This is a genomic window from Chryseobacterium endalhagicum, assembly GCF_016745235.1.
Classification (GTDB): Bacteria; Bacteroidota; Bacteroidia; order Flavobacteriales; family Weeksellaceae; genus Chryseobacterium; species Chryseobacterium endalhagicum.
On the sequence record NZ_JAELVM010000001.1, the window covers coordinates 2,263,043 to 2,320,713 of the forward strand.

At 38.5% G+C, this 57,671-nt stretch carries 47 protein-coding genes; 25 read left to right on the forward strand and 22 right to left on the reverse strand.

The window, feature by feature from the left end; genetic code table 11:
- Window positions 1-445: 445 nt before the first annotated feature.
- From JET18_RS10060 to JET18_RS10120, 13 genes are all read right to left on the reverse strand, one after another.
- Window positions 446-1,861 carry an efflux transporter outer membrane subunit gene (locus JET18_RS10060; protein ID WP_202090581.1) on the reverse strand — a complete coding sequence of 472 codons (1,416 nt, stop codon included), beginning with the start codon at window positions 1,859-1,861 and terminating at the stop codon, window positions 446-448.
- A gap of 95 nt (window positions 1,862-1,956) precedes the next feature.
- Complete coding sequence (locus tag JET18_RS10065; RefSeq protein ID WP_202090584.1) at window positions 1,957-5,103, reverse strand: efflux RND transporter permease subunit; 3,147 nt, start codon at window positions 5,101-5,103, stop codon at window positions 1,957-1,959.
- A gap of 3 nt (window positions 5,104-5,106) precedes the next feature.
- Window positions 5,107-6,294, reverse strand: a complete 1,188-nt coding sequence (locus JET18_RS10070) for an efflux RND transporter periplasmic adaptor subunit (protein ID WP_202090586.1) — start codon at window positions 6,292-6,294, stop codon at window positions 5,107-5,109.
- A gap of 1 nt (window position 6,295) precedes the next feature.
- Window positions 6,296-6,754 (reverse strand): transcriptional regulator, encoded by a 459-nt coding sequence (locus JET18_RS10075; RefSeq protein WP_228728513.1) that lies wholly within the window; start codon window positions 6,752-6,754, stop codon window positions 6,296-6,298.
- A 114-nt stretch (window positions 6,755-6,868) separates the two neighbouring features.
- Entirely contained in the window at window positions 6,869-7,381 is a 513-nt protein-coding gene (locus JET18_RS10080) for a GNAT family N-acetyltransferase (protein ID WP_202090588.1), read from the reverse strand.
- Window positions 7,382-7,814: 433 nt separating this feature from the next.
- Complete coding sequence (locus tag JET18_RS10085) at window positions 7,815-8,045, reverse strand: DUF2007 domain-containing protein (protein WP_202090590.1); 231 nt, start codon at window positions 8,043-8,045, stop codon at window positions 7,815-7,817.
- Window positions 8,046-8,107: 62 nt separating this feature from the next.
- Window positions 8,108-9,433, reverse strand: a complete 1,326-nt coding sequence (gene lat / locus JET18_RS10090; RefSeq protein WP_202090592.1) for an L-lysine 6-transaminase — start codon at window positions 9,431-9,433, stop codon at window positions 8,108-8,110.
- Window positions 9,434-9,538: 105 nt separating this feature from the next.
- Window positions 9,539-11,089 carry an L-piperidine-6-carboxylate dehydrogenase gene (amaB, locus tag JET18_RS10095; protein ID WP_202090594.1) on the reverse strand — a complete coding sequence of 517 codons (1,551 nt, stop codon included), beginning with the start codon at window positions 11,087-11,089 and terminating at the stop codon, window positions 9,539-9,541.
- A gap of 402 nt (window positions 11,090-11,491) precedes the next feature.
- Window positions 11,492-11,686 (reverse strand): Arc family DNA binding domain-containing protein, encoded by a 195-nt coding sequence (locus tag JET18_RS10100; RefSeq protein ID WP_202090596.1) that lies wholly within the window; start codon window positions 11,684-11,686, stop codon window positions 11,492-11,494.
- 301 nt (window positions 11,687-11,987) lie between these two features.
- Entirely contained in the window at window positions 11,988-12,854 is an 867-nt protein-coding gene (locus JET18_RS10105; RefSeq protein WP_202090598.1) for an SPFH domain-containing protein, read from the reverse strand.
- A 485-nt stretch (window positions 12,855-13,339) separates the two neighbouring features.
- Window positions 13,340-16,609 carry a cytochrome c biogenesis protein CcsA gene (ccsA, locus tag JET18_RS10110; RefSeq protein ID WP_202090606.1) on the reverse strand — a complete coding sequence of 1,090 codons (3,270 nt, stop codon included), beginning with the start codon at window positions 16,607-16,609 and terminating at the stop codon, window positions 13,340-13,342.
- A 236-nt stretch (window positions 16,610-16,845) separates the two neighbouring features.
- A complete protein-coding gene (locus JET18_RS10115) occupies window positions 16,846-17,436 on the reverse strand; it encodes a Crp/Fnr family transcriptional regulator (protein ID WP_202090608.1) in 591 nt (196 codons plus the stop codon).
- A 72-nt stretch (window positions 17,437-17,508) separates the two neighbouring features.
- Complete coding sequence (locus JET18_RS10120; protein WP_202090610.1) at window positions 17,509-18,153, reverse strand: cysteine hydrolase family protein; 645 nt, start codon at window positions 18,151-18,153, stop codon at window positions 17,509-17,511.
- Window positions 18,154-18,373: 220 nt separating this feature from the next.
- Here JET18_RS10120 and JET18_RS10125 point away from each other — a divergent pair, with 220 nt between their 5' ends.
- From JET18_RS10125 to JET18_RS10140, 4 genes are all read left to right on the forward strand, one after another.
- Window positions 18,374-20,917: an FtsK/SpoIIIE family DNA translocase gene (locus JET18_RS10125; RefSeq protein ID WP_202090612.1), complete on the forward strand. Its 2,544-nt coding sequence runs from the start codon at window positions 18,374-18,376 to the stop codon at window positions 20,915-20,917.
- A gap of 66 nt (window positions 20,918-20,983) precedes the next feature.
- Entirely contained in the window at window positions 20,984-21,631 is a 648-nt protein-coding gene (locus tag JET18_RS10130) for a LolA family protein (protein ID WP_202090614.1), read from the forward strand.
- Window positions 21,632-21,698: 67 nt separating this feature from the next.
- Window positions 21,699-23,153, forward strand: a complete 1,455-nt coding sequence (locus JET18_RS10135; RefSeq protein WP_202090615.1) for an LptF/LptG family permease — start codon at window positions 21,699-21,701, stop codon at window positions 23,151-23,153.
- A 179-nt stretch (window positions 23,154-23,332) separates the two neighbouring features.
- A complete protein-coding gene (locus JET18_RS10140; RefSeq protein WP_202090616.1) occupies window positions 23,333-23,977 on the forward strand; it encodes a hypothetical protein in 645 nt (214 codons plus the stop codon).
- A gap of 53 nt (window positions 23,978-24,030) precedes the next feature.
- Here JET18_RS10140 and frr read toward each other — a convergent pair whose 3' ends face one another.
- The 3 genes from frr to pyrH all read right to left on the reverse strand — a co-directional run bounded on the left by frr (window position 24,031) and on the right by pyrH (window position 26,942).
- A complete protein-coding gene (gene frr / locus JET18_RS10145) occupies window positions 24,031-24,585 on the reverse strand; it encodes a ribosome recycling factor (RefSeq protein WP_202090617.1) in 555 nt (184 codons plus the stop codon).
- Between the two features lie 262 nt (window positions 24,586-24,847).
- Complete coding sequence (locus tag JET18_RS10150; protein WP_202090618.1) at window positions 24,848-25,567, reverse strand: SGNH/GDSL hydrolase family protein; 720 nt, start codon at window positions 25,565-25,567, stop codon at window positions 24,848-24,850.
- Window positions 25,568-26,234: 667 nt separating this feature from the next.
- On the reverse strand, window positions 26,235-26,942 hold the full coding sequence (gene pyrH, locus JET18_RS10155) for a UMP kinase (RefSeq protein ID WP_027375133.1): 708 nt from the start codon (window positions 26,940-26,942) through the stop codon (window positions 26,235-26,237).
- A 165-nt stretch (window positions 26,943-27,107) separates the two neighbouring features.
- Here pyrH and porQ point away from each other — a divergent pair, with 165 nt between their 5' ends.
- The 5 genes from porQ to JET18_RS10180 all read left to right on the forward strand — a co-directional run bounded on the left by porQ (window position 27,108) and on the right by JET18_RS10180 (window position 30,193).
- Window positions 27,108-28,100 (forward strand): type IX secretion system protein PorQ, encoded by a 993-nt coding sequence (gene porQ / locus JET18_RS10160; RefSeq protein ID WP_202090620.1) that lies wholly within the window; start codon window positions 27,108-27,110, stop codon window positions 28,098-28,100.
- Between the two features lie 82 nt (window positions 28,101-28,182).
- Window positions 28,183-28,857 carry a (d)CMP kinase gene (gene cmk, locus JET18_RS10165; RefSeq protein WP_202090623.1) on the forward strand — a complete coding sequence of 225 codons (675 nt, stop codon included), beginning with the start codon at window positions 28,183-28,185 and terminating at the stop codon, window positions 28,855-28,857.
- 97 nt (window positions 28,858-28,954) lie between these two features.
- Entirely contained in the window at window positions 28,955-29,305 is a 351-nt protein-coding gene (locus JET18_RS10170) for a YtxH domain-containing protein (RefSeq protein WP_202090625.1), read from the forward strand.
- Between the two features lie 78 nt (window positions 29,306-29,383).
- A complete protein-coding gene (locus tag JET18_RS10175; protein WP_080779058.1) occupies window positions 29,384-29,692 on the forward strand; it encodes a phage holin family protein in 309 nt (102 codons plus the stop codon).
- Between the two features lie 3 nt (window positions 29,693-29,695).
- The gene (locus tag JET18_RS10180; protein WP_202090626.1) at window positions 29,696-30,193 is read left to right on the forward strand and encodes a phosphoribosyl-ATP pyrophosphatase; all 498 of its coding nucleotides are present in this window, start codon (window positions 29,696-29,698) and stop codon (window positions 30,191-30,193) included.
- A 148-nt stretch (window positions 30,194-30,341) separates the two neighbouring features.
- Here JET18_RS10180 and JET18_RS10185 read toward each other — a convergent pair whose 3' ends face one another.
- Complete coding sequence (locus JET18_RS10185) at window positions 30,342-31,067, reverse strand: TrmH family RNA methyltransferase (RefSeq protein WP_202090627.1); 726 nt, start codon at window positions 31,065-31,067, stop codon at window positions 30,342-30,344.
- Between JET18_RS10185 and tamL the strand changes: the two genes are divergently transcribed.
- Window positions 31,053-33,662: a translocation and assembly module lipoprotein TamL gene (tamL, locus tag JET18_RS10190; RefSeq protein ID WP_202090628.1), complete on the forward strand. Its 2,610-nt coding sequence runs from the start codon at window positions 31,053-31,055 to the stop codon at window positions 33,660-33,662. The two genes, JET18_RS10185 and tamL, sit on opposite strands and share 15 nt — an antisense overlap.
- Here the strand turns inward: tamL and JET18_RS10195 are convergent.
- Together JET18_RS10195 and JET18_RS10200 are read right to left on the reverse strand one after the other, a co-directional pair.
- Window positions 33,659-34,249 carry a SanA/YdcF family protein gene (locus JET18_RS10195; RefSeq protein WP_394369517.1) on the reverse strand — a complete coding sequence of 197 codons (591 nt, stop codon included), beginning with the start codon at window positions 34,247-34,249 and terminating at the stop codon, window positions 33,659-33,661. The genes tamL and JET18_RS10195 overlap by 4 nt on opposite strands.
- 23 nt (window positions 34,250-34,272) lie before the next feature.
- Complete coding sequence (locus JET18_RS10200) at window positions 34,273-35,397, reverse strand: ferredoxin--NADP reductase (protein WP_202090630.1); 1,125 nt, start codon at window positions 35,395-35,397, stop codon at window positions 34,273-34,275.
- A 32-nt stretch (window positions 35,398-35,429) separates the two neighbouring features.
- On the opposite strand from JET18_RS10200, the gene JET18_RS10205 reads away from it, so the two are divergent.
- The 12 genes from JET18_RS10205 (at window position 35,430) to JET18_RS10260 (ending at window position 46,651) form a co-directional block, all read left to right on the forward strand.
- The gene (locus JET18_RS10205; RefSeq protein WP_202090631.1) at window positions 35,430-35,990 is read left to right on the forward strand and encodes a TlpA family protein disulfide reductase; all 561 of its coding nucleotides are present in this window, start codon (window positions 35,430-35,432) and stop codon (window positions 35,988-35,990) included.
- A gap of 22 nt (window positions 35,991-36,012) precedes the next feature.
- On the forward strand, window positions 36,013-36,984 hold the full coding sequence (locus JET18_RS10210) for an iron ABC transporter permease (RefSeq protein WP_202090633.1): 972 nt from the start codon (window positions 36,013-36,015) through the stop codon (window positions 36,982-36,984).
- 482 nt (window positions 36,985-37,466) lie between these two features.
- Complete coding sequence (locus JET18_RS10215; protein WP_202090634.1) at window positions 37,467-38,396, forward strand: ABC transporter ATP-binding protein; 930 nt, start codon at window positions 37,467-37,469, stop codon at window positions 38,394-38,396.
- A gap of 159 nt (window positions 38,397-38,555) precedes the next feature.
- A complete protein-coding gene (locus JET18_RS10220; RefSeq protein WP_202090777.1) occupies window positions 38,556-39,008 on the forward strand; it encodes a MarR family winged helix-turn-helix transcriptional regulator in 453 nt (150 codons plus the stop codon).
- Window positions 39,009-39,063: 55 nt separating this feature from the next.
- The gene (locus tag JET18_RS10225; RefSeq protein WP_202090635.1) at window positions 39,064-41,457 is read left to right on the forward strand and encodes a 3-hydroxyacyl-CoA dehydrogenase/enoyl-CoA hydratase family protein; all 2,394 of its coding nucleotides are present in this window, start codon (window positions 39,064-39,066) and stop codon (window positions 41,455-41,457) included.
- 29 nt (window positions 41,458-41,486) lie between these two features.
- Window positions 41,487-41,849: a four helix bundle protein gene (locus tag JET18_RS10230; RefSeq protein WP_202090636.1), complete on the forward strand. Its 363-nt coding sequence runs from the start codon at window positions 41,487-41,489 to the stop codon at window positions 41,847-41,849.
- Window positions 41,850-41,887: 38 nt separating this feature from the next.
- Window positions 41,888-43,066, forward strand: a complete 1,179-nt coding sequence (locus JET18_RS10235) for a thiolase family protein (protein WP_202090637.1) — start codon at window positions 41,888-41,890, stop codon at window positions 43,064-43,066.
- Window positions 43,067-43,108: 42 nt separating this feature from the next.
- On the forward strand, window positions 43,109-43,465 hold the full coding sequence (locus tag JET18_RS10240; protein WP_202090638.1) for a four helix bundle protein: 357 nt from the start codon (window positions 43,109-43,111) through the stop codon (window positions 43,463-43,465).
- Window positions 43,466-43,516: 51 nt separating this feature from the next.
- Window positions 43,517-45,283 carry an acyl-CoA dehydrogenase family protein gene (locus tag JET18_RS10245; protein WP_202090639.1) on the forward strand — a complete coding sequence of 589 codons (1,767 nt, stop codon included), beginning with the start codon at window positions 43,517-43,519 and terminating at the stop codon, window positions 45,281-45,283.
- Window positions 45,284-45,440: 157 nt separating this feature from the next.
- Window positions 45,441-45,752, forward strand: coding sequence for a hypothetical protein (locus tag JET18_RS10250; RefSeq protein WP_202090641.1), 312 nt, complete (start codon window positions 45,441-45,443; stop codon window positions 45,750-45,752).
- A 37-nt stretch (window positions 45,753-45,789) separates the two neighbouring features.
- Complete coding sequence (locus tag JET18_RS10255) at window positions 45,790-46,125, forward strand: YegP family protein (RefSeq protein ID WP_202090642.1); 336 nt, start codon at window positions 45,790-45,792, stop codon at window positions 46,123-46,125.
- A gap of 79 nt (window positions 46,126-46,204) precedes the next feature.
- Window positions 46,205-46,651, forward strand: a complete 447-nt coding sequence (locus JET18_RS10260) for a phosphohydrolase (protein ID WP_202090643.1) — start codon at window positions 46,205-46,207, stop codon at window positions 46,649-46,651.
- On the opposite strand, the gene JET18_RS10265 is transcribed toward JET18_RS10260, so the two are convergent.
- Both JET18_RS10265 and JET18_RS10270 read right to left on the reverse strand, forming a co-directional pair.
- A complete protein-coding gene (locus tag JET18_RS10265) occupies window positions 46,648-47,364 on the reverse strand; it encodes a DUF2490 domain-containing protein (protein ID WP_202090644.1) in 717 nt (238 codons plus the stop codon). The genes JET18_RS10260 and JET18_RS10265 overlap by 4 nt on opposite strands.
- Window positions 47,365-47,435: 71 nt before the next feature.
- The gene (locus tag JET18_RS10270; protein ID WP_202090645.1) at window positions 47,436-49,247 is read right to left on the reverse strand and encodes a TonB-dependent receptor plug domain-containing protein; all 1,812 of its coding nucleotides are present in this window, start codon (window positions 49,245-49,247) and stop codon (window positions 47,436-47,438) included.
- 481 nt (window positions 49,248-49,728) lie between these two features.
- Here JET18_RS10270 and JET18_RS10275 point away from each other — a divergent pair, with 481 nt between their 5' ends.
- The 3 genes from JET18_RS10275 (at window position 49,729) to JET18_RS10285 (ending at window position 54,734) form a co-directional block, all read left to right on the forward strand.
- Window positions 49,729-50,769 (forward strand): hypothetical protein, encoded by a 1,041-nt coding sequence (locus tag JET18_RS10275; protein ID WP_202090646.1) that lies wholly within the window; start codon window positions 49,729-49,731, stop codon window positions 50,767-50,769.
- 5 nt (window positions 50,770-50,774) lie between these two features.
- On the forward strand, window positions 50,775-53,567 hold the full coding sequence (gene uvrA, locus JET18_RS10280) for an excinuclease ABC subunit UvrA (protein ID WP_202090647.1): 2,793 nt from the start codon (window positions 50,775-50,777) through the stop codon (window positions 53,565-53,567).
- A gap of 393 nt (window positions 53,568-53,960) precedes the next feature.
- Window positions 53,961-54,734, forward strand: coding sequence for an alpha/beta hydrolase family protein (locus JET18_RS10285; protein WP_202090648.1), 774 nt, complete (start codon window positions 53,961-53,963; stop codon window positions 54,732-54,734).
- Window positions 54,735-56,941: 2,207 nt separating this feature from the next.
- On the opposite strand, the gene JET18_RS10290 is transcribed toward JET18_RS10285, so the two are convergent.
- Window positions 56,942-57,670, reverse strand: coding sequence for a hypothetical protein (locus JET18_RS10290; RefSeq protein WP_202090650.1), 729 nt, complete (start codon window positions 57,668-57,670; stop codon window positions 56,942-56,944).
- Window position 57,671 lies beyond the last annotated feature (1 nt).

Consider the following 57,671-nt stretch of genomic DNA (forward strand, 5'->3'; position numbering starts at 1 on the left):
TCATTATACAAACCTTATAGGTCTTGGAAACCTATAAGGTTTTTCATTGTTAAAATGTTTCGAAAACGACCGGCTATCAAAAGGGATGGAATATAAAAAATCTGTGTAATCTGCAAAATCTGTGGGAGTATTAAACCTACTTTTTTGTTGGAAAACGCAATGGCGCAAAGGAATTTTTATTGCGGATATTTTTTAAGGCGCGAGAAAATCAAAGATTTTCAGCAAAGATAATGGTAATGATGATGAGATTGCTTCGTCGCTTCGCTCCTCGCAATGACTGTGGTAATCAATTTTATCGGAGATAAAATCTTAGCGCCTTAAAACATTCGGATTGGAAAAAATTGCGTCTTTGCGAAAAACCAACAAAAGAATTACAAATTCAATACAAATAAAAAACGTATGCCGGAATGACATACGTTTTATACTGTTTAAAGGTTGAAAACAATTATTTCCATCCCCCGCCAAGAGCCTGATAAAGCTCTACAGCAGCTTTCATTTTATTGTATTCTGCATTAGAAATATTCAGTTCTGCATTCAGTGAATTCACACTTGCATTCAATACTTCAAGGTAGTTGGCCATACCATAATTAACCAGTTCCTGAGAATAATCAACCGATTTTTTGTAGGCATCCAGTTCTTTCTGCTTCAATTCAATAAAGGAATCCTGTACAGAAAATACCCTGATTGCATCCGAAACTTCTTTTCCGGCTGTCAAAACTGTTTTTCTAAAATTCAGATAAGCCGTTTCCTGATTGGCAAGACTTACGTCATAGTTGGTCTTGATCTGTCTTTTATTTAAAATCGGTTGTGCAAGACCTGCCACCACGTTCGCGAACAGTGAATTTACACTGAAAAGATGATCCAGATCCACCGATTGCAATCCACCGCTGCCGGTTAATTTTAAAGTAGGATAAAACTGAGCCTTTGCTGCATTGGTCAATTCAAAAGCATTCATTAGATTATACTCCGCTCTCATCACATCCGGACGGTTGGATAATAGTTGGGCAGGATACCCCAATTTCAGATCAATTGGAAGATTTTGGCTTTCCAGAGTAGATCTTTCGATGGAGTGAGAAGATTCTCCCATCAGAAGACTCATGGTGTTCTCAAGCAGCTGGATCTGTGTATCAATATCAATCAGCAGGGATTTGGCATTGAAAACAAGGGCTTCACTCTGCTGTACGGCTACTTCCGTAAGGTTTCCGGAAGCTTTTAATGCTTTTGTGGTTTCCAGGTTTCTTTCTCTTACCGCGATGGTTTCACTGATGATCCTTTTTTGGGAATCAAAAGTAAGAAGCTGATAATATGCTGATGCAATAGAACCTATCAGGTCACTTTTAACCGCTTTATGAGCTGCAACAGTTCCTAAATAAGTCGCCAGCTGTGCCTTTTCCTGAGATTTCAGTTTTCCCCAAAGATCGGCCTCCCATCCGATACTTGCCGTAATATCAAACTGGTTGACATATCTTCTTTCCCCAATGATCTGCCCAAACTGGGTATTGATAGACTGGGTCTGGAAAGTATAGTTCGGTCCTATGGAAAGCGTCGGCTGATAGGCAGCTTTGCTCTGTTTCAGATAAGCCTCAGCAGAACCAATGCTCTGCAATGCGATTCTGATATCAAGGTTGTTTTCTAAAGCCTTTGAAATATGTCCCTGCAATACCGGATCTGTAAAAATCTCTTTCCAGGAAACCGTTCCGATGCTTACACTGTCTGAGGGAAGCATATCGGTACGGAAAAGCTTTTCGTCCACAACATTTTTCGGTCTTTCATATTCTTTTCTGGCCATACAGGATGCAATGGCTCCCAATACGAAAGCTGAAAACGTGATTCCTTTTATGATGTTTATTAAACTCTTCATTATAAAAAATTAGAAATTAGATGTTAGAGGCTAGAAGCTAGACATGATCTTAGAACTAATTTCTAATATCTAGCTTCTAACTTCTCTAATTAATTTTATTCTGCTAAATTGATATCTTCTTTTTTGAGAGGTTTGATTTTTTCCTGCAGTGTTTCAAAGATCACATACAGGACAGGAATTACAAATAATCCTAAAATAGTTCCTATCAAAAGTCCGATTGCTGCACCGGTTGCAATGGATCTGTTACCTACCGCTCCAATTCCGCTTGCAAGAACCAACGGTAATAAACCGAAGATAAAGGCAAATGAAGTCATCAGGATTGGTCTTACCCTGGCTTTAGCCGCATTGATGGCTGACATGACAATCGTTTCACCATGATGTCTTCTCTGGACGGCAAATTCGACGATAAGGATGGCGTTTTTCGCCAATAGTCCCACAAGCATGATCAGGGCAATCTGGAAATAAATGTTATTCTCCAAGCCCATGATCTTCTGGCCAAAGTAAGCTCCCATTACCCCAAGAGGAAGGGAAATAACAACGATCAGCGGAAGGATATAACTTTCATACTGGGCAGAAAGGATAAAGTACACGAAAATCAAACTTAATCCAAAGATCAGAAGGGTCTGAGATCCTGAATTCAATTCTTCTCTGGTCAATCCGGTAAATTCTACCGCGTAATTCTGATTCAGGGTTTCGCTTGCCACCTGCTGTACAGCGGTAATGGCATCCCCGGAACTGTATCCGGCAGAGTTAGCTCCTGTCACTTTCACTGAAGTAAATAGGTTATAACGGCTTACCGATTGCGGCCCATATGCTTTTGTTAAGGTTACGAACTGTGAGATCGGAGACATAACGCCTGAACCTGTTCTTACATAAAGCTCATTCAGGTTTTCAATATTCTTTCTGTTTTCAGGAAGTGCCTGAACCATTACCCTGAATTGCTTCCCGTATTTGGTAAAGTCAGCGGTATACACTCCTCCGATATAGCCCTGCATGGTAGCAAGGATGTCACTTACAGATACCCCAAGCTGCTTAGTCAGAGGAACATTGATTTCCATCTGATACTGAGGATATTTTGTATTGAATGAAGTTTGTGCAAATTCAATTTCCGGTCTTTCCATCAGTTTTCCGATGAATTCATTGGTCTTATTATCGAGATCTGCATATTCTCCCCCTGATTTATCCAGCAATACCATTTCAAAACCGGCACTGTTACCAAATCCAGGTACACTCGGCGGCTGGAAGAATACTACTTTGGCATCCGGAACAGATCCTACAATTCCAAATAATTTTTTGGTGATATCTTCAGAAGTCTGGCCGTCTTTTTTTCTTTCATCGAATGGTTTAAGTTTAACGAAGGCAAGACCGTTATTACTTCCGTTTCCTGATAAGAATCCTCTCCCGGTGGAAATCGTTACGTTCTGTACGCCCGGAACCTTCATTGCTTTGGCCTGAAGTGTTTTCAGCGCGTTATAGGTTCTTTCCATAGAAGCTCCCGGAGGAAGCTGAACATCTGTAAAGATAATTCCTCTGTCTTCGGTAGGTACAAAACCTTTCTTCATGCTGCTGCTTGCCCAGAATAAGATACCTCCGGTAACCGCAAAAATAATAAGGGTAACCCATTTATGTCTTAAAAGAAATACGAATCCTCTTCCGTAACGCTCAGTTGTTGTTTTAAAAGCAATATTAAACTTATAGAAAAACTTCTGTAACAGATTTAAATTCTTATACTCTGCATGGTGTTCTGCGTGAGGTTTCAGGAATAATGAACATAAAACCGGACTCAGCGTTAATGCATTAATAGCAGAAATAATGATCGCAATAATCAATGTGATCCCAAACTGCTGATAGAAAACCCCTGTAGGTCCCGTGATGAACGTCACCGGAATAAATACGGCTGCCATTACCAAAGTAATAGAAATAATAGCACCTGTAATCTCATCCATGGCTTCTACCGTTGCCTTTTTAGCATCTGAAATCCCGTGTTCCATCTTCGCGTGAACGGCCTCGACGACGACAATCGCGTCATCCACCACAATACCGATCGCGAGTACCAAAGCAAAGAGGGTTAAGAGGTTTAATGAATATCCGAAGAGATTCAGGAAGAAGAATGCTCCCACAATAGATACCGGAACTGCAATAGCGGGAATCAGGGTGGATCTGAAATCCTGAAGGAAAATATACACCACGATAAATACAAGGATAAAGGCTTCAATCAGGGTATGAACTACCTTTTCAATGGAAGCTTCAAGGAACTCGTTTGTATCGAAGTTAAAGGTATATTTGATTCCTTTCGGAAAAGTACCTTCTGCAGATTTCAGGTATTCTTTGATATTTTTAATGATCTCCTGAGCATTGGATCCCGGAGTCTGGAAGATCCCCATACTGATGGAAGGATTGTTTCCGTTCTCCCCGACTCCACTGTAAGACTGGCCTGCAAGTTCTACTTTAGCCACATCTTTCAGCATCAGGTTTTGTCCTTCGCCCAGAGATTTAATGATGATATTATCGTATTGTTCTTTGTCGTTGAATTTACCAACATATTTGATGATATATTCAAAAGAACTTCCGCTGTTTTGTCCGATAGAACCCGCAGCAGCTTCTCTACTCTGCTCGTTGATGGCATTGGTAACATCTGTAGGTGTCACGCTGTATGCCGCCATTTTAGCAGGATCAAGCCAGATTCTCATGGAATAGTTTTTACCACCGAAAACGTTGGCATCCCCTACACCATTGATCCTTTTAAGGTTTGGAATAATATTGATATTCAAAAAGTTCTGAAGGTATACATCATCCAGATCCTTGTTTTCGGAGTAGAAAGACATATACATCAGGGCACTGGTCTGCTGTTTCTGCGTTACAACCCCTGAACGTGTAACTTCGGAAGGCAGAAGCGGTGTAGCTCTTGCCACACGGTTCTGTACGTTTACTGAAGCGATATCCGGATCTATTCCCTGTTTGAAGAAAACCTGGATTTGAGCAGAACCGTCGTTTCCGGCACTGGAAGTAATGTAGTCCATTCCTTCCACCCCGTTGATCTGTTCTTCCAGAGGTACTACTACACTTTTCATCACCGTCTCAGCATTGGCTCCCGTATAGTTGGCAGAGACACTTACCGTGGGTGGCGCAATATCCGGATACTGCGTAACCGGCAGCGAGATAAGTCCTAAAACACCGAGAATAACAATTAAAATTGATATTACGGTGGATAAAACCGGTCTGTTAATAAAATTTTTAATCATTTTTTAGAATTTCGGTTTTATTGATTGAACAAGGCTATCCATTTTAATAGGTTTCTTCTTAATGGCAGTTCCTGGTTTTAATCCTCCAATACCTGCTGCAACAATGACTTCTCCTTTGTTTACCCCAGATTTTATAAGCGCAAGATTATCTATTCTGTCGATCACATTGACTACGACATTTCTTGCTGTATCTCCTTTGTCTACTTTATAAACGTAAACGATTCCCTGCTGCTCGTAAGTTGCACTTTCCGGTACAACAAGAACATTGTCATACTGCTGCGGGAATCTTATGGTTCCGCTGTTTCCGTTGCTCAATAATTTTTGGGCATTGGTAAAGGCTACTCTGAACTGGATGGTTCCAGTTGTAGGATCAATCTGGCCGGTAATGGCTTCAATTCTTCCTTTTTCAGGATAAAGGCTTCCGTTGGCTAACTGAAGGTCTACCATAGGAAGATTCTTGATCTTTTCAGGCATGGATGAGCCCGGAGATTTTTCAAGGAAATCAAAATATTCTTTTTCATTCATTGAGAAGTACGCGAAAATTTCAGAGGTGTCTGAAATGGTCGTTAACGGAGTCTGATCGGTAGGTCCTACCAAACTTCCCACTTTCAACGGAAGTCTTCCGATTACTCCGGAAATAGGCGCACGGATAACAGAATATTCAATATTAGCTTCTACTCCTTTGTAATTGGCCACAGCCTGTTTTTTGGCTGCATGAGCTTGCTGTAACTGAGCCTGAGCCTGAGCTAAATTAGCCTGAGCCGTCTGAAGCTGCACATTGCTGATGATATTTTTCTGAACCAGAGGTTTCAGTTTATTCACTTCTACCTGTGCTGCATTTACAGAAGCCTGCGTTGCTGCGATAGTAGATTCTGCGGCACCGATTCCAGCTTTTGAGGCTGCGGCATTTTCAGAAAGGATATTGGTTTCGAGACGGAACAAAGGCTGTCCTTTGGTCACATACTGTCCTTCATCCACCAATAACTGAGTAATATATCCCTGTATTTTTGCGCGGACATCATTATTCACCCTTCCTTGTATGGTAGCCGGAAAGGTTTGATAGCCCACTATATTTTTCGACTCCACGGAAACCACAGGAAAAGGTTTTGGACCATCCTGTTTTGGAGCTTCTTTTTTGCAGGCTGTCAGTGAAAACGCTGCAATAGAAAGTATAACTAGCTTATTATTCATTTTATAGTTTATTAATAGATTCCTGAATATTTTGTATATTTTTATTTAAAATTGCCTTGTAAACTTCTAATCTTTCATTGTAATCATCTTCTTTATTTTTTTTAAAATTGTTTAAATCATCCAGCAGCTTTATTTCGTCCTGAAGTTTCTGGACAATTTTTTCGAGCCGGATTTTCTTGTATTCATCGTTGATAAAAAAATACCGTTTCCGCTCATCCATTTTGTTATGGTCTACAATAAGTTCTGCATTCAGCAATAGTGAAATACTTGTGGAAACAGAGCTTTTGCTCGCAGAAAGAACTTCCACAAATTCGTCAAAGGCAATTCCTACTTTCTCACAATCGAAAAGAAGGTAGGAATAAATTTTTGAGGCTAAAGGCGGTAGGTTGAAAACGGTGCCATAAAACTTTACGGCATCTTGAAAAATTTTTTCATCAATTTCTATACTTTTATGCATCATATAAAAATTTTGACAAAAGTAGAAATTAGTTCAGAACTAAACGAACAAAACACGATAGAGTTTATAAATACAACTTCTTTTAAAAATTCAATGGAAATTGATTTAACTTTTTGATCAAATTATAATCTTCTCATAGGCCTTTCGCATTCCGTCTGCCAAAAGTACTTCACCACAGTAGGAATAACCTTTGCTTTCAAGGATTTTCAGCATGGCAATATTATCGTAATTGGTATCTACTTTTATACTTTGAATTCCGTGGGATCTTGTAAAATCTTCAATATGGTCAAAAAGTTTTTTCACCATTCCCTGTCCTGCAAATTTCCCGTCTACGGCTACTCTGTGAACCACTACAAATTCTCCGTCACTCAACCATGCTCCTTCAATTGTGCTGTACGCCGGCTCGTCGTTTAAGATCAATGCTGCATATACGGCGATTTCTTTATCTACCGTTAGAACATACGCAAAGCCTTTTGCAATATCACTTTCCACGGTTCCTATGTTGGGATAGCCGTTCTGCCACTGGGTGCTTCCGTCCTGTTTTCTTCTTTCAATGGATTGCTGGATGATTTCCCAAATTACATCCCTGTCTTCAATTTCTGCTTTTCTTAGTTTGGTCTCTGAATTCATTGTTGATTGAGTTGATTGTTTATGTAGTGAGATTTAAAGATTTAAGAATTTAAAAGATTTAAAAATTTTGGATTCCGGTATTTTAGTATTTTAAATTTTGGCTGAAGCCAGTGACCTGTTTTTTATTTTCAGACGGGCTAAAGTCCGCCTCTATTGAATATTTTATCCCACAAAATATAAGGCTGTAATTTTTTAATTCTTTAACCTTGTATTTTAAATCCGGATCAAGGCGGCGGGCTAAAGCCCGCCTTTATTGAATATAATAGAGGTCCAAAAGACGACAGGTCTTCCTTTCCCTAATCATTAAATCTTTTAAATTCTTAAATCTTTAAATCTTTAAATTTAAATTATCATTATTTGAATCAAAAAACCGAAAACTAATTAAAATTAATTTTCGGTTCGAAGTAGTAAAATTTAAAATTATGAAATTGTTTTATTGATTTTCACTTTGCTGAAGATAAGCATCTATAATTGTAAATGCATTCTTCTCGTCTTCAAGATCTACCATTATTTTTAGCGATGTTGCAGTAGGCGTTGTCGTAAAGGTAAGGTAGCTGTTTTCGACGCTGTTTGTAATTTGTGCATCATCCAATTTAGACTTTATTAACTGGATTTCTGAAGGCTTATCACTTTCAAAAACCGATACTCTTGTACTTCTTTCCATATTCTATATCGTTTGAGTATCTAAATGTACAATGTTTTTTTGAAAATTACAAATCTTTGGTTTTAAATTTTATTAATATTGCTCTCGATTTTATCTAAAGCTAATTGAATTTCTTCCTGGGTAACATTCAGATGCGGTCTGAAACGAAGTGACTGATCTCCACATGGAAGAATGATCAATCCGTCCTTGAAAAGCTCGTTCATTAAATGGTTTCTCTGCTCTGCCGAAGGAAGATCAATAGCACACATAAGGCCTCTTCCTCTTGCATTTGAAATCTTTTCAGGATATTTCTGAGCAAGTTCTTTTAATCTTTCCAGTAAATAATCTCCTACCACTCTTGCGTTTTCTACAAGGTTTTCTTTCTCAATCACTTCCATTACCAACTGGAAACGAAGCATATCGATAAAGTTTCCTCCGAAAGTAGAATTGATTCTTGAGCTTTCTCTGAAAACGTTATTCGGGATTTCATCGAATTTTTCTCTGTTCGCTAAAACTCCGCAAACCTGTGCTTTTTTACCGAAAGAAATAATATCCGGCTTAGCTGTGAAATGCTGGAATGCCCACATTTTTCCTGTGATAGCGATACCTGTCTGCACTTCATCAAAAATTAGAAGGATCTCATTCTGATCACACAGTTTTCTTAAACCTAATAAAAATTCGTCTCTGAAGTGATTGTCACCACCTTCAGCCTGGATAGGCTCAATGATGATACAAGCCACTTTATCAGGGTTCATCAGGATGGCTTCTTCGATCTGTACCAAAGCTAATCTTTCGTTCTTGATGGTTTCCTCTAAATTCTCTTCCGTGATAGGGAAAGATAATTTAGGGTTTAAGATTCTTGGCCATTCGAACATTGGGAAATACTGATATTTTCTAGGATCTGAAGTATTGGTCAGGCTTAAAGTATAACCGCTTCTTCCGTGAAATGCCTGTCTGAAATGGATACAGATTCCGGCTTCCGTCTGAAGTCCTTTTTCGAAGTTTTTACGGGTTTTCCAGTCGAAGCAGGCTTTCATAGCATTTTCTACGCCTAAGCTTCCTCCTTCAATGAAGAATGCATACTGCAGTTCTTCAGGGATCACTACTCTTTCAAAAACTTCAAGGAAATGAGCATACTCTTCTGAATAAACGTCTGCCAAAGTAGGCTTATTAACAGCCATTCTTCCCAGCCATTCTGATCTTTCTAAAAGATAAGGGTGATTATATCCAATGGAAGCTGATGCAAACATAGAGAACATATCCAGATACTCTTTGTCTGTAAGCTTGTCATACAGCCATGATCCGTGGGATTTTTCAATATCCATCACGAAATCAAAACCGTCTGCCAAAACGTGTCTTCCTACTGTTTCTTTAACTTTATTTGCTTTTATATCAATTGTTTGTTCCATAATTAACTGTGTTTGATTTAAAAATTGAATGATTAAAAAGATTTAAACATTCCAGGTTATTAATTTTTAAATTTTTAAATCGTTAAATGATTTAAATTAGAATTTTTACAGGTCAAATTTAATTCCTTGTGCTAAAGGAAGTTGAGCTGTATAATTTATTGTATTGGTTTGTCTTCTCATATAGTATTTCCAAACGTCTGAACCGGATTCTCTTCCGCCTCCTGTTTCTTTTTCACCACCGAAAGCACCCCCGATTTCAGCACCTGAAGTTCCGATGTTTACGTTAGCAATACCACAGTCTGAACCTGCATGAGAAAGGAATAATTCTGCCTCTCTTAAATTCTGGGTCATGATAGCGGATGACAATCCCTGAGGAACATCGTTCTGGATGGCAATAGCCTCCTCCAATGTTTTGTATTTGATCAGATACAAGATCGGCGCGAAAGTCTCGTGCTGAACGATCTCATATGAATTTTTAACTTCTGCGATACACGGCTTCACATAGCATCCGGATTCGTAATCTTTTCCGCTTAAAACACCGCCTTCAACCGCGAATTTTCCACCTTCTTTTTTACATTTTTTGATGGCCTCTTCATATTGGTTTACTGCATCTACATCGATAAGCGGTCCTACATGGTTATTTTCATCCAATGGATTTCCGATTTTCAACTGGCCGTAAGCTTTTACCAATCTTGTTTTTACTTCATTGTAAACGCTTTCGTGGATGATCAGTCTTCTTGTAGACGTACATCTCTGACCAGCCGTTCCTACAGCTCCGAAAACTGCTCCGATGATGGACATATCGATATCTGCATCTTTAGAAATAATAATGGCGTTGTTTCCACCTAATTCAAGGATAGATTTCCCGAATCTTTCTGCCACTTTAGAAGAAACCATTCTTCCCACTCTTGTAGAACCTGTGAAAGAAACCAGGGAAACTCTTTTGTCATCAACCAGTTTCTGCCCGATCTCATGGTCAGCAACCAATACACTTGAAATACCTTCAGCAAGATTATTCTCTTTCAGTACTTCAGACATAATGTTCTGACATGCGATAGCACACAATGGTGTTTTTTCTGACGGCTTCCAGATGGTAACGTTCCCGCAGATCCATGCTAAAGCGGTATTCCAGGCCCATACGGCAACCGGAAAGTTGAAAGCGGTAATGATTCCTACCACGCCAAGCGGATGGTACTGCTCATACATTCTGTGACCAGGTCTTTCTGAATGCATGGTATAACCGTGAAGCTGCCTTGATACTCCCACTGCGAAATCACAGATATCAATCATTTCCTGAACTTCACCCAGACCTTCCTGAAGGGATTTACCCATTTCGTAAGAAACAAGTTTTCCAAGGTCATCTTTATATGCTCTTAATTTCTGGCCTAACTGCCTAACGATCTCACCTCTTTTAGGAGCAGGGATCGATCTGAATTCCTGAAACGCCTTCTGAGCCGTCTCAATTACTTTGTCATAATCACTTTCTCCGGAAGTCTTAATTTTAGCAATTAGTTTGCCGTCTACGGGTGAAAAACTTTCTATTGTTTTCCCCGAAGCAAAATATTTACCGCCCACTGAAGTCCCTTTGTTTTCTTCTTTAATACCAAGGTTTTTAAGTGTTTTTTCGATTCCGAAATCCTTTACTTTTTTAGACATAAAATGTTTACTTTTCGTTTCCTCTAAAGATAGAAATATTATGCGAACCTCAAAATTTTAATTTTTAAGGAGTTTTTTTATTTGGAATCATTATAAACATGCTTATCTTTGTAGGGTAATCTTTTGACAATCAGAAATGGAAAATTCATCAGAAAATAACAATTCAAAATTTAAGAAGTGGTTTAAGCGTGTAGGTTGGGCAGGATTTGCTTTTTTCACCATCAAAGGTTTGATTTGGCTCGTGATATTCTACTTTGGAGCAGACACTCTTCAGAGTTGTATTAAATAAAAAAGCAGAGAAAATTTCTCTGCTTTCTTTTTGTATAAGGTTATTTGAATGGTTGTCTTTTTAACGCAAAATTTATTCCGGATTGCTCCTCACTATTTCGCCGTTTTACCTTCTTACCCATCCTCTTTCTTTTTCCTTCCTGAATTGACCAGACTTTGGTGCAGCAGATACTCAATCTGCCCGTTTACGCTCCTGAATTCATCATTCGCCCACTTTTCCACAAGCTTGTAAGTAGACTCATCAATCCTTATGACAAATGATTTTTTGCCTTTGTTTTCGGAAGTTCCTGGAGTTTTTTCTGATTTCATTGTCTAGATTTTCAATAATTTATTTTAGTATAGAAGTCTGGAAATTCCACACAATAAATTTTCATTATTAATTACCCGGTGCAGATTTTAAATCCTTGTATTTCGGAAATAAGTGAAACGTCTTTGTTTATCTTAGTTAAAAAAAATTGAAATCAAGTCTTTGTCTTTCTTTGCGTTTAATAATCACAAAATCAAACAAAACTTCTTTAAATAAAACCAACGCTAATAAGATGAACAAGGACATTTCATTTAAAAAAGTAAAACAAAAATATGCAACCGGTTATTCATTACATTTCGGATCTTAATTGTACAATGTTCCTGCATTTAAGATAGGCTGGGCTGCTTTTTCACCGCACAACACAACCATTAAATTACTCACCATGGCTGCTTTTCTTTCGTCATCAAGCTCTACAATATTCTCTTCCGACAGTTTTTTCAAAGCTAAATCCACCATTCCCACAGCACCTTCCACAATCTTGGTTCTTGCTGCCACAATAGCGGTAGCCTGCTGTCTCTGAAGCATCGCACCTGCAATTTCTGAAGCATAAGCCAAATGCGAAATTCTAGCTTCCTGGATCACAATTCCTGCTTTTGCAAGACGATCCGTAAGTTCCTGCTCCAAAATAGAATTGATCTTATCGCCTCCTTCCCTTAACGTAATCGGAGCATGATCATCTTCTAAATTATCATACGGAAAGCTCATCGCCAAATGACGTACTGCTGCCTCACTCTGCATTCTTACGAAATCTGAGTAACGCTCAACATCAAAAGCCGCTTTATAGGTATCTCCTACTTTCCATACCATAACCACAGCAATTTCAATGGGATTACCCATTTTGTCATTCACTTTCAAAGTCTGCCCCTGAAGGTTTTCCGAACGCAGCGACATCTTCTGTGATGAATACAAAGGATTGATAAAAAACAATCCGTTATCCTTTACCGTTCCCACATACTTTCCGAAAAAATTCAGGACTCTTGAGTGATTCGGCTGAATGATCATCAGGCCTTTCAAAAAGAAACAGAAGAGTAAGAAACACAGCATAGAAATAATTACATACGTTATACTATGCTCAACTCCGGAAACGAAAAAATAAACAGCACCTGCAAATAAAATCAGACAGAATACTAATGCTAAATAACCCGACATGGGTTTTAATACTTTTTCCATGATTGCAATTTTTAATTTGATATTAATTTGATATCATAAAGATATGGATAAGTTTTGAATTATGAGTGATGGGTGGTGAGTTTTTTTGCGAGGTGCGGGTTTCGGGTTTCGGGATTCGGGTTTTGAGGTGCGTAATTTCGTGTTGGAGATATTACTGCTGGTGGCTTCGGGAGCCTCAGCCGCCAGGTATTTGTCGGTTTTTCAATAGGTCCGGATTTATACCTTCTTCATTTAAAGTTTAAAGTTTAAGGTTTAAGGTTTAAGGTTTAAGGTTTAAGGTTTAAGGTTTAAGGTTTAAGGTTTAAGGTTTAAGGTTTAAGGTTTAAGGTTTAAGGTTTAAGGTTTAAGGTTTAAGGTTTAAAGTATTTATCAAAGTTAAAAAACCAGCAACAGTAACCCGCAACTAAAAACCACGAAACTCGAACCACATCAAAAAAAATCCCGGAAAATAAATTCCAGGATTTCAAATGTTATATGCTAACGTCTTATTTTTTATTCAACGTTTTAAATTTAAAGTAAGAAACAGCTGATAAAAGAATCATTGTTCCCAATCCGATGTATACCCAGGCCGGAACCGGAACCGGATCTCCTGCTGCGTAAGAGTGAAGCCCGCTCAGGTAATAATTCACCCCGAAATAGGTCATTACCATGGAACAGAATGCAAACATCGTTGCTACGTGGAATGCCCATCTGCTTCTCAGTCCCGGAACCAATCTCATGTGAAGTACAAAAGCGTATACCATGATGGAGATGAAAGCCCAGGTTTCTTTTGGATCCCAGCTCCAGTATCTTCCCCATGATTCATTCGCCCAGATACCGCCTAAGAAGTTTCCGACAGTTAAAGCAAATAGTCCGATCGTCAGTGACATTTCAGAAACAATCGCCAGTTCTTTCAGGGTTGTATCGTGGTGAAGCTTGTACGTATCTTTATTCGCAATGATAAAGAATACTAAAGAAATTACCGCAATAATCATAGATAAGGCGAAGAAACCATAACTGGATGTAATAATTGCTACGTGAACAATCAGCCAATACGATTTCAATACCGGAACAAGCGGCGTGATCTGAGGATCAAGAGCTGAACCTCCGTGCGCAAATCCCATCATAATAACGGCTACCATAAATCCTGCTGCAGGAATCAGGGCATTTGCGTTTCTGTAAAGAACAAGCCCGGCGGTAATACCTACCCACGAGATAAAGATAATAGCTTCATATCCGTTACTCCAAGGCGCGTGTCCTGAAATATACCATCTTGCTACAAGACCTAAGAAGTGGCAGAAATAGCCAATTAAGCCTACAGCAATGATTATTTTGATTATTTTACTTAAAATTTTATTCGATTTGAATAGGTCTACAAATCCTAAGATCAATAGTAACCCACCTATTATCGTATAGAAAATCAATAATTTGAAGTTGATATTCACATCGTTCATGAAAACCTCAAGATCAACTTTGGATTTTGCAGGAACTACTGCTTTCCCCCATTTCTGCTGATATTCTGAAAGTTTTGCCAATTCAGCATCTGCTTTGCTCCAGTTTCCTGTTTTCTGAGCAGTAAGGGCTTCTGCAAAGTAAGGTCCCATCACCTGCTGCGATTCCATATCCGGTTCGAATTTCTGGTCAAGCCAGGAATGCCAAGTATGATTCGCATCATTTTTTACGGGAACAATTCTCATAAACTGACCGCTGAAGAATTCATTAAAGATCTGTACTCTTTCGTTGACAGAAATGACTTCTTTATCATAATTGGTCTGCTCAGAAGGTTTTTTACGGAATGCCGTGTTGTAATCATGCTCAAGAAGATAAGTCAGGTTACCGTTGGCATCTGCCGGGAAAAGGTTCATCAGTGAAGTATACCCTTCATCATCAGCCTTTGTTTTTTTCTTTAATTCATCACCTCCTTTTGTCCCGACTTTGATCATCGGAACCATGGTCCAGCTCGGGGTATCTGTATTGATAGACAGGAACCACTGGTTAGCCGTAAGGGATTTCCCGTCCGTTCCTTTGAATTCGTCTTTCTTGTATAATTTTCTTAAAACATCCAGTGCTTCCGTGTTGATAGGAACAATTCTACCGTCAAAATTCTGTACCAGAAGATATCCGAATTTGTCCGCATGCTCTTTGCTGATTCTGTTTCTCGCAATGATTTCATCGGGAGTGATAGATTTCATTCTGCTTAGAGGAGCCGCCAGTGAATTCTGTTTTGGAGCCGCACCATCAAGCGGTTGGGCCGTCGGAGCCGGAGCGTGGGAATGATCGTCTCCTTCCACATGAATATGTTCTCTGCTTCCGTCAGTCGTTCCGTGCGTTTCAATTTTCTGTGCGTTTAAACCTAAATTTAAAAACACTAATAGAACTGCAGCCGCTTTCTTTTTGTTCACATCGGTCAGCATTTTGTTCAGTTTCCAGAAATGAGTTCCTTTCCAGAAGAAGATCACAAACATTCCCAGGAATAAAAGTCCGTATCCTATGTAAGAAATAAGGGTTCCCCAGAAATCGTGGTTCACAGAAAGCACGGTTCCCATTCTGTCCGGATCAAAACTTGACTGGAAGAAACGGTATCCTTTATGGTTTAGAACGTGGTTCATATAAATTTTATAAGGGGTTTCTTTCCCTTCATCGATGATCTTTACGTGGCTTTCATAAGCACTTGGCGATGAACTTCCCGGATAGGTTTCCATCACGAAATCATCCAGTTTCAGGGCGAAAGGCGTGTTGTATACTTTGGGCCCGAAACCTACCATAATGTTCAGTCCGTCCATCGTTACCTGCTTGAAGGCATTCGGGTTTCCTTTTTCTACAGACAGGTCAACCATCTGTTTTGTTTTTGGACCCTGAAGCTCTATTCTAAGCACATCAGGTACCATGGCATCTTTCTTTTTATCCCCTTCGAAAGCCATCAGTCTTCCTTTTTTAAGACCTTCAGGAACAACCAGTTTCAATTCGTTGATCGTGTATAAACTTCTCAATACCAAAGGCTGAAATTCATCTTTCTTGGTACTTCCGGTAGCCTGTGTTGCCATGGTCATAAATGCCGCGTCAACTGGGGTTTTGATGAATAATTTCCCGTCTTCTTTTTTAAACTCTACAGCACCTTCAATCGCTCTGTTGAATGTTACCAGAGTTCCGTTAATGGATTTTGTTTCTCCCGGTTTGATGTAAATATTCTGTCTTCCGGTAGTTCCTGTAGAAACCAGATGCAGGTATTCCGCACCGTTCGGCTCAGCAATTAAGCTGTCTTTCTTTCTCTGGATATAATCTTTTGTAAAAACCTTCACTTCTTTTCCGTGGAAGTCATAGGTAGCTTTAAAATCTTTGTGCAAAGGAGACATCATATAAGGAACATCCTGATAATTAAGAACATCTCCCTTATCCTCAATCTGGATCTTAAAGAAGTTCTTATCCGTCACGATCTCGTTGGAGGTTTCCCCTTCCCTGATGTGCATGGTCCCTTCAAAACTGATGTATCTGGTAATGGCACCTCCTATAAAAATAAGGATAAAAGCAAGGTGAAATACCAGAACCGGCCATTTTTCTCTTTTCCACAGTCGGTATCTTGCGATATTTCCTACGAAGTTGAGAATGAGCAGAAACATGATTAATTCAAACCATTTTGCTTCATAAATTAGAGCCTTGGCTGTAGGAGTTCCGTAGTCGTTTTCTAAGAACGTTGCATACGCCATTGCAAATGCATACACCAGTAACAGCACAGCCATTGTTCTGGTTGAGATAAGAATATCTTGGAGCTTCTTCATGATTTATTTTACTTGACATGCAAAAATAAGGATGATAAACTATAAAGAGGCTAAAAAAAGCTGTTTTTTGTCATTTTGAGGCCTATTTCAGTTATTTTGAATCGTTCTTAATAACGGGAAATTCATTAAGGAAAATTCAATTTTTTAAATCATGAAATTCCGGATTCAATATACCTATTTCCGTGATTGAGATCTTCTATCTCAAAAATGCCATTTCAACAACAACATATTGATTATCAAAGACTATCGTTTTTCAAATGAATTTTCTTTCTGATCTTACTTAAAAACTCATGGGTAATTCCCAGATAGGAAGCGATCTGCTGCTGGTTCAGCCTCTGCTCAAGACCCGGATATTTCACTAAAAATTCAAGGTACCGCTTATCCGCAGTTTTCCCCGTTAATGAAAGAATTCTCCTCTGCAAAGCCACCGAAGACTGCTGATTCATGATCCGGAAAAGCTTTTCTGTCTGCGGCAGGTCTTTATAAAGGTCTTCTTTATCCTTTTTTGAGATCATCAGAACTTCGCTGTCTTCGAGAGCTTCTATATTCAGAATGCTGGGAACATTGTTGATCAGACTGTCGAGATCGGTAATCCACCACCCTTCCAGTGCAAAATACAGCGTCTGCTCATTGCCGTTTTCATTCAGATAGTAAACCTTGAAGCAGCCGCTTACCACAAATCCTTCAAAAAGGCAATATCCGCCTTCTGCAAGAACCACATCCTTTCTTTTAAATGCCATGAGGTTAAAAGGTGCAGCAAACCTTTCAAATTCATCGTTGGAAAGGTCAATATACCTGCTGATATTTTTACGAAGAAGGTCAAACATGATGAGATAAGATTATACAGCATAAAGATACCCAAATTACGGATATCCTTATAACTGTTGATGAGATGGAAACTATTGGCCGGCCAGAAAATCTGCAGTACGCACAGCTCCGGCATATAAATTTCCAAGTGCAGAAATGCCCGCCAGAAATGATCTCTGAATCTCCGATGCTTTTACAGTCTGTCCGTTCAGGTTCCTGTCTCTGGTAGCAGTGGCATCTCCAATGACCGTATTGCTGAATCCAAGATCAAAAGCAGCTCTTGTCGTTGCATCTACACAAACATCTGTCATCATTCCTGTGATAACAAGTTTTTTAATTCCCTTTTTCTGAAGATATTCCAGTAGATCAGTTTCCCGGAAGCTGTTGGGAAAATGTTTGATCACTACTTTTTCGCCGGCTTTTGGTGAAACCACTGCATTGATTTCAGAACCCGAGCTCTCAGGAAGGAAGAAATCTGCGCCTTCGTTTACTGCAATGTGTCTGACATGAACTACAGGAAGGCTGTTTTTTCTGAAATATTCCAGAATCTTTTGGGTATTGTTTGCGGCCTGTTCTGCACCGGATAATTCCATTCTTCCTCCGGGAAAATAATCATTCTGAACGTCGATAATTAATAATGCGGTGTTTTCCATGTTTCTTTTTTGTTGTGCATTGATTGTTGTTAATGAAAATAAAGCGAGGCATAAAGCCAGGGCATTTCTGAATAATTTTTCCATTTTTTTACATTTTTAAAATTTATGGAACAAAATTAGTGGAGCTCTCATTAGCAGCATTTGAACTAGTTCAAAAAACAAACATTATTGTTGCATTTTAGCGAAAAATTAATCTTAAAAAGACTGTGTAATTTTAAAAAATAACCCTAAATTACGCTATCTTTTGAATAAAAAAAGATTCTATTAATGTTGAAAAAACATTAAATTTGCCCACATTGATATTATGGATAAAAAGACACAGACAAAACCGACGGAATCGCCTGATAAAGGCAAAATCTTATCTAAGCCGCGTATATTTTTCGGGCTTACTTTTATACTGTTTTCTGTCGTTCTCGCATTTTCATTCGTCTCTTATTTGATGAACTGGAAGGCGGATCAGAGCCAGGCAGGCACTATGACCGACAAGACGATAAAATCTTCAAATATTTTCGGGAAGGTCGGCGACTGGCTTGGGAATATTTTTATATTCGAAAGTATAGGAATTGCTTCGTTTATTATTGCCTTCTTATTTTTGGTTGTGGGAACTCTTATCCTCAAAAAAAGAACTTTCAAGCCCTGGAAAACCATCGGGCATTCTTTGTTCTTCATCTGCTGGCTGCCTATTTTCATGGGTGCAGTAACGAAAGGACAGGGTGTTCTGGGAGGTGTTTACGGATATCAGATCATGGATTATCTGAATGCCATCATCGGACCCGTTGGGCTTTGGGTGGTACTGGCTTCGAGCATTCTTTTATATTTTATTCTGGAATTCAATCTTCGTCCGAGTTCTATTAAATCGAGACTGGACAAGATCAATGACAGCACAATTGGCAAGGTAAAATCGATGATGCCGAGTTCAGAGGAAAATTTTGAAGCAGATACGGAACTGGAAGAAGAGATTGATGAAACGCCTAATATTACAGTTACAGATCTGAATGATAAAGATAAGCCGAAAGAACAGGAGCCTATCAGTGTTCCAAAAGGATTTCCTGAAGTTCAGCCCGTAACCAGTTTAGAACCTATCGTTACACCTAACCAGACTTCTTTCGACGAGGAAGAAAAACCTGTCAGCTTAAATCTGAATACCAAACCATCCGTTCCCACTTCAACGCCTGAACAGGCTTTTGATATGGCACCTGTGAGCCCGGCCATCACTCCGGTTCCTCCGGCTGCGGCACCAGCTCAGGACAATATTAAATTCAATGTGGAAGTGGCACCGGTAGTTGATATTCTGGATGACTCGGACAGAAAGTCTCAGGAACTGGTAGAAAAACACGGGCTGTATGATCACAAGCTTGATCTGGCAGGTTTCCAGATGCCGACCGTAGAACTGCTGAAAGACTACGGAAGCGAAGAAATCTCCATCAATAAAGAAGAATTAGAAGAAAATAAAAATAAAATTGTAGGCCTTTTAAAGAATTTCAATGTTGGAATTTCTGAGATCAAGGCGACGATCGGGCCAACGGTTACTTTATATGAAATTGTACCTGAAGCGGGAATCAGAGTATCGGCTATTAAGAAACTACAGGATGACATTGCCCTGAATCTTTCCGCACTTGGAATCAGGATCATTGCGCCGATGCCTGGAAAAGGAACCATCGGAATTGAGGTTCCGAGAAAGAATCCTACCATGGTTTCCATGCGTTCTGTAATTGCATCTCACAAATTCCAGAATACGGATATGGATCTTCCGGTGGTTTTCGGAAAAACAATTTCCAACGAAGTCTTTATGGCTGACCTTGCAAAAATGCCTCACTTACTGATGGCGGGTGCTACAGGACAGGGTAAATCTGTCGGAATTAATGCAATCCTTACTTCCCTTCTTTATAAAAAACACCCGAGCGAACTGAAATTCGTTATGGTGGATCCTAAAAAAGTGGAACTTTCTTTATATTCAAAAATTGAAAGACATTATCTGGCTAAACTTCCGGATGCTGATGAAGCCATCATCACCGATACCAATAAAGTGATCAACACCCTGAATTCTCTTTGTGTGGAAATGGACACCCGTTATGATCTTCTTAAAAATGCATTCTGTAAAAACTTAAAGGAATACAATAAGAAATTTACTGAGAGAAAATTGAATCCTGAGAACGGCCACCGTTTTCTACCCTATATTGTATTGGTCGTAGATGAATTTGCAGACCTTATCATGACGGCCGGAAAAGAGGTTGAACTTCCGATCGCGAGACTGGCACAGCTTGCAAGAGCTGTAGGAATCCACCTGATTGTGGCAACCCAGAGACCTTCCGTGAATGTAATCACAGGTATGATTAAGGCTAACTTCCCGGCCAGAGCGGCGTTCAGAGTAATTTCCAGTGTGGATTCTAGAACAATCCTTGATTCTCCGGGTGCAGATCAGCTGATCGGTAAGGGAGATATGCTTTATTTCAACGGAAATGAAATTTTGAGGCTTCAGTGTGCATTCGTAGATACCCCTGAAGTGGAAAGACTTGCAGAATACATCGGCGAACAGAAAGGATATTCATCTGCATTCCTGCTTCCGGAATTCGTTTCTGAAGATTCTACCAGCACAGTAGGAGCTTTCGATCCGAATGAAAAGGATGCTCTATTTGAAGAGGCAGCAAGAATTATTGTTTCTACCCAGCAGGGTTCTACTTCCATGCTGCAAAGACAGCTGAAACTGGGTTACAACAGAGCAGGAAGAATCATGGACCAGCTTGAGGCAACCGGTATTGTAGGAGGATTTAACGGAGCCAAAGCCAGAGAGGTCATTATCAGTGATCTTCATTCTTTGGAACAGTTTTTGGAAGATCTGCGTAATTAAAGGGAAAATGCTTCATCAGTTTAAACCCTGAAGCATGGGAATGTATAAAGTTTATTAAATAAGAAAATGAAAAATATTATATCAAAAATCATAGTCGGAAGTTTTGTAGTAGGTGCAGTAGGATTTGCAGAGGCACAGAAAATTGATGCGAAAGCTAAAAAGATCCTTGACGATATCACAGCAAACTACAACTCTAAAAAGAATTCTTACTTTAAGTTTTCTTTCGGAACCGGCTTGAACGGGCAGGTGACTAAAACAGAACCGGGAATTTATTATTCTGCAGGAGATAAATACAAGCTGAAAATCATGGATACGGAACAGATCTTTGACGGAAGCAAAATTTACAACATCAATGCAGATGATATGGAGGTAACGGTTGCAAAACCTAACGGCAGCGGCAGCATGTTCTCCCCTATCAACTATCTTACGACCTACAGAAATGATTACAACGTAACCTATAACGGGAAAAAGAATGTAAACGGAGTGAATGCGGATTTCATAAAATTAACTCCAGTAAAGTCAAACGGAATAAAATATGTGTATCTTTTTGTAGATTCCGCGAAGAAACAAATGGTAAAGCTTGAGCAGCACGGGAACAATAAAGACGTCGCGGTAATTGCCATCAAAGAATACAAAGAAAACCAGGATCTGGACGCGAATATGTTTGTTTTTGACAAGAATAAGTTTAAAAACTACGTGATCACAGAATTGTAAATAAAAAGTAATAAAAAATTACAGGAGCCACAATTAAACTTTGTGGCTTTTTCATTAATTTTGGCGCATGTTAAAAATACTAGACCGATATATCATAAAAACCTTCTTTGGACCGTTTTTCTTTATATTCAGCGTTTTGTTTTTCATCTTTATTGTAAACATTATCTGGGTTCAGCTGGGGCAGTTCATGGGAAAAGGATTAAGCTACTGGCAGATCCTCAAACTTCTTTTTTACCTTGGGGTAAGTGTTGTCAGCCTGGTACTCCCGCTTACGATCCTTCTGGCGAGCATTATGTCTTTTGGAGAATTTGGGGAACGTTATGAGCTTGCTGCCATGAAAGCCGCCGGAATCTCCCTGACGAGAGTGATGGCACCTCTTATGGGAGTCGTCATCGTACTGGCAGTCATGCTGTTCTTTTTCTCCAACAATATCATTCCTGATTTTCAAAAGAAGGCGAAGAATATGCTGTTCAATATCGCGCAGACTAAACCGGCACTGAATTTTACACCGGGACAGTTCATTGACCAGATTCCGGGATACATGGTAAAATTTGATAAAATTTACGGGGAAAACCAGGAAACCCTTGAGGGAGTATTCGTACACAGAAAAGCCAGTACGTATGAAAACCAGCAGTCTATTGTAGCGGAAAAAGGAAAATTTGTTCCTGCAGCCAACAAGAACTTCCTGAAACTGGAGCTGTATAACGGGTACGTATTCGAAGATAATTTCGCTGGAAAAGGTGAAAATGTAAGACTTAAGCAACCGGATCAGGCCATCAAATTTGACACACTGGTTTCACACTTTGATATTGCTGAACTCATTAACAAAGCGATAGAAAAGGAACAGATTACCGATGATTACCGTTTCCAGACTTATGGCCAGCTTAACGAAACTGTCACTAAAAACAAAAAGGATAATAAAGTATTTTTCTCCAATATCAGTGATGATGTCCTGAGCCAGACCAATTCAGTAATCACGTACATGGACAAAAGCAAATCCAAAGCAGTACCCAAACAGCAGGTTAAGCTGGATACCGTGAAAGGAGAGAAAAAGCTGCAAATCCTGTTCAATTCATACAACAGACTTGAAAACCTGAAAACGACAAGTGAAGGAAAAAAAGCTGAATTCAGCTCCAATATCAAATACTTCAGCAAGGTGGTGATCTACCAGCAAAGAATTATTTCTTATTCTGTAACCTGTATTATTTTCTTCCTGATTGGGGCAAGTTTGGGATCTATCATCAGAAAAGGAGGAATGGGACTTCCGGTGATTATTGCCATCATTATTTTCATTGTGTTCTATGTAATGAATCTTGGTATTGAGAATATTGCATGGGGCGGTGGAATGAATCCTTATCTTGCCGCCTGGCTTCCCAACCTTATCCTGCTTCCTTTCGGAGTCTGGATGACGTATAAAGCCCTTACAGATTCTCAACTGTTTGATGCTGAAAAATACAAAGCATTACTTAAACCGATTACGAAAAGGTTTTCGAAGAGCAAAGAACATAAGAGATATCAATAGTTTCTTTTATTTAAAAATTGAAAGATTGAATTATTTAAAATTATACAGGCCCGGAAATTCCGGGTCTTTTTATTGGTGGCTTGTGCTACCTTAAAACCCCAGAAGGCTTTCCCACCGAACGCTTTTTTATGCCATTATTTTTTTTGTACTTTTATCAGACACCAAAACACAACTACCTTATGAAAACGATATTCTTTACTGCAATTCTGCTTTTGGCTGTTTCATGTAAAAATGACAAGGAGAAAACTGTTTCGGAAAAACTGGTTTTAACCGACAGCTCAACCGTAAAAAAAGATCCGGTACAGACGGAAAATTCATCAGATCCTATGGAAGAAATCAAAAAAGAATATGCCGCTCTTCAGACCCAGCTGAAAGCCCAAAAACTAAGTTCCAAAGGCTTTACTTATAACTGCAACGACGAAAGGTCAGGGAAAGTGACATTCTATTCCGATCAGAAGGGAATCAGAATTATTGAGCATTCTTATGATGAATACAGCCATTTTGGTTCAACGGAACAGTATTTCATCAAAGACGGAAATTTGTTCTTCATTTTTAAAAAAGACACAGGATGGAATTTCGATGGAGGTACCCCGGAAAAGCCCATCACAAAAGACGACATCACGGAAAGCCGCATCTATCTCCAAAATAATAAACCTATCAAATGCCTAGAGAAGCAGTATTCCATAAGATCGAATGCCACTGAGAAACCTTCTCCTGACAAAATTCCAGGTAAGGAAACCCAATGTAATACGGATGAGCTTATAAAAACCTATCAGGCTCTGCTAAAAAACAAAGATCAGAAAGGAGAAATAAAATGTCTGTAAAAACAAAAAGAGGCTTCATAAGAAACCTCTTTTTTATAGATCAAATCTGAACATTATACTTTCATAATTTCAGCTTCTTTCGTCTTAAGATGATCGTCACAAAGCTTAACGTATTTGTCGGTAAAGCCCTGGATTTCTTCTTCCACACCTTTTACAACATCTTCAGAAACTCCGTCCAGTTTTTTAAGTTCTTTCAATCCTTCCTGTCTTGCGTTTCTTACTGTTACTTTGGTCTGCTCGGCTTCTACTTTAGCCTGTTTTGCCAGTTCCCTTCTTCTTTCCTCCGTTAAAGGCGGAACATTCAGGATAATATTTTCCCCGTTATTAGAAGGTGCAAAGCCTAAATTTGAATTGATGATCGCTTTTTCAATAGCACCAATAGCTGTTCTGTCCCAAGGTTGAATAGAAATGGTCATGGCATCCGGCACAGAAACATTCGCAACCTGGTTAATAGGAGTCGGAGCTCCGTAATATTCCACCATTACATCCTGAACCATTGATGTAGAAGCACGTCCTGCTCTGATTCTTTGAAATGCATGATCCAAGTGCTTTACAGCTGCATCCATGTCTTGCTTTACAGATTCTAATATAAGATCTAATTCTTCCATTATATAGTTAAAATTTGATAAATTACACATTATTCAATACATGTTGAAAATCAATCAGTTAAGATTTGTAAAATCTATATTTTTGACTGTTTTCTTACTATTTTTTACTATCTAGTGTGCAAAAATAACATTTGTTTTTAATTATATAAAGATTTAGTAACTATATTTTTCACATAACAGGAATTTATTTTACACTGCAAGTCGACCAATCCTTACTTCCTTACAACCCGGCATTACAATTACACAAATTTCTAAATGCAGCTTAAAGAGCCTGCAGTATTAATTCTGAAATCTGTTCCATTCCTTTATCTCCTGGGTGAAGACCTATACCTTCAGACTTCCAGATAGAAGCGTTATTCTTGTTTGAAATATCATTTTTTGCTTTGCTGAGAGGATTATCTGAAACAGCATCCATATCTATAAATGTAGAATTTGTCTGTTTTGCAATCTTTTTCATATCAGCAAAATTAACCTTCGTTTTAAAGAATGGTGATAGTACAATCGTCTTTTTGGGTGCAATAACTTTCACGAGTTCCACAGATGTATTTTTGAATATCTCTGCATTCTCAGCACTGACGTTGTCTCCTAACTGATAAATTAATACGTCAGGCTCAAACATTTTTAAATCTTTAATTTTTTTCGCATTAAAATCTATTTGGTCTGGATTTCTTTCTATAAAAGAATAGTTTGCATACCGAAGAATGATATTCCCCTTTTGCTTGTTCAATTTATCAAATAAAAGATGTACATAATCATTCTCCAGTCTGGAAGCCGCCATACCGCTTTCATACTTCCAACCTATATCTTCAGCAATTGGATGGGTGGTAATGCTATTGCCAATTACCAGGACTTTATATGTTATGCTCCCTGTTGTTCTCGAAGTAATTTCTTTGTATTCCGGAAATGTTACATTGTTCATGTCCTCAAGTTTACCGTGTTTAGTACAGGAAACAAAAAGCAATGCAAAAAATACCTTTCTCATGATTAAATTTTTGCAAAAAAAAATAATAATCATAAGTCACGATTACGGGAATCCGTAAGTATCCTTTTTTGAATCATTATAAAACATAAAAAGGAAAATTTATTGCTTTTAGATCTGCTTTGAATACAAGCCTTTTAGCCAAATATTATAAATTGGGAGAACTTTATTGAAGTAACTAAAAGTCTTTGTTTGTTTTATAGGTCTTAACAGAATATAAGGCCTTGTTTATTAATGAAGATATGTCTGAGATGAGATTGGATTCCTTTTAAGAACCTAAACATTAGATTGAGAATAGTAGTTTGCTTTTTATTAAAGGTGAATTTGAAAGATCCCTTTTTCTTTCATAAGCCTGATGCTTTAAAATGCCTTACTGTAATAAGATTTCAACCTCTGGGATGGTAAAATTGCTTTCTTTTAGGGCTTCATTCAAATTTTAAACGACCTTCAACAGCTTTGGTTAAATCCTCAGCGGCTGAAAGTCGTTCAGTATTATTGGGGAATATTTATCCCTTTGTATTTTTTTATAACCTCTTGAGGCTCGGCATCACATAAATAAACATACAAAACAAACAGCTTATTTTCATACTGTTAAACTACACATTTTTATAAATGATAAGTAATAAGTAATTTTGATACTGCTATCTCCTACCTATTATCTGCTACCTGACTACAAATCCACCAAAGTCCCTACATTCTCCCCATCTACAATTCTTTCCAGATTCCCGTCCTTATTCATATCGAATACAATGATCGGCAATTTATTTTCATGGCTTAAAGTGAAGGCAGTCATATCCATTACTTTAAGGTTTTTGGCATACACCTCGTCGAATGACAGTGAATTGTATTTTACAGCATCAGCATTCTTTTCCGGATCGCTGTCGTAGATTCCGTCTACTCTGGTTCCTTTTAAGATCACATCGGCACCAATTTCAATAGCTCTTAAAGTGGCAGCTGTATCGGTAGTAAAATAAGGGTTTCCGGTTCCGGCCCCGAAGATCACTACTCTTCCTTTTTCAAGGTGTCTTACCGCTCTTCTTTTGATGAAAGGCTCAGCTACTTTGTCCATTTCAATGGCAGACTGAAGTCTCGTTTTGATTCCTGCATCTTCCAGAGCTCCCTGAAGTGCCATTCCGTTGATCACGGTGGCCAGCATTCCCATATAGTCTCCCTGCACTCTGTCCATTCCTTTTGCAGCTCCTGCTACTCCACGGAAAATGTTTCCTCCTCCAATGACGATCGCTACTTCACAGCCTTTTTCTACTACTTTTTTGATCTCGGCAGCATATTCCTGCAGTCTTTCATTGTCTATACCATATTGTCTGTTCCCCATTAAGGCCTCGCCGCTCAGTTTCAGAAGGATTCTTTTGTATTTCATCTTTATTTTTTAATAAACTTTACCGGAGCAGTTTCTCCGAAATTTGATTTTGCAAATATAATCATTAAAAATATTGAAAAAAGAAAAATATTTACGCAGAAATAATGTCAGAAATATTTTGATAAGTACGAAAAAGGATTATTTTTGCATTAATTATAAATTGAATTGAAGAAAATTGTCATTTTTTCATTATTTCTGTCAGGAATTGTTTCTTATGCGCAAACAGGAACAAATGTTTATCCTTTCTTAAACATCCCTGTATCTGCCCGGCAGGCTGCCTTAGGCGGCGATGCAATTTCCATCAGAGACCATGATGTTTCCTTTGCTATTGCAAACCCGGCCCTTTTAAACAGAGATTCAGATAAGCAGCTTTCAGTGAATGCAGCCACTTACCTTGCTGATTCCAAATATGGAACAGTAGCGTACGCCAGAGACTTTGACAACGGGCATATGGCCACCATAAATGCGAGATACATGACCTACGGAAGTACTCCCAGAACTGACGAAAGCGGGGAACAGAACGGGGAATACAAAGCTTCGGATGTAGCCATCGGTGCCGGATATGCCTACCAGTTTGAAGAAGACTGGACCATTGGCGGAGGCATCAATTTCGTCACTTCAAAAATAGACAACTATACCTCTTCTGCTGTTTCAGGAACCGCAGGAATCACCTATCATAATAAAAAGAATAAAGAAGTTCTGTCCCTTGTCCTTAGAAATTTCGGTTTTCAGCTGAAATCATTCAACGGAACCAGAGAGAACCTTCCGTTCAGGATAGATATGGGTTATACCAGAATTCTAAAAGCCATACCGCTTGCCATTACCATTACCGCCCACGATCTTCAGCAGTTTGATATTTCGCAGGAATATAATGTAAACGGTCAGGAAGTAGGCTTCGGAAGAAAACTGGCAGACCACTTCTCCGTAGGTGCGGAACTCTTCCCGGAAAAAGCTTTCAACATCAGGCTTGGATATAATGCGAAAAGAGGAAATGAACTTGCTGTAGCAGATCAGAGAAACTTTTCAGGACTTTCCGGCGGATTTGGAATCAAGCTGAGAAGATTCCGTATAGACTATGCTCATATCCGTTATCACAACTCTTCCAATGTAAACCAGATTGGTGTTTCTATGGACCTTAGCAGCCACGCAGGAGAATAAATAAAAGACAAAATCTACATAACAATGTAGATTTTTTTCTTTACAACCTTGATTTTCTAAAAAAAATCTTGAAATTTGCGGTATGAAAAAACCTGTAATAGCTATCGATGGGTACTCGTCTACCGGAAAAAGTTCAATCTCTAAAGTCATTGCCGAAAAACTGGGTCTTATACATCTGGATACCGGCGCGCTTTACAGAGGGGTTACATGGTTTGCTTTACAGAACTGCACAGATGCGGATGACGCCATTGATCTCAACAAGCTGTTCTCTTCATTAGACCAGATAGAACTTGAATTCAGAAATGATCATGGTGAACTGGTTTTGTACCTTAATCATATTGATATTTCCAAACAGATCCGTACCAATGAAGTGTCCGATAATGTAAGTATTGTGGCCAAACAGAAAGAAGTAAGAGACTTCCTGCTTCACTCCCAGCGCTCGCTGGCAGAAAAAGGCGGCATTATTATGGACGGACGTGACATAGGGACAGTAGTTCTGCCAAATGCTGACTATAAATTCTTTCTTACTGCCAGTATTGACGAAAGAACCAACAGAAGATATTTTGAATTGGCAGGATTGGGAATCCAGGCAGACAGGGAACAGGTAAAACAAAACCTGATAGACCGCGATAAGATCGACAGTGAAAGGGAAATAGCCCCTTTGAAGCAGGCTGAAGACGCTATTGTGATCGACAATACAGTGCTTACCAAAGAAGAAACGATAGATCTCATTTTATCATATATCAAGAAGATTTAACAATTTTTAATAGGTACAGGGCCTCCTTTGGTATACAAATTGTACATTTTAACTCAGTAAAAAAACTAATATTTATTAACTATTAAAAAAGCTTAAAATGTCGAAAAACGGAAAAAATACAGCAGGTATATTGGCAGGACTTCTTGCAGGTGCTGCAGCAGGTGTAATCTTAGGAATGCTTTATGCACCGGAAGAAGGTAAAGAAACCAGAAAAAAAATCAAAAATAAGGCTGATGATTTAAAAGATCAGGCTAAAAACAAATACGGTGAGGTTTCTGAAAGAGTTAAAGATCAGTACAGCAATATTTCTTCTACTTTCAAAGAAACAGCGAACAGTGTAGCTCATACGGTAAAAGACGGATATGACAAATACAAAGATCAGATAGTTTCCAAAACTGCAGACGTAGTAAAGGATGTAGAAGCCGAGCTGAACGATCTTAAAAAATAAATAGTTTATTTTTTGAGTAAATTATGGGAAGGAACTTTTTGAAAGAAGTTCCTTTTTTTGTAACTTTAAAAAAAAACAATGATAGAGACTATTAAAGAATATGCATCAAAGAGAATAGATCTTCTGAAAATAGAAGCCACTGAAAAATCTTCTCTTTCTGCTGGGCTCATTACCTACTTTGTAGTGCTGCTAGTTGCTTTTACTTTTTTTATTATCCTTTTTAACTTTGGTATTGCGTTTCTTATTGGCAAAGCGCTGGACAATACTTCTTACGGATTCCTTATTGTAGCCGGGTTTTATGTAGTGATCATGGGATTCATTATTTCTTTCAAAACCAAAATTGTCAATATGGTAGCAGATCAGGTTATTAAATTTTTAAATCATTAAGCTATGGGCAGAAAATACGAAAGCATTGAGGAATTAAGAAGGAAGAAAAAACTGCTCCAAGGCGAAATCAATGACCTGGAAAACCTTCTTACTTTTAAAAATACAAAAGAAAGCCTGAGTGCCTTCACCAATGGCCTTACCGATCAGTATCTGCAGGAAAAAGTAGATGAAGACGGTGATGAAAAAGTAGTGCTCCGCAAGGATGTCATCGCCAGACAGCTGACCTCTGAAGTGAAGGATCTCCTGATCAATAAAAATACCGCGGTAGGCATTGCAAGCAGTGCACTAGGCGGCAATGTAACGGACAGCCTGATAAAGCTAGGCATCACAGCAGTCGTGGGAAATTATGCTAAAAAAAGCATGAAAAGCCCGAACTGGAAGAAAAAACTTCTCGGAGCAGCCATGATCTACCTCGCTCCTATTGCTTTGAAGTATGTCAGAAAGAAGCTGGAAGTCTATCAGAAAAATAAAAGTGTTTCGAGCTTGGAACAATTAATATAGAAATTAGAAGCTAGATATTAGAATTTAGTTAGTGTACGTCCAAGTATCATTATTAGTTTTAAATTAACCTTGAATTCTAACGAGAAGAATATTTTATTTTTTAACTAAAATTTCTAACCTCTAATATCTAGCTTCTAACCTCTAATTTCTATTTCGAAAACAGCTGTCCCAGAATAATCCCCGCCGCCATGGAAACATTCAAGCTTTCTGTAGACTGGGATTTTCCGAATCTTGGGATTGTTATGCATTTCTGAAGGAGTTTTTCCGTTTCCGGTCTCATGCCGTTTCCTTCATTTCCTAAAATCAGGTTCAGTTTCTCCGGCTTTTCGAAAGTGTAAATATTCTCCCCTTCCATATCCGTTCCTATATTGATATTCTTCGTTTCAGAAAGATATTCCACAAGGTTGGTGTATACCAGATTAACTCTGGTAAATGAACCCATCGTTGCCTGGATTACTTTGGGATTGTAAAAATCCACGGTATCTTCACTGCAGATAATCTGTTCTATTCCGAACCAGTCTGCCAAACGGATAATGGTTCCCAGATTTCCGGGATCCTGGATTCCGTCAAGAACCAGCTGAACATTTTTATCCTCCATTTTTTCTTCCTCAGCCAGATAACAAACCGCGATGGAATCTTTGGGGGTTTTAAGGAAACTTATTTTTCTCAGCTCATTTTCAGTGATCTGGATCACAGGAGCATCGGTCCGGTCCAATTTTTGCGGATCGGTAGAAAATATTTCTTTAACTTTAAAATTAGATTCAGAAAGTTCACAAATGATTTTATTACCTTCAACCAAAAACAAATTGTATTTTTGTCTGAACTTCTTTTTATCTAAAGACTGTAAAACTTTTATTGTATGAGCTGTAAGCATTATAAGAATTCTCCTCAAAAATATTATAAAATTATCTCATTTGCAACATTTGTTGGTCTCCTTTATGCGTGCAGTACAACTAAAAAAGTTCCGGATGGCGAATACTTGCTTACCAAAAACAACTTTGAGTTTGAAGATAAGAAAGAATCTTTCGATGAAGAACTGAAAGATTACGTTCAGCAGAAGCCCAATAAAAAGCAGCTTCTTTTCATGCCGCTGAGTTTAGGATTTTACAATATGGCCAATCCTAAGTATGATACACTCCTCAACGAATACATGACTTACCCGAGTGAAATGAGAAATCAGAAACTGAGAGATTCTCTTTTCCTTAAGTATGATATGAAAAACAGTGTAGGAAAAACACTCTTTTTAGACCGTCTTCTTCACAGCTGGGGAACGCCGCCGGTAATCCTGGATCAGACGAGAAGTGAAAAAAGCACCGAGTCCATTGAAAAAAGGCTTACCTACCGGGGGTTCTGGGATGCAGATGTACATGTTAAGCATGATATAGATTCTGCCTCTAAAAAAGCAACCGTTAATTACTTTGTTAAACATAACGATCCCACCTACATTAAGGATTATTATTACAATATAACCGACCCTTACGTTAAAGGACTTTACTGGCAGAAGCTCAACAAAAGTCTCATCAGATCCGGACAAAGGCTGGACCAGACCGTTCTTGAGAAAGAAGTAACGAGAATCACAGAGCTGATGCGGGAAAACGGATATTACAGGTTTAATAATACCAATGAAGAGGTATATTTTGTAGCAGACTCCCTGAAAAGCAAAAAACAGGTTCCTTTAACTCTGGAAATCCATAAAGATTCAGCTGACCATCGCTATAAAGTGGCCACCATAGGAAATATTGATGTAGCGATTGTTAACGAAGCGGGCGATTTTATGAAAAACACCGTGAAGGACAGCTTAAGAAGGATCAGGTTCCATAAAATGGATGACAGTTATAAGACATCATCCTTATGGAGAGCCGTGATCGTAGACCACAAAAAGGTTTATGACCAGAAAGCCCTGGACCTTACAAAGAGAAATTTCCTTGCGATGAATAACTTCAGTATTCTGAAGGCCAGGGATTCTTTGAGAAGAGGTGGAACTACCGCTCCTAATGACAGCATCGTGGACGTTCTTTACGTCCTAAAACCGCTTCCAAAATATGAACTTAAACTGGGAACGGATATCAATTACTCCCAGCTTCTGAATCTTGGGGTATCCCCTTCTGTAGACCTTACGACGAGGAATGTCTTCAAAGGGGCAGAAAACCTTTCAACCAGTATTTCGGGGACATTCGGGTCGATAAGAAGTACCAAAAATATTGATAAAAGAGATATTGCCTACGAGATTTCAGCGCAGGCTTCCCTTAATTTCCCGAGACTTCTTCTCCCGTTTGATTATTATAAACTTCTCCCGAAAAGATATACGCCGACATCTTCCATTCTTTTAGGAGCATCGGTACAGAATAACATCGGTTTGGGAAGGGTCAACTTTAATACCGGACTGAATTATCAGGCGAATGTGAATGATCAGGTTTCGCACAGGCTTACCCTTTTCAATACCCAGGTCAGTCTTACAAAAAACAAAGACGCCTATTATGATTATTTCGCCAATGATGAGATTATAAGAGATGATATGTTTACCAACTATTTCTCTACTAAACCACCAGAACTTGCACAGCAGTTCAATTCCGGACAGATCAGTATTGATGCTGTTTCCGAGATGATTCTGAATGATGATGCTTACATGGCTTCGCTTGATAAGAAAGGCCAGGATCTTCTGCTGGCGTTTATGGGATCTCTTGTGAACAAAGACAGACAGACCCAGGATATCCTTATTTCTTCCATGATCTATAATTTTGTGTACAGTGAGATCGGTAAAAAAGATTATCCGAACGCTTTCTATTTTAACGGAAAAGTAGAGCTTGCAGGTAATATTTTAAGCATATTCAACCAAAAAAGAGATGCAGGAGGTGTTGTAACCAATCCGCAAAGAACCATATTTGGTATTCCTTATGCACAATTTGTAAAATTTGATATTGACACCCGGAAATATTTTAAATTCAACGGAAATCAGACCTTAGTTTTACGCCAGTTTATCGGAGTCGGTATTCCTTACGGGAACTCTACGGACATGCCTGTCATCAAATCTTATTTCAACGGCGGATCCAATGATATCAGGGCTTGGGTAGCATTTGGAGGATTAGGTCCTTCAGATTCTCAGATCGACGAGAGAGTCCGTACGTATATGACGAACAATGTAAAGCTGACCACGAATATTGAATACAGAATTCCCTTCAATGAAATGTATGAAGGTGCCTTATTTACGGATATTGGAAACACATGGAGCCTTAGAAAACCCGATGGAACCGGAGGCTATGGAGATGAGTTTAAATTCAATAAATTCTTAGGCCAGATGGGGATCGGAAGTGGATTGGGACTTAGAGTAAATGTAGCTTATATTACATTCAGACTTGACCTTGCCTACAAGATCTACGACCCGAATAAACCTGATGGAGACCGATGGAGATTTAAAAACTTCCAGCCATTCAAACCTACTTTGAATATTGCCTTCGGATATCCTTTCTAATCCGGAGAAATTCCCAATATAAAATACACTACAGCAATCACCCTGGCGAGTACTTCCCTCGCCTGGTTTCTGTAGTAGCTTTCAGGCTTGCTGACATCCTGAGCATCGAAGCCCAGGGCATTCATATTGTTGTTCCTTGCGAAAAACAGCGCACGCAGATTGTGAAACCCCTGTGATACAATAATGACATCTTTCTTTTTGTAAACATCTTTACAGCGCAGAATGCTTTTGTAGGTATTGAATCCCTTTGGATCTTCTATAATAATATCCTCCGGAACGCCTTCCTGCTTCACCAGATATTTCTTCATGGCAGCCGGCTCGTTATAGCCTTTGCTTTTTTCTCCGCTTACAATGATTTTTTTAATTTTTCCGTGATGATAAAGAAGTGCCGCCGCATCCATTCTTTTGGTAAAATAGGGATTGGACATCCCTGATCTCATCTTTGGAGAAGTTCCCAGAACCAAGGCAACTTCCCTTGGCGGAATTTTCGAGATCTTTGTATAGGTACGGCCATTGGTGAGCCCGAAAACCCACGCATTGCAGAGGCATATCAACAGAATACCTATTTCTGCTGATACAACACCCAAGTTAAATATGTTTCTGATAACTCTCAACTCAGATCAAAGTTAAGCTTTATTTTCTTACTTTTTACAATAGACATGCACGCCAGTATTTTACCCTGAGCTTCTTCTTTTTCTGTTAAATATTCATTTTCAAGGAGTTCCACTTCCCCATCTTCAAGATAACATTCGCAGCTTCCACAAATCCCTGATTTGCAGGAGTAAGGCACCGGAAAATTCTGGACTAGAAGCTGCTGCAGGATCTTTTCTTTATTGTTCGGAAGAACGGTTTCATAGTCTTTTCCAAGCATTTTGAAGGCTACTTCCACATCTTCGATCAAAGGAAATTCTTTTTCCAGAGGATAAATATCATCATTATATTCTTCAAAAAGTTCAAAATGAATGTTCTTTTTCGGAATTCCATGATGGTAGCAGGCATTGGCCAGTGCTTTGATCATTTCTCCCTTACCACAGATCAGTACTTCATCTACGGCATCCCAGATGGTAGACTCCTCATCGGTATCATCCAGGTGAAGGATCTGGTTAATAATAAGACTCAGTTTCTTTTCATCCAGCCTTCCGTAGAAAAGCTGATCGGCCGTTTTCTCCCGGGAAAAAAAGTAAAAAATCTGAAGCCTCTCCCCGCAGGTTCTGGCAAGATTATCCAGCTGATCGCGATAAATCAATTCATCTGAGTTTTTATTTCCAAAGAACAGAAACAGCCTTGTTCGCGGTTCGGTGTGCAAAATATGTTTAAAATGGCTCAGAATCGGGGTGATTCCTATTCCTGCCGCAAAAGCAACAATCGTCCTGAATTCACTGGGTTTGGAAACCAGCGTAAATCTTCCTGAGGGCTCTCCTACCATCAACTCATCACCAACATTATAATTTTTGGAAAGCTCAAAAGTGGCACCTTCAGAAGAATTCACCTTTATTCCAAGGCATATTTTTTTCTCATACGGAGCTGAGGTCATGGAATAATCGTTAATGACTTCCTGCCCATGGGCCATGAATTTTATACTGACAAACTGCCCGGCTTCAAACTTAAAATTATCCTGTAAATTCCCGGGAATCTCGAATTCCAGAGAAAAAGTATTTTTGGTAAGTTGTACCTTTTTCGCTATTTTTAACGGATGAAACTGTATCAGTTTCCCTTTATAGATTTGTTGTTCCATACTTCAATTCAAAAATAGTCAAAAAATAATTTATGAAGAAGATAATTTTATCCGCGCTTATCCTCACGGCTTTGTACAGCTGTAAAAAAGAAAGCCAAAAAACGGAAGACATGCTTGCCGCAGATTCCGTTTCCGTATCAGAACCAACAACTTCTGCAACGGGAGCTTATACTTCGAAAGAACTTTCTCCGGAAAAACTTGGGGAATATCTGGCGCAGAAAAACGACACTTTATACGTGACCAATTTCTTTGCAACCTGGTGCGGACCGTGCATGAGGGAAATTCCACATTTTAAGAACAAAATGCAGGAATTAAAAGATAAACCGGTAAAATTTACTTTTATCAATCTTGATGATAAAGCGGAATGGAACACTTCTGTGAGAATGTTTGGCCAGGAGAATAATCTTACCCGGAATATCATCCTTCTGGATGGCCAGCAATTGGATCCTACTTTTTTTACCAGTAACTTCAAGCAGTGGGACGGAGGTTCTATTCCTTTCACCTATTTAAGAAAAGGAGATCAAACCGATGAGTATTTAGGCATGATGACTGAGGAAGTTCTGAATGTTAAAATCGACGCTCTTTTAAAATAATACATCCAGATTTTTTCTGATCATGTCAAAAAAATTCAAAATCCTGTGTTTACTGCTGGCGGCCGCCATTCTACTGATTGTGGTCATCAACCTGAACACAGGATTTTTAAGTTTAACCCTTCAGGATTTCCTGCAGGATTCCGCCCAAAGCCAGATTGCTGAGATCCGAATCAACCGCGTTCTCGTTATGCTGTTGGCGGGAATTTCAATTCCCACTTCCGGCTTTCTGATGCAGGAATACTTTCAGAATCCGCTGGCCGGCCCGGATATTTTAGGGATTACATCCGTAGCCAGTTTATCAGTTGCCTTCTACATTTTTTTCTCCCATGATCTTCTGATTCCGGAATTTTTGCAGAACAGCTTTCTCAGTCTTTCCGCCATCACAGGAAGCCTGGGGCTGATGCTGATTCTTCTTTCCATGTCGAATAAGTTTCAGGATAAATCCTACCTTATTATATTCGGATTCCTTATTTCGGCATTTGCCGGTGCTGTCGTTTCACTGCTGCAATTCTATGCAGAGAATCAGAGCCTCAAAAACTACATTTTATGGTCTTTCGGAGCCAATAATATGGTGACGAGGAATCAGATTTATGTTTTGGCTATTCTGGTTTTCATAGGCCTGTTTATCTGCTTTAAATCCATAAAACCGCTGATTGGAAATTCATTGGGAACCTCTTATGCACAGAGCCTGGGCGTGAATTTAAAACAGTTGAAGCTATTGATCATCGTGGCATCTTCCCTGCTTTCCGCTTCTATTACCGCCTTTTTGGGCCCTATTTTATTTGTGGGAATTATTGTTCCGCACTTCTGCAGACTCATTTATAATCCATCCAAGTTATGGCAGCAATGGATTCTGAATATGTTTCTGGGAATGCTCGTGATGCTCCTTTTCTCTGTAGTTGCTGAAAAAACACAGATTCCTATGAATGTGATAAGCTCTGTATTTGGTATCCCGGTGATATTACTGATGCTTTTGAAACAGAATAAGGTGTAAAAAGTGAATTGTCAATGGTGAATGGTGAATTTTTAAACCGGAAATAAAATCTGTGCAATCTGAAGAATCTGCGTGAAATTATTTTTTTGCTCGCTGATTTTGCAGATCACGCAGATTTTGAGAAAATTTATAATTTATATATTTAGTTAAATAAACAAATCTAAATTTGTTATTGAATGAATTTAACGGATATTAAGATAAGTCAGAAACAATTAATTATTGTAAATATACTCCAGTTTATAGTGAGCTTTGCATTCATGCGATTTTCTGACATATTTCGTTTGGATAAAGATCTCCACTGGATTTACACTTTTGGGCATTGCTGGTATCTTATGTCTGCTTTACCATGCTTTTTTTGGGGATCTTTTATTTCTGGAGTTTATACCTTATGGAAAGTTGACACAAATAAGATCCTATATCTTCTTTTGAGTCTTCTCCCTCTTATTTTATTTTTAACAGCTATCTTTTTCAATTCCTAAAACATGCATCTACAAATCAGACAGGCCAATATAGGCTACAATAAAACCTTAATTTCAAATGCTCATGCAGATCTGAAACTGGGCGATGTATGCCTTCTGATTGGAAATAATGGTGTAGGAAAAACAACGCTTATCAAATCTATTTTGCATCAGGTTTCTTTACAAAGCGGGGAAATATTAATCGGTCAGAAGAATATAAAAAAGCTGTCTGTAAAAGAAATTGCAGAAAATATAGCGGTGGTCTTCTCCAAATCGGATGTACCGCAACATTATACGGTTGAAGACCTGATCTCATTGGGAAAATACATCTACTACCCTTTTTATTTTGAGCTTAAAAAAGAGGACAGGGATGAAGTGACGCACATTATTGATCAGCTGGATCTGAACCAGTATAAACACACACTTCTAAAAAACCTTTCGGACGGAAATCTGCAGAAAGCGTTTATCGGGCGTGCTATTACCCAAAATTCCCCCGTTATTATTCTGGATGAGCCTACGACCCATCTGGATGAAAAAAATAAACTTATTATCTTAAAAACACTCCGTAAACTGGCTAAGGAACAACAGAAAATTATCCTTTTCTCTTCTCACGACTGGAGGCTGGCCAAAGAGTTTGCCGATAAAATATGGTACGTGAAAGATCATCAGCTTTTCTCCGGGATTGTAGAAGACATTCTGCTTCATCATGAAGAGCTCACGAACGTTTCGTTGTTTCAGGTGAATGAAAGTTTTGTTCCACCAACCATTACTGCTCCGCCGGTTCACAAAGAAATGCTGTATTCGCTGCTGCAGAAAAATTTTGAAAAAGACCTTTCTTCCCTCCATTTTGAGTTTAAAGATGGTTTTTGGGAAATTCTCACCAGCACCTCCAAACGGCAATGTCAATCTTTCGAAGAAATAGTTAATTCCCTCAGAAACATTCATCAATACTAAGTTTTTATTGAATATTTCACATACTATGCATGCATAGTATTATGCTAATCATACAATTTAATCTGTTTATTCTCAGCTTATTAACAAAATTTAACGTTAATAAATACTATGCATGCATAATATTTACTAAATTTGGATTACACCATTCTTACATAAATGATGGATAATAACAAGGAAAAAATAGAAAACGTAGATTTAGTTTTAAAACAGACCTGGCTGGCTGTTTCTAAAATGTATACAGAACTTGCCCAAGAGCATGATTCTACAGCAGTGCAAGCCCTCACTCTTCTTAAAATTGATCCCAAAGAAGGAACCCGAAGTACCAACCTGGGTCCCAAAATGGCCATTGAACCTACTTCTTTAACCAGAATCATCAAGCTTCTGGAAGATAACGGATATATCTATAAGGAAAAAACCACCTCTGATAAAAGAGAGGTGATCATTAAACTTACAGATAAAGGTCTGAATTCAAGGAATATGTCCAAAGAAGTGGTTGTCAATTTCAATAAGAAAGTGATGGAGAAAATTGCTCCCGAGAAGATTGAAACCTTCAAGGAAGTGATGTCCGAGATCATGAAAATTGCGAACGAACTATTAAATAACAGAAAATAAATTATCATGCACCTTTCCGGCTGCATATGATCTTATCAATAATAAAAATTTACATATGAAAAGAAGAATCAAACACGTGACGGTTCTTGGTTCAGGAATTATGGGAAGCGGTATCGCGGCACATTTCGCCAATATTGGTGTGGAAGTGTCCCTTTTGGATATCGTTCCTTTTGAACTGACGGAAGCTGAACAGAAAAAAGGTTTGACCAAAGATGACAAAGTGGTAAGAAACAGAATAGCTTCTGAAAACTTTGAAAAACTGAAAAAAGCAAGTCCTGCTCTGCTCTATTCTCCAAAATTTGCAGATAGAATAAAAGTAGGAAACTTCGATGATGATCTTCAGAAAATAAAAAACACAGACTGGATCATTGAAGTGGTTGTTGAAAAACTTGACATTAAGAAATCTGTTTACGAAAAAATTGAACAGTTCAGAAAACCGGGAACATTGATTTCTTCCAATACATCGGGAATTCCTATTCATTTTCTTATTGAAGGAAGAAGCGATGACTTTAAAAAATACTTTGCAGGAACCCACTTTTTCAATCCTGTAAGATACCTTCCTCTTTTGGAGATCATCCCTACCCCGGAAACGCTTCCGGAAGTAGTAGATTTCTATATGAGTTTCGGGGCTAAATTCTTAGGAAAAACTACAGTTTTAGCCAAAGATACACCGGCTTTCATCGCCAACAGAATCGGGGTTTTCTCTATGATGGACCTTCTTCACAATGTACAGAAATTAGGACTTACCGTTTCTGAAGTTGATAAATTAACCGGACCTGTTATCGGACGTCCAAAATCTGCTACTTTCAGAACGGCGGATGTTGTAGGTCTTGATACGCTGGTAATGGTTGCCAACGGAGTACGTCAGAGCGGTGCAGAAGCCAATAATTTCAACGATGTTTTTGCCCTTCCGGATTATATCCAGAAAATGATGGATAATAAATGGCTGGGTTCTAAAACTGAGCAGGGATTCTATAAAAAAGTGAAAAATGCCGAAGGAAAATCTGAAATCCACGGATTGAACCTTGATACACTGGAATATGAGCTTCAGGGCAAATCTTCTTTCCCAACTTTAGAATTAACTAAAAATATAGATAAGCCAATTGACCGGTTTAAAGTATTAATTGGCGGAAAAGATAAAGCAGGAGAATTATACAGAAAATCTTTGGGAGCCTTATTCGCTTATGTTTCTCATAAAGTTCCGGAAATTTCTGACGAAGTTTATAAGATTGACGATGCTATGAGAGCCGGTTTCGGATGGGAAAACGGACCGTTTGAAATCTGGGATGCCGTAGGTGTTCAAAAAGGTATCGAACTGGCCAAAGAAGCAGGTTATGAAGTTTCAGACTGGGTTAAAAACGTAGAAAGTTTCTATAAGGTAAATGATGAAGGCCAAAGTATTTTCGTTGATAAAAACTCAGGACAATACAACACAATTCCGGGTCAGGATGCTTTCATTATTTTAGATAATATCAGAAAGAATAAAACGCTTTGGAGCAATTCAGGAGCGGCGATTGAAGATCTTGGTGACGGGATTATCAACTTTGAGATCCGCTCAAAAATGAATTCTCTGGGAGGCGAAGTTCTTGACGGATTAAACAGAGCTATCGATTTAGCAGAAAAAGAATACGACGGATTGGTTGTTGGAAACCAGGGAACCAATTTCTCTGTAGGTGCCAACCTTGCCATGATCCTGATGATGGCTATCGAACAGGACTGGGATGATCTGAATATGGCGATCGCCTATTTCCAGAAATCTATGATGAGAGTACGCTACTCCTCTATTCCTGTAGTGGTTGCCCCTCACGGAATGACCCTTGGAGGCGGATGCGAAATGACGATGCATGCAGACAGAGTGGTAGCAGCAGCAGAAACATACATCGGATTGGTAGAAACCGGAGTTGGAGTAATTCCCGGCGGTGGTGGTACCAAAGAACTTACCTTAAGAACTTCAAGAGAATTCCACAGCGACGACGTTAAAAACAACAGACTTCGTGAAGCATTCATGAACATCGCGATGGGTAAAGTAGCGACTTCCGCTTATGAAGCCTACGATATGGGAATTCTTGAAAAAGGAAAAGACATTGTATCCGTAAGCAAAAACAGACAGATCGCTGAAGCTAAAAAAGTAGCAAAACTATTGGCAGAGCAAGGTTATACACAGCCTATCGAGCAGAAAGTAAAAGTTTTAGGAAAAGACGCACTGGGAATGTTCTACGTAGGAACCGACCAGATGCTTACCGGAAATTTCATCTCAGAGCACGATAAAAAAATTGCAGACAAATTAGCCAACGTAATGGTAGGAGGAAATCTTTCTGAGCCAACCGTAGTGACTGAACAATACCTATTGAACCTGGAAAGAGAAACATTCTTACAGCTTTGTGGTGAAAGAAAAACTCTGGAGAGAATTCAGTATATGTTGCAGAATGGAAAACCGCTAAGGAATTAGAAGTTAGATATTAGATATTAGAAGTTAGAATGAAAGCGCATAGATTACATGATCTGCTTATTTGGAAAAAGTCAATGATGTTAGTAAAGGATGTTTATCTGGTAACAGAAAAACTCTCTTCTAATGAAAAGTTTGGGCTTATTTCACAAATAAGGAGATGTGCGGTTTCAATTCCTTCTAATATTGCTGAAGGTGCAGGAAGAAATAATGCAAAAGAATTTTATCAGTTTTTAGGAATTGCCTCGGGTTCTTGCTATGAGCTTGAAACACAATTAATTCTTTTAGTTGAACTAAATTTTGAAAAGCAAACAGTGATTGCACCTTTACTAAATAATCTAAATGAAATTCAGAAGATGATCTACAGGTTTAAAACTAATTTAATAAACGGTTAGAATCTAATTTCTAACCTCTAATTTCTAACTTCTAAACAATGAAACAAGCATATATAGTAAAAGGGTTCAGAACTGCCGTTGGAAAAGCTCCAAAAGGAAGTTTAAGATTTACAAGACCCGATGTGATGGCTGCTACAGTGATTGAAAAACTGATGGCTGAGCTTCCACAATTAGATAAAAACAGAATTGATGACCTTATCGTAGGAAATGCGATGCCGGAAGCTGAACAGGGCTTGAACGTTGCCCGCTTAATTTCTTTGATGGGATTAAATACAGACAAAGTTCCCGGAGTTACCGTAAACAGGTATTGTGCATCAGGAAGTGAGGCGATTGCCATTGCTTCAGCAAAAATTCAGGCCGGAATGGCGGACTGCATCATTGCAGGAGGTACAGAATCTATGTCTTACATCCCAATGGGAGGTTACAAGCCGGTTCCCGAAACAGATATCGCGAAAACAAACCCTGATTATTACTGGGGAATGGGTTACACCGCTGAAGAAGTGGCCAAACAATATAATATTACAAGAGAAGAGCAGGATCAGTTCGCCTATGAATCTCATATGAAAGCATTAAAAGCTAATGCTGAAGGGAAATTTGCCAACCAGATCGTTTCTATCCCTGTAGAATATAACTTCCTGGACGAAAACCAGAAAATGCAGTCTAAGAAATTCGACTTTTCTATCGATGAAGGTCCTAGAAAAGATACTTCTCTGGAAGGTTTGGCTAAACTGAGACCTGTATTCGCAAACGGAGGAAGCGTTACTGCCGGAAATTCATCCCAAATGAGTGACGGAGCGGCTTTCGTAATGGTAATGAGCGAAGAAATGGTCAAAGAATTAGGTCTTGAGCCGGAAGCGAGATTAGTGGCTTATGCTGCTGCTGGTCTTGAGCCCAGAATTATGGGTATGGGACCAATCTATGCTATTCCAAAAGCTCTTAAACAGGCTGGTCTTGAATTAAAAGATATTGAATTAATTGAATTAAACGAAGCATTCGCATCACAATCTGTAGCGATCAAGAAAGAATTAGGCTTAAACCCTGATATCTTAAACGTAAACGGAGGTGCTATCGCTCTTGGCCACCCGCTTGGCTGTACCGGAACCAAACTCACCGTTCAGCTTCTTGACGAAATGAGAAGACGAGGCAATAAGTACGGAATGGTTTCCATGTGCGTGGGTACGGGACAGGGAGCAGCGAGTATTTTTGAGCTTCTTTAATAAACAGACTAAAAGAGTAAAGAATAAAGAGTAAAGACCAAGATGAAGCATAATTTCAAAAATCTCAATATCTGGAAACTGGCTATTGAACTGGCTGATGAAATTTATGCAGTTACTGACAGTTTTCCAAAAAGTGAGGAATTCGGATTGAAATCTCAGCTTAGAAGATGTACTGTTTCTGTTGCTTCAAATATTGCAGAAGGCTCAAGTAGAAGTTCTAATAAAGATTTTAATCGTTTTTTAGAAATCAGTCTTGGTTCTCTTTATGAATTACAGACTCAAGTCATAATTTCAAGCAACAGAAGTTATTTTGAGTCATCTAAAAATGAAATTATAGAAAATAAAATCACAGAATTACAGAGAATGATTTCAGGCTTTCAAAAAAACTTACAACTTTAAGTCTTTATTCTTTTCTCTTTATTCTTCAAATCTTAAAAAACAAAACAACATATGGCTACATTAAAAGGAGGAGAATTCCTGATCAAGGAAATTCCTGCAAATGATATTTTCACTCTTGAAGAACTGAGTGAAGAACAAAAAATGCTTCGTGATTCTGCAAAAGAATTTATCGACAGAGAAGTAATCCCTCAAAAAGAGAGATTTGAGAAAAAAGATTATGCTTTAACTGAAGAAAAGATGCGTCAGTTGGGCGAAATGGGACTTTTAGGAGTGGCTGTTCCTGAGGAATACGGCGGTCTTGGAATGGGCTTTGTGAATACGATGCTGGCATGTGATTATTGTTCAGGAGCGAATGGTTCATTGGCTACGGCTTATGGGGCGCACACGGGAATCGGAACCCTTCCTATCCTGTTGTACGGTACAGAAGAACAAAAGAAAAAATACCTTCCGGATCTGGCTACAGGAACAAAATTCGGAGCATACTGTCTTACTGAGCCTGATGCAGGTTCTGATGCCAACTCCGGAAAAACAAGAGCTAAACTTTCTGAGGATGGAAAACATTATGTAATCAACGGACAGAAAATGTGGATCTCCAATGCAGGTTTTGCAGAAATCTTCATTGTATTTGCTAAAATTGATGATGATAAAAACATCACGGGTTTCATCGTAGAAAAAGAAGGAACTGAAGGGCTTACTTTCGGGGAAGAAGAACATAAACTGGGAATCCGTTCGTCTTCTACAAGACAGGTTTTCTTTAATGATATGAAAGTTCCAGCTGAGAACCTTTTAGGCGAAAGAAACAATGGTTTCAAAATCGCTTTGAATGCTTTGAATGTAGGAAGAATTAAACTGGCCGCTGCCAACCTTGACGGACAGAGAAGAATCTTAAACCACTCTCTTCAGTATTCTAACGAAAGAAAGCAGTTTGGCGTGTCTATTTCAACTTTCGGAGCGATCAGAAAGAAACTGGCAGAAATGGCAACAGGAATTTTCGTTGCTGAAGCAGGTTCTTACAGAGCAGCAAAAGATGTTGAAGATAAAATCAATGAATTGGTTGCCGGTGGAATGAATCACCAGCAGGCAGAATTAAAAGGGGTTGAAGAATTTGCAGTGGAAGCTTCTATCTTGAAGGTTTTTGTTTCAGATTTAACACAACATACTGCTGACGAAGGAATCCAGGTATACGGAGGAATGGGATTCTCTGAAGACATGCCGATGGAAGCTGCATGGAGAGATTCAAGAATCGCAAGAATCTATGAAGGAACCAACGAAATCAACCGTCTTCTGGCTGTTGGAATGTTGATTAAAAAAGCAATGAAAGGTGAATTGGATCTGCTTTCTCCTGCGATGGCCATCAGCAAAGAACTAATGGGAATTCCTTCATTTGAAGTGCCTGATCATTCAGCATTCATGAGTGAAGAAAAAGCGATTATCGCTAACCTTAAGAAAGTTTTCCTAATGGTTTCCGGAGCAGCGCTTCAGAAATACATGATGGATATTGAAAAGCAGCAGCACCTGTTACTGAATGCTTCTGAAATCCTTAACCAGATCTATATGGCGGAATCTGCGATCTTAAGAGCCGAGAAACACTTCTCTCCTGAGTCTGTAGAAGCTGCCATGGCACAGCTTAACCTTTACAAAGCTGTTGAAAAGATCATCACATCCGCTAAAGAAGGAATTGTTTCTTTCGCAGAGGGTGACGAGCAGAGAATGATGCTTTCAGGTCTTAGAAGATTTACGAAATATACCAACCATCCGAATGTAGTGGCTCTGACTGAAAAAGTTGCAGCACATTATATCGGAAAAGGAGCTTATTAGTCTTTTTATACATAAATTTGATTGAAGCGTCTCATTTTTGAGGCGCTTTTTATTTGGGTTCATGTGATAAAAAAATTTAGACCTATGGATAAAAATCTATTTATTTAAGAATCTGAATTTCAATATTTTTTGCTATTTTTATTATCAAATAACAAATATGAAAATCTTATTGTTTCCCTTTCTCTTGATTTCCATCTCTTTATCAGCTCAAAAAGAAGATAAAAGAGCACCCTTAGCAAAGGAAGACAGCCCGAAGATTTCTTATTTCAAAGACCTTAAAGAACTTCCGGTGAAAACGGAGAAAGAGGAAAAAGATCCATACAAAATGCTGACTGTAATCCCAAAAGACACATCGGCATATATAGCTTTAAAAGAAGCCAAGAAAGATGATTCAAAATACAGAATACTCAATGCAATTACTCCTGAAAAAACGGCACCGGAACCCAAAAAGGCGGAGCCTTCCAAATAATTAAAAACAAACCAATCAAACTACAAAATTAATTACCATGGGAAAATTTATTATTTCTAAAAGAACGAATGATGACTTTCAATTCAACCTTAAAGCCGGAAACGGACAGGTCATCTTAACCAGCCAGGGCTACAGCTCAAAATCCTCCTGCGAAAACGGAATAGAATCCGTACGTATCAACTCACAGGATGAGTCAAAATTTGAAAAAAATACCGCTAAGGATAACCGCTGGTATTTCAATTTAAAAGCCGGAAACGGACAGATCATAGGAAGCAGCCAGATGTACGAATCGGAAAACGGAATGGATAATGGTATAGAATCCGTAAAAAACAATGCTCCAGGGGCTTCCGTAGAGGATGAAACCAATCTTTGATCCGCTGTAAAATAATCTTTATAAAAATGTCTTATTTTTTAAGGCATTTTTTATTTTTGTATTCTATTTCCTATCTGAAATGACAAAAGAAGAACTGCTCAACAGAGCCATAAAAATAGCTGATAAAGCACACAAAGGACAAACCGACAAATACCACGCTCCATACATCGCTCATGTAATGCGCGTCATGGAATACGGCAAAACACTGGACGAAAAGATCGTGGGCGTGCTTCACGATGTTGTAGAAGATCATCCTGAAGAATTCAGCCTGGAATATTTAAGAAATGAAGGTTTCCCCGAATACATTATTTTTGCCGTAAGCTGCCTTACCAAATTTGATCCGGAAGAAGATTACGATGAGTTCGTTAAAAGAACGGAAAGGTCTCCCCTTGCGGTTGCCGTAAAGCTGAATGACCTTCGTGACAATATGGATCTCAGGAGAGTAAACCGTGAGCTTACCCCGAAAGACATTAAAAGATTCAACAAATATTTAAAGGCCTATCATTATCTGATAGAAAAGTATTAATCCGCTCCGGGGAAATCATATGTTTTCGTAGGATGGTCCGTACCATCAATGTTGATGTTTAAGGCCAGATAAATAAAGTGAAGGTTTTTGTTTCCTTTCGCTTCAAACTCACGCTGCCATAGGTAACCTGTCAGGATTCCGAAATAATCATCGATCTGGTACCCGAAACCACCGTATACTCTGTTTCTGGCAAATGTTGGCTTCATAGGGCTTACAAGGAAAATTTCGTCATAGACATTGGCGAAAACAGTTCCTTTTTTTACCGTTTTGGCATTAAGGGGAACACTTACGTTCAGACGGTATCTGTAACGCATTCTTTGGGAAGCTTTATCCGTTGCAGGCTCGTAGAACCAGCTTTTTTCTGCACGGAGACGGTTCTCAAACTTCACGATGCCTTTCTTTACATCAATCACGTCCTGAAGCCATACCCTGAATTCTTCTCTGCTCAGGCTGTGTTCCTTGTAGTTCACATATCTTCCAAGCCCTACAAAAGGTTTATGATTTTTGGTAAGATTATACCCCAATCCTCCTTTGATCTCGTAATAATCAGGATAAGTATAGTCTTCATTTCCTCTAAGCTGACCTTCTGCATAGAGGAAAAATTTGGGATGAAACTTATAGGTTAGAGTCACTGCATTAAAGCTGGAAATGTGGTCCTGCGCTTGTAAAAAGGTCATACTGAAAAGTAAACTCAGACTGAAAAAAAGTTTCATAAAAAATTTTTGCAAAAGTAAATTATTTAACAATTTGTTAATATTAATTTTCATTAACCCGGAATTAACATTTACTTAATATTGATGGTGTATGAGAAGCCTATATGAAACCATCTCTGAGGCATTTCAACCCCAAAAGCTTCAGTATATTTTGTATCTGTTAAATTGGTAATCAGCACATAAACCGAAAAATCTTTTTTCGCAAAACTCAATTTTTCGTCGAGAAGATTATAACTCCCCTGGTTCAGTCTTTCATTGTAGCGGTACACCAGTTCATTCGTAAAATATTTCAAAAATTTAGTTTCCAGCTTACCTACGACCTGATGTTTCAGGTTGTCCAGAATATACCGCGATACAAAATCATTGGATTCACTTATTTTACTATCCAGATACGTATATCCGGCCGTATATTTCAGCCAGTCGAAAGCCCTGTGGCTCAGCTCCAGCTCAACACCTTTGGTATCTATTTTCCCTACATTGTCTGCATACCATACGGGAGAATCAATGGTACTTTTCGTCCAGTCAATAGAATTCTCAGAGTTTCTCATAAATCCGCTCACTTTTGCCAGAATTCTGCTGTTCTGAAACTGATACCCAATCTCCGAGGAAATGGCATTTTCAGGAAGCAGATTCTGATTTCCCTGCTCTGTTTTACTTACATAATAAAGATCGGTAAACGTGGGAACCCTGTGAACTCTGGCAATATTTCCGTAGATCTTGTTGTTCTGATTGAAATTATAGCCTACATCCAGACCGGGATAGAAGAAATTTCCTTCTTTGGAATAATTCGCCCAGGAAATTCCCGGACTGATGTTCAGTTTTTTATCCAGCAATGAAAAATGATGCTCAAAGAAAACCTGGGAAACAAAGCGGTTTCTTTCCCCTAAATTATTACTGGCCAGAAACTCCTTTCTCAGCTCAACACCTACACCGGTTGTTCCCAATCCCCACTGATAGCTGGAATTCACTTCTCCACCCACATTATTTCCAATGTGCATATTTCTGTAATAACCCGGATTGTTTCTTAAAAACACATACATATCTTCTCCCCTTCTCCAGTAAACATTTGAGCTGAGCTTCAGCTTTCCGAAAGTCTGCTGATGCGCTAAACTTACAATGGAAGCCTGTGTTTCCTCATACTGTTCCTTTGCCGTACTGGATGCGTAAAATCCATTGGCCCCGAATTTCTTTTCAGAAAACCCGGCCTGAAGCTTAAGATCTCCGTTTTTAATATTTAATTTACTTTGGTAGAATACATTCCGGATCTCATAATCCGTATTGTACATATATCCCTGGGACGAAGCAGAATTAGCCTGAAGCGAGTTTGAGAATTTTTCATTGCCCAGCTGCGCATTGAATCCGAAACCATAGGTCTCATAATCTCCGCCGTCAGCACTTATTTTTACTCTTTTTCCGGGATTTGTTTTGGTAATAATATTGATGACACCGGCATACGCATTCTGCCCGAATCGTCTGGCTGCAGGCCCTTTGATGATCTCAATTCTTTCCACATCATCCATATCTACAGGGACATTCATAGAATTGTGCCCCGTTTGCGAATCATTCATTCTGATGCCATTCAATAGCAGCAGAACCTGTTCAAAAGAACTGCCTCTGAACCCGATATCACTCTGTACTCCATTAGCTCCTCTCCTTCTGATATCCATTCCCGGAACCTGCTGAAGCACCTCGTCAATACTTTTAGCAGGAGAATTCGCAATATCTTCTTTGGTAATCACCGTAATATTCTGATTGGCGCTTTTATAAGGTGTAGAGATGAATTTTCCCTGAAATTCAATGTTTTCAATGTCTGTTGTCTTCTCCTGTGCATGGGCACAAAGCATTGATCCCAATAAAAATATGCTTCCAATCTTCTTGATCATAATAGTTCCGGTTTTATTTTCGTAGTCAGTTTCTTAATAATGGCCAAAAGTAAGGGAGATCCGGAAGACAGGCAAATGATAGTTATCATAAAAAAAAGATGCAGTATGGCTATACTGCATCTTTTGCGGGAAGTAACTCTTTTATCTTTTTCTCATTAAATGTGTAACAAGATCTCTGAATAGTTTTCTCATTTCTATATTACCTATTTATGAATGCAATTTTAACTAATTTTAAAATACAAAACAAGAGCAAAATGCAAAAATATAATGAAAATCATAAAATTAATAAAAGCCTCCTGATGATTCAATAAATATACACCCTTATGGATAATGATAATACATTAACAAAAGTGCTCAGGTTCAGGCTTATCAGGTCATATTTTCTCTTTATCAGCCGGGATTATAAATTTGTATTCCTTCAATGTTTTAAATACATAATTTTCAGTAAAAATTCGTAATTTTGTGGGTCTTAATTTTTACAATGAAAACAGTTTTTCTTTCTTTAATTTTTTCAGGTATTCTTGTCAATGCACAATTTAAGTTTCCTGATCCAGAAGCTCCGAATCCGGCTGAAGAAATTGAAGCAAGGGATCAGCTTATTATGCTGATTAAAGGGGAAAGAAAAATTAAAGAATCGCAGAGTCGATTAAAAATCGACAATGAAATTATTTCCGAAATAAGAAAGTTTGATCATGAAGGAAACATTCTCTTTAGTTCTGATATCACAGAGTCTGCTCTTCAAAACTCACCAAACAATTTTTCAAAGACAAGAAATGATGAGTATAAAACAGCTCTTTCAGACGGAAGAATTGTTTCATTTGAATATTCTGCTTTAGATGAGCCTGTCAAAAAAAATCAGATTCTATATGACTCAAAAAACAGAATTTCAAAAATAGTTTCTCCTGGTAAAACCTATGAATATATTTATGAAAAAGAAAAACTTGTTAAAGGAATTCAAACTTTTGAAGGATATCAGGAACAAGGAAATTATCAGTATGATTTAACAGGAAAATTAAAAAAGATAGAATTTAAGTCAGTATCACCGAAAGGAAAAACAGAAACCAGCACAAGAACTATTGAGTATGATAAGGATGGTAATGTTTTACTGGATGCACACTCATTACTGGAAAAAAAATATTCTTATAAAAATAATTTACTCACAAAATACACTGTTCTATTACAAGGAAAAAAAGCGGAAGAGCGTGATTACGAATATAATGAAAACGGGAAAATGACAAAGACTACCAATACGGTATATAATGTAGACACCAATAAGGCTAATCAATCTTTAATTTCGCACTATAAATATAAAAACGGTTTGATCGTTGAAAGATCTACTCTGATCAGTGACCAGGAACCTGCTAAAATTGAGACATTCTCTTACGACAGTCAGAACAGAATAACCAATATCCGTACACGGTCAGAAAATGCAGTCGTAGCAAATACTGATGTTGCCTACGGTAAGGACACAATCACGCTGACCGGGGAACATTCTCAGTCAGTTTATACATTATATGAATAGAAAACATGGCTAAAACAATAGAAATAGATATAAAAAAACAGATTTTCGTTAAGAATGCACATCTTAACAATCTGAAGCATATAGATGTTCTGATCCCGAAAAATAAACTGATCGTCATCACAGGAGTTTCCGGAAGCGGAAAATCTTCCTTGGCATTCGATACGATTTATGCGGAAGGACAGAGAAGGTATGTGGAGAGTTTGAGTTCCTATGCCCGTCAGTTTTTGGGTAAATTAGAAAAGCCGAAAGTAGACGATATCAAAGGACTTGCCCCTTCCATCGCCATACAGCAGAAAGTAATTTCTTCCAATCCGCGTTCTACCGTAGGAACTTCTACGGAGATCTACGATTATATGAAGCTTCTTTTCGCAAGGATCGGGAAAACTTTTTCTCCGGTTTCAGGTGAAGAAGTAAAAAAAGATTCGGTTTCTGATGTGATCGATTTTATCAAATCTTCCAAAAAGGAAACTTCATTCCTTTTGACGGCTCCTCTGGAATACGATGCTGATAACTTCAAAGAAACCCTGAACATTTTAAAGCTGGCAGGTTTCACAAGATTGGAGATCAATGGTAATGTAGCAGGAATTGAAGATCTGGAAAGTTTTGGTTTTGCCCCTGAAAAAGGAATGGCTATTAACCTGGTGATCGACCGTTTTTCCTATGAAGAGGACGAAAGTTTCCTTCAAAGACTGGCGGATTCTATCCAGATGGCTTTCTACGAAGGTCATGGCTATTGTTCACTGAAAAATACAGATTCCGGGAAAGTAAAGGAATTTTCCAATAAATTTGAGCTGGACGGGATGGAGTTCCTGGAACCGAATGTTCATTTTTTCAGTTTTAATAATCCTTACGGAGCATGCCCGGCCTGTGAAGGCTACGGAAAAGTAATCGGAATCGATGAAGACCTTGTCATTCCCAACAAAACCCTATCCATCTACGAAGATGCAGTGGTTTCATGGCGTGGCGAAAGCATGAGCGAATGGAAAAAAGCCTTCATTAAAAAAGCAGAAGACTTCCCTATCCATAAGCCTTACCATCAATTAACCAAAGAACAGAAAAGCTTCCTTTGGAAAGGCGACGGAAAAAGCAGCTTCCCTTCTATCAATAATTTCTTCAAAATGCTTGAAGAAAACCTGTACAAGATCCAGTACCGCGTGATGCTTTCAAGATACAGAGGAAAAACACTCTGTCCAACTTGTGAAGGGCTTAGATTGCGTGAAGAAACAAGCTGGGTGAAAGTAGACGGTCACAACATCCAGTCGATGATAGAGCTTCCACTGGATGAACTCTATCCTTTAATTGACAGCCTTCAACTTTCCGAGCATGATCAGGATGTAGCCAAAAGGTTATTGTACGAGATCAAAACCCGTATTGAATTCCTGTTAAAGGTAGGTTTAGGATATTTAACGTTAAACAGAACATCCAACACGCTTTCCGGTGGGGAAAGTCAGAGAATTAACCTTGCTACAAGTCTGGGAAGTTCTTTGGTAGGATCTATTTATATTCTGGATGAACCTTCTATTGGTCTCCATTCAAGAGATACAGAAAACTTAATTGGGGTATTGAAGAACCTCAGAGATCTTGGAAACACTGTGATCGTTGTAGAACATGATGAAGATGTCATGAAAGCAGCAGATTATATTATAGATATTGGTCCGGAAGCTGGTTATCTTGGCGGAGAACTGGTATTTGCGGGCGATTATGATGATCTTAAAAATGCAGATACGCTTACTTCGAAATATTTAACCGGAAGAATGGAGATTGAAATTCCTAAAAAGCGAAGAAAAGCCAAGGAATGGATTCATATAAAAGGGGCAAGACAAAACAACCTTAAAAATATAGATGTAGATGTGCCTCTGGAAAGCCTTACGGTAATTTCAGGAGTTTCCGGAAGCGGAAAATCTACACTGATGAAGGAAATTCTCACCAATGACATCCAGATCCAGCTTGGAATGGGCGGCAAAAAGGGAGATTATGATTCCGTGGAATTTCCAAAAAAACTCATCAAACATATTGAACTGATCGACCAAAACCCGATCGGAAAATCTTCGCGATCCAACCCGGTAACCTACCTGAAAGCCTATGACGACATCAGGGATCTGTTTGCGAAGCAGAAAGTATCAAAAATGATGGGTTACAAGCCTAAACATTTCTCTTTTAACGTAGACGGCGGAAGATGTGATGAATGTAAAGGTGAAGGCGTAATCAATGTTTCCATGCAGTTCATGGCAGATATTGAGCTGGAATGTGAAGTATGCAAAGGAACCCGTTTCAAAAGTGAAATTCTGGAAGTGAGATTCGATGAGAAAAGCATTTCCGATATCCTTCATATGACAGTGGATGAAGCGCTGGAATTCTTCAAAGACAACAATGAAGACAAGATCGTTACCAAACTGAAACCGCTTCAGGATGTTGGATTAGGTTATCTGCAGCTGGGACAAAGCTCGTCTACTCTTTCCGGAGGTGAAGCGCAGCGTGTAAAGCTGGCATCATTCCTGGTAAAAGGCGTTACCACAGACAAAACCCTGTTTATCTTTGATGAACCGTCCACCGGACTTCATTTTCATGATATCCAGAAATTACTGAAATCATTGCAGGCACTGATCGATCTTGGTCATTCCGTGATTGTTATTGAGCATCAGCCGGATATTATTAAATGTGCAGATTTTATCATCGACATTGGCCCGGAGGCCGGGAAATACGGTGGTGAAGTTGTTTTCGCAGGAACACCGGAAGATCTCGCCAAGGATAAAAAATCGCATACAGCGAAATATATTAAGGAGAAACTTGAAAACTAGATAGTAATAGAGGGCCGGTAGATGGCTCTCTATTTTTTTATTTTAAACCGTTAAGATGTATTTAAGTTGTTCAGAATATTAAGGTAAGCTTCGCTTTAAGTTTTTTAGGCACAAAAATTTTCAGCTTAAAAAATCTTTAGATTTTCTCTTAACTATTCTTACCATCTTCACCAATCTTAATGTTAAAAAAAATACACTCAATCATCTGCGAAATCCGTGTTTAAAAATGACAAACCACAAAAGGATCAAAATTTTTTTTGCGCGAAACCTCCAAAAACCTTAAACCTTAAACTTTGAACTTTGAACTTTAAACTTTAAACCTTAAACCTTGAACCTTGAACTGTAAACCTTGTAATTATTCCCCGAAATAGTCCTAATTTGCTGTTTATAATTATGAAGCATAAAATTCTCTTTATCCCTGTTCTTCTCCTGATATTGTACAGCTGTATGGTTAAAAAAAACACCGTTTTGGACAACAAAAACTATGAAACCAAACTTGATACTTTAACCTTATTTGATACAAGCAGGAACCGGAAGATTCCTGTTGCGTTCTACAGCCCGGCAGCAGACATGAAAATTCCCAAACAACAGATCGTTATTTTCAGTCATGGTTACGGAGGCAATAAAGGGAATGATTATTTTGTGTATTCCTATTTAACCCAAAAGCTGGCTTCAAAAGGATATTTTACAGTGAGTATCCAGCATGAGCTTCCTTCCGATGAATTACTTCCCATGCAGGGAAAGCTGCAAACCACACGAATGCCTTTCTGGGAAAGAGGTGTGGAAAACATCTTATTTGTCCTGAATGAGCTTAAAAGGACCAGACCCGATCTTGATTACCAGCATTTAACCCTTATCGGTCATTCCAACGGCGGAGATATGACCGCTTTGTTTGCCGTTAAGCATCCAGAACTTGTCTATAAGATGATTGCTATGGATAACCGGAGAATGTTTCTTCCCAGAACAGCCCTTCCTAAAATATACACCATCCGCTCCAATGACTATCCCGCTGATGAAGGGGTTTTGCCGTCACCTGAAGAACAGAAAAAATATCATATTACGGTACAGCCAACGAATATCAATCATGGACATATGGATAATAAAGGAAGTGAAGAAGAAAAGCATATGTTGAATAAACTCATTTTAGAATACATTGATAAACAATAGCTTATATACTTATCCACATAAAATTGTGGATAACTTGTGAATTTTAACATTTAATTCATGTTTCGTATTAAAAATTGTACTACATTTACTATGTAATACAACTGAAATGAAATCATTTTTTGCTTTTTTCAGCTTTGAAATTGCAATTAAATTTGAAATAAAAATTTAAGCACAGCATTGTCGGCTGTGCTTTTTTAATTGTTGTCTAATTAAAAAAATGAGATGTTTTATCTACTGGATCCGCTTCTAAAGAGCGGGTCCTTTTATTTGCACTTTCCAGTGATTGATATCAAAGCGATGAGCCATTAATGAAGTTGAATGAAATCTGTTTAAGCTTTTATTTTTATAGTTGGAATATCGCAAAGACGCAAATTATTTAAAGAAAGAATGTTTTAGGGCGCAAAGATTTTATCTCCGATAAAATTTAATGCTGTTGATCTATTGAATCGTTTTCTGATAATTTTGTGACCGATGTAAATTGACATAGGAAAATGAAGCGTTAAGAAAATAAATGCTGTGAGCGTTAAAAAAATTCTACTGTCTGAAGCGCGGGGCAGCTGCTGAAACGAAAAAGAAACAGTAAATCCGCGCAAGTTTTAGAATTTTTAGTGAACAGGATTTATTTTTAGCGGAAGTTTCCCAGTCTTGAATTTTTGATTCTTTTGCTTCAAGGTAAAAGAATATTTAGAGAAAAAAATTGCTTTCTGATATATCTCGCGCAGATTTTGCGGATGATACAGATTTTTTTAACCACAGATTTTCCGCAGATTAGCACAGATCTTCCGAAAGGATTGTTTTTATAACCTTGATAAAACTGACTTAGGAAAATGGAGCGTTAAAAAAATAAATACTGTGAACGTTAAGAAAATTCTACTGTCTGAAGCGCGGGGCAGCTGCTGAAACGAAAAAGCAACAGTACATCCGCGCAAGTTTTAGAATTTTTAGTGAACAGGATTTATTTTTAGCGGAAGTTTCCCAGTCTTGAATTTTTGATTCTTTTGCTTCAAGGTAAAAGAATATTTAGAGAAAAAAATTGCTTTCTGATATATCTCGCGCAGATTTTGCGGATGATACAGATTTTTTTAACCACAGATTTTCACAGATTAGCACAGATCTTCCGAAAGGATTGCATTTTACAACTGCGATAAAACCGACTTAGGAAAATGGAGCGTTAAAAAAATAAATACTGTGAACGTTAAGAAAATTCTACTGTCCGAAGCGCGAGACCTATTCTGAATCGAATAACCCATATTGAACTCGCGCAAGTTTTAGAATTTTTAGTGAACAGGATTTCTTTTTAGCGGAAGTTTCCAGGTCTTGAATTTTTGATTCTTTTGCTTCAAGGTAAAAGAATATTTAGAGAAAAAAATTGCTTTCTGATATATCTCGCGCAGATTTTGCGGATGATACAGATTTTTTTAACCACAGATTTTCCGCAGATTAGCACAGATCTTCCGAAAGGATTGTTTTTATAACCTTGATAAAACTGACTTAGGAAAATGGAGCGTTAAAAAAATAAATACTGTGAACGTTAAGAAAATTCTACTGTCCGAAGCGCGGGACAGCTATTGAAACGAAAAAGAAACAGTAAATCCGCGCAAGTTTTAGAATTTTTAGTGAACAGGATTTATTTTTAGCGGAAGTTTCCAGGTCTTGAATTTTTGATTCTTTTTGTTTCAAGACAAAAGAATATTTAGAGGAAAAAATTGCTTTCTGATATATCTCGCGCAGATTTTACGGATGACACAGATTTCTTTAACCACAGATTTTCACAGATTACCACAGATCTTCCGAAAGGATTGTTTTTGTAACTGTGATAAAACTGACTTAGGAAAATGGAGCGTTAAAAAAAATAAATACTGTGAACGTTAAAAAAATTCTACTGTCCGAAGCGCGGGACAGCTGCTGAAACGAAAAAGCAACAGTAAATCCGCGCAAGTTTTAGAATTTTTAGTGAACAGGATTTATTTTTAGCGGAAGTTTCCAGGTCTTGAATTTTTCATTCTTTTGTTTCAAGACAAAAGAATATTTAGAGAAATCCAACAAAGCTCCTCAAAACACAAAATTTATATTCTATTTTTTATAAAAGAAGGCAAAGAACAGCAGTTTTGAATGATTGAATCAAGCCTATGCATTATCATTACAGCCTAATCCATCCTACTGCCCTATCCCTTGCCTTACTTAAACTGAACATTCTCAAAACAGGATTATTCCCTTTCAAACTTCTTTAAAGTTCCGTTTTGATTCAGCTCAATGGAATAACGTTCCCGGCTTCCATTAATAGTGGCCGGGAACCATCGTAAATTGTTATTCCAGATTGATATATATATACTGGTTATTGGTCTTGCTCCTTCAACTTCTGCTATTTTTTCGGTGTAAAGACGTGCCGCAGCAGCAAAATGGGTAAAACTGATATGATCTAAAGGCATCAAACGGCTTTGAATATTATCTTTGACGGACATCTGCTCCGGTTCCGGTTCGGACCAGCTGCCGTTTTTATAGGTATAATTATCAATATACCCGGGAGTTGTGGGATGCTGAAGCTTTACCTGAATCCGTTCGTCCTCATAAAAATGAATGGTAGAATAGATGTAAATGTTTTTTCCGGCATATTGAGGAAGCCTGCGTAAGGCCTCCTCAGCTTTCTTCAGTTTCTCTTCATTGGTCAGAAAATCTGTGTTTTTACCTTCTGTATGTTGAACGCGTGTTTGGGCGTGTTTTTCTACCATCGTAGTCACCAGATGCTGAACTTCCTGGATCTGCTGTTCTACGGCGGCATCATATGGAACTGAAGCCGGAGCTTCTCCGATGTTTTCAGTTTTATGGCGGGCTATTGTGTCCTCTTTAGGCTCCATCGTGTCTTTAATACTTTTGGAAACCTCTTCACAGCCTGTAAGAAGAATTCCGCCTATGAGTAGAGTGATTGATTTTTTCATA

Bases quoted from the DNA above. Each gene is read 5' to 3' on its own strand.
- JET18_RS10245 (WP_202090639.1), top strand. From the start codon at position 43,517: ATGGCTACATTAAAAGGAGGAGAATTCCTGATCAAGGAAATTCCTGCA.
- JET18_RS10230 (WP_202090636.1), top strand. From the start codon at position 41,487: ATGAAAGCGCATAGATTACATGATCTGCTTATTTGGAAAAAGTCAATG.
- JET18_RS10180 (WP_202090626.1), top strand. From the start codon at position 29,696: ATGGGCAGAAAATACGAAAGCATTGAGGAATTAAGAAGGAAGAAAAAA.
- JET18_RS10270 (WP_202090645.1), bottom strand. From the start codon at position 49,247: ATGATCAAGAAGATTGGAAGCATATTTTTATTGGGATCAATGCTTTGT.
- JET18_RS10265 (WP_202090644.1), bottom strand. From the start codon at position 47,364: ATGAAACTTTTTTTCAGTCTGAGTTTACTTTTCAGTATGACCTTTTTA.
- lat (WP_202090592.1), bottom strand. From the start codon at position 9,433: ATGGAACAAACAATTGATATAAAAGCAAATAAAGTTAAAGAAACAGTA.
- JET18_RS10135 (WP_202090615.1), top strand. From the start codon at position 21,699: ATGTTAAAAATACTAGACCGATATATCATAAAAACCTTCTTTGGACCG.
- JET18_RS10105 (WP_202090598.1), bottom strand. From the start codon at position 12,854: ATGGAAAAAGTATTAAAACCCATGTCGGGTTATTTAGCATTAGTATTC.
- JET18_RS10125 (WP_202090612.1), top strand. From the start codon at position 18,374: ATGGATAAAAAGACACAGACAAAACCGACGGAATCGCCTGATAAAGGC.
- JET18_RS10215 (WP_202090634.1), top strand. From the start codon at position 37,467: ATGCATCTACAAATCAGACAGGCCAATATAGGCTACAATAAAACCTTA.
- JET18_RS10235 (WP_202090637.1), top strand. From the start codon at position 41,888: ATGAAACAAGCATATATAGTAAAAGGGTTCAGAACTGCCGTTGGAAAA.
- JET18_RS10075 (WP_228728513.1), bottom strand. From the start codon at position 6,754: ATGATGCATAAAAGTATAGAAATTGATGAAAAAATTTTTCAAGATGCC.
- JET18_RS10120 (WP_202090610.1), bottom strand. From the start codon at position 18,153: ATGGAAAAATTATTCAGAAATGCCCTGGCTTTATGCCTCGCTTTATTT.
- JET18_RS10140 (WP_202090616.1), top strand. From the start codon at position 23,333: ATGAAAACGATATTCTTTACTGCAATTCTGCTTTTGGCTGTTTCATGT.
- JET18_RS10070 (WP_202090586.1), bottom strand. From the start codon at position 6,294: ATGAATAATAAGCTAGTTATACTTTCTATTGCAGCGTTTTCACTGACA.
- cmk (WP_202090623.1), top strand. From the start codon at position 28,183: ATGAAAAAACCTGTAATAGCTATCGATGGGTACTCGTCTACCGGAAAA.
- amaB (WP_202090594.1), bottom strand. From the start codon at position 11,089: ATGTCTAAAAAAGTAAAGGATTTCGGAATCGAAAAAACACTTAAAAAC.
- JET18_RS10100 (WP_202090596.1), bottom strand. From the start codon at position 11,686: ATGAAATCAGAAAAAACTCCAGGAACTTCCGAAAACAAAGGCAAAAAA.
- JET18_RS10200 (WP_202090630.1), bottom strand. From the start codon at position 35,397: ATGGAACAACAAATCTATAAAGGGAAACTGATACAGTTTCATCCGTTA.
- JET18_RS10085 (WP_202090590.1), bottom strand. From the start codon at position 8,045: ATGGAAAGAAGTACAAGAGTATCGGTTTTTGAAAGTGATAAGCCTTCA.
- JET18_RS10170 (WP_202090625.1), top strand. From the start codon at position 28,955: ATGTCGAAAAACGGAAAAAATACAGCAGGTATATTGGCAGGACTTCTT.
- JET18_RS10250 (WP_202090641.1), top strand. From the start codon at position 45,441: ATGAAAATCTTATTGTTTCCCTTTCTCTTGATTTCCATCTCTTTATCA.
- JET18_RS10290 (WP_202090650.1), bottom strand. From the start codon at position 57,670: ATGAAAAAATCAATCACTCTACTCATAGGCGGAATTCTTCTTACAGGC.
- JET18_RS10220 (WP_202090777.1), top strand. From the start codon at position 38,556: ATGGATAATAACAAGGAAAAAATAGAAAACGTAGATTTAGTTTTAAAA.
- JET18_RS10255 (WP_202090642.1), top strand. From the start codon at position 45,790: ATGGGAAAATTTATTATTTCTAAAAGAACGAATGATGACTTTCAATTC.
- JET18_RS10175 (WP_080779058.1), top strand. From the start codon at position 29,384: ATGATAGAGACTATTAAAGAATATGCATCAAAGAGAATAGATCTTCTG.
- JET18_RS10275 (WP_202090646.1), top strand. From the start codon at position 49,729: ATGAAAACAGTTTTTCTTTCTTTAATTTTTTCAGGTATTCTTGTCAAT.
- pyrH (WP_027375133.1), bottom strand. From the start codon at position 26,942: ATGAAATACAAAAGAATCCTTCTGAAACTGAGCGGCGAGGCCTTAATG.
- JET18_RS10065 (WP_202090584.1), bottom strand. From the start codon at position 5,103: ATGATTAAAAATTTTATTAACAGACCGGTTTTATCCACCGTAATATCA.
- JET18_RS10130 (WP_202090614.1), top strand. From the start codon at position 20,984: ATGAAAAATATTATATCAAAAATCATAGTCGGAAGTTTTGTAGTAGGT.
- uvrA (WP_202090647.1), top strand. From the start codon at position 50,775: ATGGCTAAAACAATAGAAATAGATATAAAAAAACAGATTTTCGTTAAG.
- JET18_RS10210 (WP_202090633.1), top strand. From the start codon at position 36,013: ATGTCAAAAAAATTCAAAATCCTGTGTTTACTGCTGGCGGCCGCCATT.
- JET18_RS10225 (WP_202090635.1), top strand. From the start codon at position 39,064: ATGAAAAGAAGAATCAAACACGTGACGGTTCTTGGTTCAGGAATTATG.
- JET18_RS10080 (WP_202090588.1), bottom strand. From the start codon at position 7,381: ATGAATTCAGAGACCAAACTAAGAAAAGCAGAAATTGAAGACAGGGAT.
- JET18_RS10240 (WP_202090638.1), top strand. From the start codon at position 43,109: ATGAAGCATAATTTCAAAAATCTCAATATCTGGAAACTGGCTATTGAA.
- JET18_RS10285 (WP_202090648.1), top strand. From the start codon at position 53,961: ATGAAGCATAAAATTCTCTTTATCCCTGTTCTTCTCCTGATATTGTAC.
- JET18_RS10150 (WP_202090618.1), bottom strand. From the start codon at position 25,567: ATGAGAAAGGTATTTTTTGCATTGCTTTTTGTTTCCTGTACTAAACAC.
- frr (WP_202090617.1), bottom strand. From the start codon at position 24,585: ATGGAAGAATTAGATCTTATATTAGAATCTGTAAAGCAAGACATGGAT.
- JET18_RS10205 (WP_202090631.1), top strand. From the start codon at position 35,430: ATGAAGAAGATAATTTTATCCGCGCTTATCCTCACGGCTTTGTACAGC.
- JET18_RS10060 (WP_202090581.1), bottom strand. From the start codon at position 1,861: ATGAAGAGTTTAATAAACATCATAAAAGGAATCACGTTTTCAGCTTTC.
- JET18_RS10260 (WP_202090643.1), top strand. From the start codon at position 46,205: ATGACAAAAGAAGAACTGCTCAACAGAGCCATAAAAATAGCTGATAAA.
- tamL (WP_202090628.1), top strand. From the start codon at position 31,053: ATGAGCTGTAAGCATTATAAGAATTCTCCTCAAAAATATTATAAAATT.
- JET18_RS10115 (WP_202090608.1), bottom strand. From the start codon at position 17,436: ATGTTTGACCTTCTTCGTAAAAATATCAGCAGGTATATTGACCTTTCC.
- ccsA (WP_202090606.1), bottom strand. From the start codon at position 16,609: ATGAAGAAGCTCCAAGATATTCTTATCTCAACCAGAACAATGGCTGTG.
- JET18_RS10185 (WP_202090627.1), bottom strand. From the start codon at position 31,067: ATGCTTACAGCTCATACAATAAAAGTTTTACAGTCTTTAGATAAAAAG.